This is a genomic window from Planotetraspora sp. A-T 1434, from assembly GCF_025420585.1.
Taxonomy (GTDB): Bacteria; Actinomycetota; Actinomycetes; order Streptosporangiales; family Streptosporangiaceae; genus JAOEGB01.
In genome coordinates this window covers 1-56,570 of the sequence record NZ_JAOEGB010000038.1, presented here as the reverse complement: position 1 = coordinate 56,570, position 56,570 = coordinate 1, and the positions used below count along the sequence as shown (strand labels likewise).

The following is a 56,570-nucleotide window of genomic DNA, read 5'->3' as shown; positions in this document are numbered from 1 at the left end:
GTTTCGTAGCGATATGATCAGCCAAGCATGTGCGCTGTCGATACAACAACTCTACGGGAATTCTAATGAATCCACTCATCAAGGGCCTGTTCAAGAAGTTTCGGGAAACTGAAGAGCTCTCGGCACTGGAGGACGCGGATGCCTTTGAGTTGTTTAGCGCTACTTTGATTCTCCCTGATGAGCTGATGTCACAGTCGGAGAAGACGGATTTCTTGCTAGACGCAGGCAGTATAGGAATCGATATTATAGCGCTAGAAATTAATGGCCAGCTAGCCCGTGATATTGATGATGTCAGAGAGATATGTGGCCAGGCCTCACAGATTGACGTTTCCCTGTATTTAATTCAAGCGAAGCAGTCGGCTTCTATATCGAGCGTCGACATTCTCGGTTTTGGTGATACAGCAAAGAAGTTCCTCTGTAATGAGGGCGGGTTCTCTAATTACCCTCGCCTCGAAGAGCTTGCAAGCGCCTTTGCGCTTGTGTTCGAGGACTTCGCCACAAGCCTCCGGCATCCTCCGACGGTCTATCTATCGTTCGTTACAACTGCGTCAAAGGGCTCTGTAGAGGATCCCGTGGTGCGGGATCGGGCTGCCTCGGTTGAAGGGCAGATAGCAAATCTTGGATTTATTGGACGAGTTTCTGTTAACGTTTACGGGGCAGATGAGCTCCATGAGGCGTGGTCCAAGAAGAATCACGCGAACGAGGTAGAGATCCAGCTCGAGAAGCAAGTTAATCTCCCCAAGATGCCGGGCGTGGATCAAGCTATATTGGGAGTTGTCTCGGTAGCCGAACTCCTAAAGCTGGTGCAGGGTACGGATGGAGCTCTGGATGAGCGTGTTTTCTACGACAACGTTCGAGGCTTCAAGGGTGAGGACAACCCGGTCAATCGACAGATTCTCAGTACCCTTTCCACCCATGAACGTGACCTGCTGCCGGTATTGAATAACGGTGTTACGGTCGTCGCGTCCTCTTATTCGCCGAAGCCTGGCGATGCGGTGGCAATATCTGGATTCCAGATAGTGAACGGGTGTCAGACTAGTCACTGTTTGTACTTGTCTCGAAATATGTTGGGCGACCAAATTGTATCGGTATATGTTCCGATCCGCCTGGTCATCACGGGGGATGAAGATGTCGCCACGCGCATTATTAGGGCAACCAACTCCCAGACGGAAGTCCATGAAAACGACTTAGTTGCACTGACTAAGTTCCAAAAGAAACTGGAAGATTTCTACACGCTGGATACTTCAGAAGTGAATCTGACTTATGAGCGTCGCAGCGGGCAGTTCTATAGTGCGGCGGTGACAAAGAGGCGGGTAGTCACGATTAGTGATCAGATGCGGGCAATCTCGGCCGTGTTCCTCGATAGCCCGCATGCAGCTGCTCGCTACCCTGCTCGCTTGTATGCCGAGGTAGGGAAATCCATCTTCCAAGAAGAGCATAAGCTCCTCCCGTACGTTGCAAGCGCCTACGCTGCGTACCGTATAGAGAACGCTTTTAGGGCGGGACTGGATCCTGTCTATAAGCCCGCTCGCTATCACATTCTCATGGCCTATAAGTATCAGGTGCTCAATGGACCATCGGCTGCCCTGAACGCGCGGAAATGTGAGACTCAAAGCGAAACGCTCATTAGCGCTTTGAAGCAACCCGATCAAGTCGACTTGTTCCGTAGCGCTGCGGAAAGCGTCATGGCTGTTGCGGATGGTAGATTTCCGACTCGGGACCGACTTAAGCGAGAGCGGTTCACCCAGGAATTGATTGCATATCTCATGCAGGGGATTGAAAACTCCTGAGGTATGTGCCCTTGGGTCACTGTTTCGCAATTGTCGCGGGCTCTCGTCTGCTGGCAGCCGCCAGAAGCATGGGCATGTCGTCGAACGAGACCGGACGGGCGTACCGGGTCATTCTGAGGCGAGTTGTTACCTCATGGATACCGCCGAGGGTTCCTTGCTCAGGAGTCGGCGCACGGACATACGACCTCATGACGCGAGACTCCTAGATTTGCCCCGAGGTCCTTCCTCTGTAGAGGCCAAGCGCTGCGGCGTGACTCTCTCCGAGGGCGGATGAGCGGTCGGTGACAGCCACACCGCCGACATAGCCAGCGGACGCGCCGCCGGTCTCCGTACGATCTGGATCGACCAGGGCCCTGACCCCGAGCTCGAGTACAACACCGATCACATGGTCGGCAACGTACCACGGCGATGCTTTACGAGCACGGGTAGCGGGGCGCGACACATACGCGAAATGATCAAGGAGAAATCGACAGCCCTCGACGGCATACCCCGAGGTGGAGGGCATCGACACCCTGAGGTGACAACCGCTCTCCTAGAGCGGGTGCTTACAGGCCCTCTGCTAGTCACCGTTTACGTCCGATCTTCCTCGCTACCCAGGTTGTGCCGGGTAGCCTTCCGTGATGCGGAAATTGCGGAAAGTGATAGTGGACGAATGCGACGAATGGTGTTAGCTAATGACCTTGCGGCCTCGGTTGACTCTGCTAGACGCCATCCCGCGCTAGAGAAGCCGCTGCTCAATTGGTGCGAGGGCGATGCGATCGTGCAACTGCTGCAGATGCTTGCGGAACTCCTTCCTGATGAGCCGCTGGCTGAACTGTCTGCAGAACTGGCAGGAAAGCTGTGCGCTCGGCTTGGCTTGCCGCCTGGATACGACGTCAACGCTGCGCTTGGGGCCATCGCCGACGACATGCGACGCCATGGCCCGGCTACTGTCCCTTAAGGGCTACTCCGTGGGCCTGATCTGGGGACACGTCTATATGCAAGGGAGCCGAGTCAGGAGAGCAGGTGCTATCAGATCATTTCCTGGGACTCTTCAAGAGTTCGCAGAGCAGGGGCGAGGGGACGCGCGTCACGCTCGCCGTACCTCGGGGGCTCGCGGCCCCCGAACCCCCGCGGGTCGGAGCGCCCGGCCCCGCACCTTTCTCTGCGCTCGTCCTCGCCGTCTGCGGGGGCCGGGCACTCTGGAAGGCCGTGTCGCTGCATGCCGTGGTGGCGCGTTTCTTGCCCTTTCGCCGAACGATCCGGCGGTAGCGCTCGCCGAGGAAGGTGTCGGTGCGTCCGACCACGACCGCAGCTTCGCCCAGGGTACGGGCCAGATAGCGGTTGCCGTGTCCGGTGGCATTCTTCCCCTTGCGTTTGCCGGCCGACTCCTTAACTCCCGGTGCGAACCGTGCCCAGGAGGTCAGGTGCGCGGCGGTGGGAAAGCGGCTCATGTCCAGGCCGATCTCGGCGAGGATCGCGTGCGCAGCGGTCAGGCCGATCCCGGGGACCTCATCCAACTTCTCGACGGTGGCGGCGAACGGTGCGACCTGCCCGGTGATCTTCTGGTCGAGGGCAGCGATGTCGGCGTTGATCGCATCGACGCGAGCGAGCATGGTGGCCAGCAGGAACGCGTGGTGATCGGAGAAGCGGCTGGTGAACGCCTCCTCCAGGGCGGGGATCTTTGCGCGCAGGCTGGAGCGGGCAAGTTGTGCCAGCGTCTTTGGGCTGCGCTCTCCGCGGATGAGGGCGGCCATCATGGCCCGGCCGGAAACGCCGAAGATGTCGGAGGCCACCACGCTCAGCTTGATCTGCGCGTCCTCCAGCAGCTTTTCCACCCGCTGCTTCTCAGCGGTGCGGGCCTCCACCAGGTCCACCCGGTACCGGGTCAGGTCGCGCAGCAGCCGGATCTGCGGCGGCGGCACGAAGCTGGGCCGCAGCATCTGGCGTTCGGCGACCTTCGCCAGCCAGACCGCGTCCAACTTGTCCGTCTTCGGGCGGCCGGGCAGGTGCTTGACGTCGCGGGCGTTGACCAGCCACACCTCGAACCCTTGCGCCTCGAGCAGGTAGAACACGGGCTTCCAGTCGGGTAGCGGCGGCGCATTACTGCGCCGCCGCCCCCTAAGAACCCGGCGTGCGCCCTTTCGACGCACCGGGCTCAAGCAAACCCTGAAGGCGTCCAGGTCAGGGCTGCGGAAGTGCTGGTCCACCGCTGGTGCCGTCTGGGAGACGGCGTCGGCAGTGGGTGTGGATGAGACGGAAGACTGCGGGTCCGCTGTTGGTCCCGGGTTCCGCATCGAGGACGATCGCCTGGTGGTGGGTCGCCGCGCGGATGGCCGTGATCCACTGTTCCCATTCATCGGGGTGTCGTGGCTCCTGATCAGCGTGGAGCAGCAGTTCGCCGCAGAGCGGACAGCGTCCGCGCTGTTTCTGGAGTAGCCGCAGCCTGGGCGGGTCGAGCGGGGGTTTCCCGCGTCGTCGCCGGGCCGCCCAGTAGCTGGACATGGCGGGATCGTCGGGTGAGGCCCAACCCTTGACCAGCGTGTGCCGGGTGATCTTCGTCCAGGCGAGCTTGAGCAGGTAGGCGCCGCTGTCACGGTCGCCGAACACCCACCTGTCTCGCCTGGTGGAGTTGAACGCGCCGAAATATCGCGAGACAATCCAGCGCTTCCCTTTGTGCGGGTGTGTCCACTTGGCCCACTTGTAGGTGAGCTTCCACATGTGGTTGTCCACCTGGTTGAACACCCGGGCGGATACGCAGTGCCGGTAGTACGCCGACCACCCCCGGATGATCGGGTTGAGCCGGATGAGAACCATCTGAGCGTTGTGCCCGCGCAGGGCCCTCATCTCGGCGGTCAACCGCTCCCGGATCCGTTTCACGGCCGCCTTGCTCGGCTTGATCAGCAGCTTGCCGCGATAACGGCGGACGTTGAACCCCAGGAAGTCCACCCCGTTGTCGAGGTGCACGATACGGGTCTTGTCCTCGTTGAAGACCAGACCCCGGGGTGCCAGCCACACGGCCAGCCGCGTCTTGTCCTGCTCGGCCTGCTCACGCGAGTGACACAGGGCGAGCACATCGTCGGCATACCTGATCACGACAGGTGAGCCCGGCCTCGCCGTCCCGGCGTTGCTGCCGGTGGTGATGTACCGGACTCCGGCGGCCTCCTCCATTCCGTGCAGGGCCTCGTTCATAAGCACGGGACTGATCACCCCGCCTTGCGGGGAGCCCCGCTCGGTCGGAGCGAACCGACCTTGATCGATCACGCCTGCCTTCAGCCACGCCGCGATCACCCCCCGGGCGGGGAATGATCCGAGCTGGCCGAGGAGATGGGAATGATCAATCTGGTCGAACGCGGCGGCCAGGTCCGCGTCCAGCGTCCATTGCCGCTTGCAGGTCTTTCCCCGTGCGGTCACGAAGATGGCCTGCATTGCGTCCTGGCAGCTACGGCCCGGCCGAAACCCATACGATCGGGACTCGAACCGGGCCTCCCACTCGGGTTCCAGCGCGCTGACCGTCAGGGCCTGAAGCGCCCTGTCGGCGATCACGGGAATGCCGAGTCCGCGCCGTTTTCCGTGCGCCTTCGGGATGAACACCCGCTTGACGGGCCTGGGCCTCCACGCGGCCGTGTCCTGCTGGAGCCAGATGGCCATCTCGGCCTTCTCCCAGCCCCCGAGCACGACCCGCCCGTCGACCCCGGCCGTCTTGCGGCCAGCATTGACCTCCGTCACCCGACGCACGCTCAGCAGAGCGTTGGAGCGGGAGCGGAGCATCAGCTTCTGCAGATTGCGGACCTTCTTCAGGTCCCCTGCCTGACTCGCCGTGAAGATTCGTTGCCGTAGCCGCCGTACGTTGTCCTCGACCGCACGCCAGTCCACAGCGTGCCAATCCAAGGCGTCGTCCTCGGGTCCGTTCACCACGACGGTGTCCAACTTGCCCCTCGGTTCCGGTGTCTGCGTTCACCTGCTCTCCACAGGCTCACCTGACCCACGTCGGCTCCCTTTCGGGCCGGGCACCAGCCCGTATCCGACCAGTTATCCGAGAACCATCCGGCGGAGGGCGCCGGTCATACGGCCCTCAGTTTCCTGCTGCCGTTTCGGCTGTCGGCATTCGCTTCTTGGGTCATCCTGCGCCCGCTGGGGAATTGCGCCTTCCTCACGGTCGGCCTACCGGCGCTCCATATGCCGGACCCCAACGGGGTTGTCGTGTTGCACATGAGCAAGCTGCGACCGGGCAGGACGCCCCCTTTACCCCGGGGACGGTGGTGCGCTCCCGGCCGGCGATTATCCTCCGACCGGCACCCGCCGCTCTTCGGCGGCCAGTCCCTACGGCCCCGCTCCAACATCCCATCGGCGGGGGTCACCTTCACGAGGCGTCATCAGGGGTTCACTCACGTTCGCCCATCACTCCGGGACGGCCGGATGCCGCCCAGAAGCCGGGAAGCCCTGAGACCTCCCGCCGGTCTTCTCCTCGCCCGCGGCCCCCGGATGGAACACGAGCCGCTTCGGCTTTGACCCCGGGCTTCGCACCCCGCGGTTACCCGCGACGCACGCCGAGGCGGAGACAGGCCATCACGCACTGGCCCGGGTACTACACCTTCGACATCAGCCGAACCTCCATGGTGTCTCCCACTTGAACTCAAGCACCCTCACGTCGCACGTAGCCCGAGGTGGCCTCCATCACCACGCGGGTAACTCCCAAGCAGCGCAACCGATCGCTCATCGACAGCAGCGACCGCGTCATCGTGGTGTAGGTCTGCACCTCTTGCAGTCGCCTGCCCGCTTTCTTGTCGCTGGGGACGCGGACGCAGCACACCACCATGGCCTTGCCGACGTCCAGGGCGGCGACCCTTCAATGATGTCTTTGTCTTCGGTGTCGTGGGTCTGGGCGAGCATCGGACTCCTTACCACCAGGGGGCTGGGGTGGTTGCCCGCAGGAGCCGCAGGGGACGGTAGCGAATCTGATCCGCGTGCTCGAAGCAACAGTGAAAGGCCCACAGGCGCGGCCCCCAGCGTCCGACTAAAGCACGGCCTGAACGACCAAGGAGATACGACGTCGGCGAGCAACCACTCCGATTTTCAGGCCCGAACGGCCTCCTCCGCCAGGGGAGATTGGATACTAAAGCGGATGCTTTCACGCTGCAGGGCGGCTTCTGGTCCTCGGGCCTGGATAGAAGTTCTCGATCGTTGGCGGAGGCCGTAACGAGGATCTCTAGGTCGCCGCCTTCTGGCTGGGCTGACCTTGCAGAGGGGCAGGCCGGGACTCCTTGAAGTCACAAGAGCAACAACCGTCAACCCCGCGCCGAGCAGCGGCGTCCCCTTAGCGTCACATCCCCCAACTGAGGAGAGCACGTGCTCCGACGCCTGCTCGTTTCCGGCGCGCTCGTCGTGTCCGCCCTTGTCGCCCCGGTCGCCGTCACGGCGCTGCCAGCGCACGCTGCCACCCACTCCGCAGCGGCGAGCTGCTACCGGCAGGTCGGGGAACCACTGGCAGTGCATCACCCCGGGCGCCTACTGCCCGGCCGCCGCGCATGGGAAGTACGGGTACGCCAAGGTCACCAAGAGGCGCTACAAGTGCTCGTACTACTCCAGTGACGGGCGCTGGCACTGGAAGCGCGCCTACTGAGCCCGAAGACGACGAAGAACGCCACTCACCCAGACGGGCGCGTGGCGTTCTCGTTTGTCACGGCTTCTGCGGCGAGTGACAGACCGGCGGTGGTCCTGGCGTCCCAGGCCTCGATTACCTCGTATCGGGGTGCGCCAGCCGGCCCGCGAATCCGGACTGTTCAGGGTTCAGCGGCGCGCTGGATACTGATCACCTCGTCGAGTCGACCCCGAGGTGATCTGGTGACCCTGGACGAACTGCTGGCGATCGACAACGACCTGGAGCGCCTGGAAACTTTCGCACGGCTGCCTGAGGCTGAGCGCCTCGCACTGGTCGCCGAGATGGCGGAGCGCCAGGCAGCCTTCGCACGCTCGTGGAACGGCCCGGTCTACGACTACTGGCCGTCCGTGGAAGAGGGCCGCTGCATGGACTCCGACGAAGACGAATGGGGACGCCCAGAGGTCAAGGTGGATCGCGATGGACTCGACCAGCCCCAAATGCGCTACCGCAACGAGGACGGCCTCTTGATCGCGGACCCGATCGACGCTGCCAGCATGACGCCGCAGGAGCGCCAACGGTTCGACACCGGACCCACTGTGAAACGGCTGAACGTGATCGACGTCGCAGACGGCGAGATCCTCAGCACCATCAACCTGCTCCCTGACGGCAGTCTCTCCTACAGCGACGAACTGGACCGCGGCATCGTCGAAGCGATGGCCCGTTCTAACGGTTGGACCACAGACACCGAGACCTTCGCCCGCATCACCGGCTGGACCAACGGCTACATGCTCTTGCACCCTGACGACGCGCCGCTCCCCTGGGAGAACCAACCTGGGAGCTGAACACACACCGGGAACCCCAGCCCGCCTGGCCCGTCAACCCCGCCAGCGGGCAAACCGTCCTCTCCTCTGTCCCCGTACACCCCGAGCCGAGGAGCCCGCCTTGCGCGCCCGCCCTCTCATCCCGGCCGCCATCGCGGCCGTCGCCCCGCTCATCGCCCCCATCCCCGCGTCTCCCGCGAGCGCTGCCCCGGCATCCTCGGCCAGCTGCTACAAACAGATCGCCGGCCACTGGGAATGCATCACCCCCGGCGCGTTCTGCCCCGCAGTCGCACACGGCAACTACGGCTACGCCCAGGTCACACACAAAAAGTGGCTCTGTCCCGTAATCGGTGGTGGCGTTGAGTAATCTTCATTGCAGCAGGATGCGGTGGCGCAGGAGGTCGAACCCAGCCCGGCCGTGCATCTGCCGCATGATTCTCTTCGTTCGTGTGTTGACGCCTCGGTCGGGACTGTAGAACTTTCGGTTCTGGCACAAAAGCGGTGGTCACGTTCGGTTGCCTACGAGAGCAGGATTCGCTGCCGTAGCAAAGCGAAGCCGGCTCGGCCGTACATCTGCCGCTTGATGAGTTTGACCTTGGTGTTGGTGCCCTCCATCGGGCCGTTGCTGTAAGGGAGGGTCAGCCCGGCGACGACGGCAGGTAGGTCCTTGCGGAGGCCGTGGACGAATGAGTGCAGGGCGGGTAGGTCATCGGCCTGGACCGCGGTGATCCATGCGTCGAGGTCCTTGCCGCGGCGTTGGGTGAGGATGGCGGCGAACTCCCGCACCCGGGTGGTCAGGGCGGTCATCTGCGCGCAGCTCGCGGTCAGGTCGTCGAGGTGCCGGCGTTGGTGGCCGGCGAGGTCTTCGGGGCGGCGCGTGATCCAGGAGACCAGCCTGCGGGGTGAGGGCACGGTGCGCTCGGGGTCGGCGCGGCCCTGGTTCAGATAACGCACCAGCAGGGTAGCGCTGCCGGGATAGCCCAGCTCGCGGATCTCGGCCAGCAGATGAGTCACCGGCACGTCGCCTTGCTCGGACAGGCGGCGGCGCAGGTGATCACGGTAGGGGTCGACCAAAGTGCTCCGGTATTGCGGTGGACGCTGAAGGTCCTCAGCCGTCGCGGCGCGTGCGTAACGTTTGACCGTGTTCAGTCCCCAGCCGAGGCGGCGGGCGCACTCAAGCAGTCCTACGCCCTGGTTGAGGAGGGTGTGAACGGCTGCGTGCCGCTGGCGGGTGCGTTCCTCGCGTGCACCGGTCTGGCGGGGCGGGCCGGTGTGCCAGCACCGGCTGTGTGCGGTCACGGTCTTCTCCACCGCCGCGGCCAGGCCCCGCCACAGGTGCCAGCGATCGCTTACCTGGACCGCGCCGGGAGCGCCCTGACGGATGCCCTCGGCGTAGGCGGCCGATCCGTCGCGGCACACGATCTGCACGCCAGGGTGTTCGCGCAGCCACGCGGCCACGGTGGCGGCCTTGCGGTCGGGCAGCACGTCGATGCGGCGATGGGTGACCGCGTCGATCAGCAAGGTCGCGTAGCGGTGCCCGCGCCGCAGGGCGAAGTCGTCAACGCTCAACACCTCCGGGACCGGTTGGGCGGCGATCGGCCGGGCCATCAGCAGACGCAGGACCGTCATGCGCGAGACGGTCACCGCCAGCCGGGACAGCGCCGCCTGCCCGGCGCGGCCCGCCAGCATCACGCCGAAGTCCCCGATCATCGCGGCCAGGCCTGGAGTACGCCGGGCGTAGCGCTCGGCTACCGAATGGACCTGCTCGCGGAAGGTCTGGCGCGGGCACCCGCGCGTCGGGCATACCAGCCGCCGCACCCGCAGATCGATGACCACCTGCCGGTCGCCGACCGGGACATCGGCCAGGCGCCGCAGATGGTAGCCGTGCACCCGCTGTGCCGGCTCCCCGCAATCTGGGCACGCCACCGCTGCTGTCCGCGTCCGGGCTCGGACCCGCACGACCTGCCCCTCAGCCACGACGCGCTCGACCACTACATGACCCAACTGCGGGAACAGTGTCTTCACAAGATCAGAGTCACACCGCCGTCATCCTGGCTCAGATGACTGACCGTCACCACCGCTTTTGTGCCAGAACCGAGAAGTTGACACTCCCGCTTTTTCGGACGTAGACGGGAAGGGGACCCTGAGACGACGGCGCAGGGGAGTCGGGTTGCGACGACGTTCCCGGCTGCCGGTCAAGGTCTTCATGGTGGGTGTGTAACGCTGCCCTGTAGGCCCGAGATCACGATGTGTGGCAGTCGATCTGATTAAGGCGATCGCGGAACTGTTGGGAGCGATCGCCTGGCCCATCACCGTCGTAGTTGTATCTCTAGTTGTGCTGGGGAGGCACCGTGAGGCCTTGAACCGACTCATAGACCGCATTCGGTCCGTTGCCGCCCTGGGAGGCCAGGTGGACTTAGACGCCCTGCAAGACCGGCAGGAGCAGGAGTTGGAAAGCAAGATTGACCACATGGCCGACGTGAAGGACGACCGAGAAGCGCTGCGGGCTGCTGCTGAAGAAGTAGCCGAGGCAGCCAGGCTTCTAGGTCAGCTTGAGGCGCTACGTCTCCGCAAGGATCTCTACAAGAACTCGGACGATGATCCTCGTGGGCCTTGGCTTAAAAGCGACCTTTTCAGCCTCGTGGAACGGCCAGAGCTTCGCTATGAGGTGACCTCACCTTCGGGCAAGATGTTCATACCGCCAGAGGGAAGAAGCTGGAGAATTCGTGAGGAACGCTTCAGGGAACTCGATGAAGATGGCCGAATCTACTGGGGACGCAATGGTGATAGTCGGCCAACCCTGAAGCGCTTCGCTCCTACATCGTAGGAACTGTTTTCGAGACTCAGCTATCGATGTTGCCGGTTGAGCTAGGCGGACTCATGTCGATTATTGGGTGTCTTGGACGACTTGGGCGAAGATGTCGGCGGCGGCTGTCTCCGCAGAGCGGATCACGTGGGCGTACACGCGGAGCGTGATCGCAGGGTCGGCATGGCCGAGTCGGGCGGCGACGATGTGGACCGGGACGCCGGTCAGGAGCAGCGTGGTCGCGTGGACATGGCGAAGGTCGTGCAGGCGGGCGTACGGCAGGGGTTCGGCCGGAGCCTGCGCCTCGTTCTCGGGTTCGTTGTACGCCTTCATGAGCTTGGCCGGCAGCGCGGTCACCGTGGTCGGGTAGATGGGGCCGCCCCACGCGGTCGTGAAGACATGGCCGTTGTCTTCGCCCTTCCAGGCGTCACCCACGCGGGCTTTCTCGGCTTCCTGAGCCTCTTTGTGCTCCCGGAGGACGTTCACCGTTCCCTCGTCAATCGTGACCACGCGCGTCCGGCCGCTCTTCGTGCTCCCCTCGATGTGCTTGCCGTCGACGACGCCTGTTGAGCCCTTGATGGTGATCTGCTTGTTCTCCAGGTCGACGTCAGGCCATCGAAGGTTGAGGAGTTCACCGCGCCGCGCTTCCGTGTAGGCGGCCAGATGAAAGAAGGCGTGGAGCCGATGTGATCGTGCGAGGGACAGGAACGTCCGGAGCTGAACGAGCGTCCAGATCATTCCAGGCTCGCGCAGGTCGCTACGAGGCCGCTTGGCCTTCTCGACGGGCGAGTTGCTCAGGTACTCGTGGACCAGCACGGCGTCACGGAAGGCGCGGCGGAGGATCGCGTGCGTGTGGACGACGCTCGACACCGCCAGCGGCTTGCCGTCCCGCCCACCGCGAGCGAGGAGATCCCGGTAGAGTTCGTGACCGTGGAGGGTCGGACCGCCTGAAGCCGCATCTTGCCGATGTGCGGCTTGATGTAGAGGCGAATGCTGATCCGGTAGTCCTCCAGCGTCCCCGGCTTGATCTCCATCGCGTGGTCCTCAATCCACATCCTCGTCCACGAGATGACCCAGTACCTCGAACGCAACCACGGCGAACGCTTCGCCTAATGGATAGCTTCATGCCAAACTGGCGGGTTCATCGGGACCAGCTCAACGAGGCCCCTCTAGCCGACGAAGCCTGGTCGTAACGCGATCACACGGGGACCACCTCAGACGCCACTTCGCTGTACGTGAGGTTGACGTGCGTCTGCTACGACCTCCAAGTAGTCCTCAGTTAGTTAGACGCAGTGCGTCTTTGATCCTTTCGTTGCTCAGCGGCACATACTCGCCATCAACGACTCGACCACCCGCAAAGATCTTCATAAGTTCGGCCGAAGTCTCTTCGTTGAGGAGCGAAGCATTCGTCGCAAGTATCAGGTTGATGCCGTCGGTCACTTGCTGAGTCATGAGCTTGCCCATCGCGCCCTTCAACACGAGAACGTCGTCGTCCTTTACTTCGATGCGAGCGTTGGATAGCGCTCTCATCTGCTCTGCGATGAATGCGGCGGCTACAAGAATCGAAAGAGGGCGCGCCTGCGCTTCTGCGCTACTCATACTGGTTGTGAAGTCTTCGAGCACAGCATCCACTTCTTTGGAGAAATCTGTGGGTGCAAGACCACTCAGAGTGGCCGTCTCGGCAGAAGTCGTTTGACTGTCAGCCTCACTGGACTCGGCGATTCCGTTCCACTTCGACCGTATGGCCGGAAGCGCGGTATCGTTCCACCATCTCTTGATCCTTGGCGCATTCTTAACGACAACGATGGTTCCAAGGACGCCTGCCGCGAAGCCCAGGCCCACCAGGATCACCCCTGCGAGTTGATCCCGCGCGCCCTCATCGCCTTCTTCGTCCTCGTCCCGCTCGTATATCACGACTTGCGTTACGAGGTCTCCAGCCGCATAGGCGAGCGGGCTCCTACCGCCATCAGCCTTTCTTGATCGCCCCAGATCCGTCCCGTCTGGGTATTCAATATCGACTGTTTCTCTAACCATTTGTCGCCTCCGGCTTGCGGGCAGTCACGACAGACAGACGACTCGAGCGGGCTTGACCCTCTGCCGCGTCCAGGGCATGCACACGCTGCCGCGTCGGCGAGCGCTGGCAGCCCGTCGGGTTCCATGGTCACTGTACTCGCGGCCACCGACGTTCTGCGGGGACGGCGTGGTATTTCTCCCGTAATCGATCGACGGGGACCAATCTTGCGAGGAGTGTCATGCGTTCTACGGGAGTTGGATTACGGTCCGCGATGTGATCGACCGGCTCGCTAACATTGAGGGTGCCGTCCACAGCGGTAAGGCAAAGGATGAGCGGCAGAGAGCGCTCCAGGCGGCAGCGAAGGTCTATGACCGCGCAGGCCTGCCGGGAGCGTTGAGCCTGTTCAGATTGATCGGGCGGATCACCCTGGACGGATTGAGTCCGCTTCGCGACGCTGTCATCGCTGCTGGTGGTGCCACCTGGGCTTCCGTTAGCTCGGACGGCTCGGTCGAGCTACGAGAGAACGGTTAGCGCTCTGACCGGGGCCGGTGGACAAGCGTGCGGCGGGCGCGCAGAGCGGTGGACATATAAGCGCACGGAGAGCGGACCTCTGCGCCAGAGGCGATGGGGCCACGAGGCAGTGCGCGCCGGGCTGCCGGCAGAAGGGCTCTTGGGGGTTCCCATAATTCAGGGGAGCCGCGACGGCGACTGGTGGGAGAATCAGCCGGGGATATCGCTACGGAAGGGCCGGTCGTGAACGTTTGCGCTTCGATGCTGAGGTCGGGGATTTCACTCTCGGCGTCCAGGAGGAGAGTGTCCAGCTTCTCAGGGGCATGGGCACGATCTGCCTTCAGATGAGGTTGGAGGTCAAGGCCCCGCCCGCCAGGGAGATCGGCAGATTTCTCGCGCTGCAAGCTGACCTTTACGGCATCCACGGGTCGTACCAGCGAACGCTCGTCGGCCGCGTCACGGAGATGCTGCCGTTCACGCCCGAGATCGGTATCGAGCGCCCTGTCCTGAAGTTCTTGATCACCGCCGCCCAGCTCCACGCGATCAACGAGGCGCGCGACGGAGATCTACGCATGGAGCTGGAGGTGTCGGGGACGCTGCCCCAGGCAACTGGCTACCCCGGCAGCACGACCGAGGTACTGCACTTCAGCGTTGCCAAGAGCCGCTGGATCGATCAGATCAACGCTCTCGGGCCCTCGGTCGCCTTCGAGATGCAGGTGCCCTTTCCATTGGAGGACGATCCAAGGACCGAAGCAACCCAGCACCTGCGCTCCGCGCAGCGTCGACTTCTTGACGACGACATCGACGGAGCGATCCTGGAGGCTCGCCGCACCCTGGAATGGATCCGGATTCACAGCGGCTGGAGTTGGCCGGGTAACAAGGACAGGCATTTACGCTCGCAGGATGAACGCTGGGCTTGGATCCGGTCTGCTGTGGAAGACCAGACGAGCGCCTCGGTCCACAAGGACGCTGTCACCTCAGCATTCAAGTACAGTTCGGATGAGGCGAAGGCACTGATCAGCATCGCCGCCGCGCTGCTGACGGTGGTCGACAAGCCCCTCTAGGGGCGAAGTGGTCCAAGGACAGTTGGGTCGCGCGTCTCGGCACCGTGGCACACATCGGTGCAGGCGCGGGGACCGTAGCGCTCTTGAAAACGCTAGGTCGCCAACAGCAAGGACCTGGTGCTGCTCGTAGGATGCGCCGCGTGCAACGGCTTGCGCTCTTCGACCTGGACCACACCCTCGTGAATCTGGACGAAGCCTTTCAGCTGTGGGCCGAGGAGTTCGTCGATGAGCATGGTCTGGACCGGTGAGGTGAGGGGGTCTGTCCAGTCTTCCGGTGTAACTGATTTTTGTGGGTCCTACTTCCGCGCGGCGGACAGGCGGCCCTCGAAGGCGATCTCGAAGGCGTTCAGGGCGGGCTTCCAGCGGGTGATCCAGCGTTTCTGGCCGTTGCCGGTGGGATCGAGGCTCATGACCGCCAGATAGATGCACTTCAGTGCGGCCTGCTCGTTGGGGAAGTGGCCGCGGGCGCGGACCGCCTTGCGGATGCGGGCGTTGACGCTCTCGATCGCGTTAGTGGAGCAGACCACGCGTCTGATCTCCGGGTCGAACTGCAAGAACGGCACGAACTCCGCCCAGCTGTTCTCCCACAACCTAACGATCGCCGGGTAGCGCTCACCCCAGGCCTCGCAGAACTCCAGGAACCGGTCCTCGGCCGCCTGCTGGGTCAGACCGGCTTGAGCGCCCGGGCGATGGCCTCCCAGTGCTGGCGGGCAGCGTAGCGGAAGCTGCCACGCAGCAGATGGATCACGCACGTCTGGGTCAAGGCCGCAGACCAGACCGTCTCGATCGCCTCCGGCAGGCCTTTGAGCCCGTCACAGACGACCATGCACACATCGGCCACGCCGCGATTGCGGATCTCGGTGAGGACCTGCAGCCAGTACTTGGCCCCTTCCCCGCCGTCACGGGCCCACAGCCCCAGGATGTCGCGCGTGCCCTCCACCGTGACGGCCAGGGCGACGTAGACGGGCCGGTTGGCGACGCGCCCATCGCGGATCTTGGCTCTGTCGCAGATTGCGTGATCTAGGGCGCGTATCGAGTCGTGATCAATCTGCGGGATACGCCCTCGCGGTGGAGGCTGATCCGGTAGATCGTTTTGCGTGACGCGAGTGCAACTGACAGATGAAGAGTGGGAGTTCATCGGGCCGTACCTGCCGATCGGCGAGTACGGCCCTTACCCGGAGCGACTTCGGCAGCAGTTCGAGGGCGTGATCTGGCGGTTCAAGACCGGCGGGCAGTGGCGGGAGATGCCGCAGGAGTTCGGCGCCTGGTCGACCGTCTCCAACCGCTTCCGGCAGTGGCGTGACGCCGGCGTGTTCCAGGACCTGCTGGAGGGCATGATCGCGGAAGCCGCGAAGCGCGGCCGGGTGGACCTGTCCCTGGTCAGCATCGACTCCACCACCGCACGCGCCCACCACGACGCCGCCGGGATGCACCTTGGCGACGACGTGCTCACCGTCCTGGAGAAGGCCGCCGCCGAGGAGGAGAAAGCCAGGTCAAAGGGGGCGGCTCCGAAGAACAAAACGGGCAGTACGCCGAAGCGGATCCCGAACGCGAGGAGCGACGACGCGACCGGCGCCGCCGAAAGCTCCGGCTGAAGGCCGCCCTCCTGGGACGCTCACGAGGCGGGCAGACCAGCAAAGTCCACCTCGCCGCCGACCGCAAGTGCCGCCCGCTGGCGTTCGTCCTGACTGCCGGACAGGCGGCCGACAGCCCGCAGTTCATCCCCGTACTGCGGAAAATCCGGGTCCCAGGTCCCGTCGGCCGCCCCCGCACCCGGCCCGACGCCGTCGCCGGGGACAAGGCCTACTCGTCCCGCGGCAACCGCGCCCACCTGCGCAGACGCGGCATCAAGGCCGTCATACCGGAGAAGCGGGACCAGGCCGCCAATCGGAAGAAGAGGGGCCCCAGGGGTGGCCGGCCCGTCGGCCACGACGCGGACCTTTACAAGGAGCGGAACACCGTCGAGCGACTGATCAACAAGCTGAAGGCCTGGCGAGGCATCGCGACCCGGTACGACAAGACTCCGGAGAGCTACCTCGCCGGCCTCCACCTGCGCGCCTCGATGATCTGGATCAAAGACCTCGCTCAGGCCGTCACTTGATCACAGCTCGGTCGGAGCCTAGGGGCGGGCGTAGGGCCGAGTCATGATCTCCATGTTGTGGCGGTCCGGGTCGTCGAAGTAGGCGCCGCGGCCACCGAATAGGCCATTGATCTTGCCGGGGTCGGTGTGGCCGGGGTCGGCGTAGTAGGTGACCCCGACCGCCTCCAGACGGGCGATCGCGGCGTCGAACTGCTCGTCAGGCACGAGGAAGGCGTAGTGCTGTGACTGGATCGGCTCGTCTCTCTTCTCGTAGTAGTCGAGCGTCACGCCGTTGCCGAGGTCAATGGGCAGGAACGGCCCGAACGGGGCGCCGACCTTCAGGCCCAGGACCGCGGCGAGGAACTCCGCGGATAGGTGCCGGTCGCTTGCGTAGACGGCAGTGTGGTTCAGCTGCACGCCGGCCGTCGGCAGCTCGAATTCATGCGGGTACTGCTGGTCATAGGGCATCAGTGGTGTGTCTCCGGTCTTGGGATCCGTTGGAACGGGGCGCCGCATGTGGGCGCCGGGAGCAAAGACGCGGAGAAGGGGCGGGCCTCTTGCCCGCTTCGTGCTCACGCCGAGGCCGGGAAACCCACTCGTGCATGGCCCAAGGCCGACCCGGCAGTCACCCGACCGACCTTAGTGATCACCGCAGGGGAGGGCAACACCGTTCCTCAGTCGTGCTCCGACCGCAGATCGAGCCGTTGTTGGAATCCGCTGGTTCGGTCACGGGCGGAGCCAGATGACGAAGGTAGTGGCGGTGACGGTGCCGAGGTGGACGTATCCGCGCTGTCAGAGCGGGTTGTCACGGCTCTGGTCAACCCCTTTACCCCTTGCGGTCTCTCAACAGCACCGATGCCCCGGGCATGATCACGCGGATCGTTCGTCAGACTGTTGGCGGCTTACAAGCACGCCCGTGCTGCCGGACCCGGGTTTCAACGTAGGCGGTGCTGACCGTGTCGCTCCATTTCCATTTCGCTCCCGCGGCGTTGAGTTTGCCGGTTAGCTTGCCGATCAGCTGATCTTCCTCGCTCGCACTGAGTCGCCCACCTGCGATGAGCTGGGTGTACCGTACGGTGTCGACGATGGCTGACTTCACTCGCTCGTGCGTTAGATAGATGTCGAGATCCCGTTCCCAGCCCTGGGTATACCGGGCCGGCATGTTCTTCACCCAGCCGTCGAGCACTGCCTGGCGCTCGTCGTTGTAGTAGCTCATCTTGTGGAAGTGGACGGCGAGCTCGTAGACGGGGTCGCCCTGCAGGGCGAGTTCCCAGTCGAGGAACACGACGTGGCCGTCACGGAAGATCATGTTCTTGCGGTGGACGTCTGCGTGGACGAGGGTGAACGGTCGTGGCGTCAGTTCGGGCCACCCTGCGAGCACCGGCGCCAGTGGGTCTTCAGGGATGCCGAGCGCGGTGAACAGCGAGTGATAGGGCTTGCGGAACGAGTCGTAGACCTGTTCGGTCACGTCGGACAGTTGCCTGGCGAAGGCGGTCGTATCGGCGTCGGCGGGCCATGACGGCGGCAACTCCGGCAGTCGATCCAGTGGAACCGTGGTGAGCTGGGCGAACAGGTCGACCACATCCTCCAGTACGGCAGGTGGTACGCGGGTCCCTCGCGGGGCGATGTGGTCGAGGACATCTCCGGCGATGAACTCGTGAACCTGGAAAGGGGGTTCTGGCGACGCGTACAGCAGCCTCGGGACATGGCTGACATGGGGAGCCAGGGCGGCGAGGACGTCCTGCTCGGGCCAGATCCGAAGATCCATGGTGTCGGCCCCGGTGATCGGGATACGGACGATGACTGGTCCGCTCGGGGTGTCGACTCTGATGTTGTCGTTGTAGAAGCCGCTGGCGCCGTTTCTGGCCTGCACAGCCGTGTTATAAAGGTCGATCATCACGTGAGCAGTCCCTGCAGGTGTTCGTTCATCCGTGCCTCCAACGCTTCCAGTGAGTCCAATGGCTCGATGTCGTTCCGGGCCTGCTGGGCAGCCGCGCTGATCGTGTCGTCGGTGCGCTGGAGTATTCCGAGCAGGTTTTCGGCCACTATGAGCAGCGTCGGATAGACCTCGACGGCCACCAGCTCGTCCACCGCCCACCGGAGCGAAGCCATGGCCTGGTCGGCCTGTCCGAGGCGAATGTGGAGGCTGGCTCGGACGAGTTCCGCCCTGGCGCGACCGGACCGATAGCCGGCCTTTTCCAGTGCACGGCAAGCGTGATCCAGAGATGTGCGGGTGTCGTCGAAGTGCCCGATGGCCAGTTGGGCCTGGCCGAGGGCGGTGAACGCCTTGCCGGCCTCGTGCAGAGCGCCCAGGTCGTTGTTGGCCTCGACCGCTTCGCGCGCGACCGCGACGGCGGAGACCGGGTCCGTCCAAGCCAGCAGTTCGGCGAGGTTGGTCTTGATCAGCGCTTCCCCGATGACCGTTCCCGCTTGGCGGTAGCGCGTCTGCGCATCGCGGAGATGCTGCTCGGCCTTTTCGAAGTCGTAGCTGAAGCGGGACGCCAGGTGCAGCAGCCGGGCCAGGTCGCCTCGGAGGGCCTGGGCGTCTGCTGGGCTGTCCGCGGTGACTTCACTGGCGAGGTGGAACGCTTTGCGGAATCTGCCCTGGGCCATGTGGAGATCTGCGCTCCATAGGCCTGCGGGGTGGCGCTCTGGGCCCTCGCGACCCTCCCAGACGCTCGCGTAGATGTTCAACGCTTCGGCTGTCTGCCCGCCGATGCGCCGGCCGTGCCCTGCGGCGACGGCGAGACGCGCGCCCGCCCGGCTCGTCAGGGACCACGATCGTTCCGGTGTCAACTTGTTGATCTTCTCGGCGTCCCCTAGCAGGACTGCGGCTTCGGCGGCCAGGCACCGCGCTGTCTGGTCCAGAGCCTCGTCGGGTTCGCCCTGCTCGAGGAAATCCCTCAGATCGGCAACCAGGCCGGATACCCCTTGCGATCCGCCCAGGGCGGCGATCCGGTCGGCGTAGTCCAGCAGCCGATCGCTGGACAGGACCCCGGCGCCGAGGCCGTGGTAGGCCGCTTCCCGGAGCGCCGTGGGAGCGTCGGTGCCGTGAGCGCGTTTGTTCCACAGGTCGTGCAGCACCCTGTGGGCCTCCTGGTTGACCGCAGTCGACAGCCGCGTCCGTAGGACATTGGTCATGAGCTGATGCAGCTGGAATCGCGATTCCGACGCGGGATATACGAAGGAGTACGACGTCAGCCTCTCCCAGGCGATGCGGCCGGCCGGAAGATGGAAGGCCTGGGCCAGCCGGTTGAACAGCTCGAAGTCGAAGGTGCGCGTGACGCTCAGCAATTCCAGGTAACGGCGCTCGTCCGGATCGACATGCTGGAGGAAGCGCTGCATGATCTCATCCTGGGAGACCACCTGCCGTCTGTTTTCGCTGTCCGTTGCGAGATGTAGGTAGAACGGCACGCCGACACTCGCCTGAGCGATCACCTCTCGCAAGTGGGGGTCGGTGACACCGCCGTCGGTCAGCAGCTCCATCCGCGCCTCCATCGAGAGCCCTTCCAAGGGAAGTGTGCGGATGATTGGCGCCCAGTCGGGGTCGTACTGCCGCCATGGCAGCGGTTCCCTGCTTGCGATGACGACGAGGCCCTGGTCGAGCTGGGCCACCAGGTCTCGCAGCCACACATCGGAGGCCGCTTGGCCGAGCGCGTCGTAGGCGTCGATGACGACGAGGTACGGCCTGCTCTTGCGGCTGAGGCGCAAATCCTCAGCGAACAGGTAGGTGACCGCGTCGACCAGATCTGCCCCAGGAAGCTGGTCGAGCTGGCCGAGCGTCTCGTCGGTTCGCAGGTGACGCCGTCGCTTACGGGCGTCGGCCCCCCGGTCGAGCAGCTTGATCAGCCCTACCGCGGTCGCGAACACCGGGACGCCGGCGGCGGTGTCCAGCACCTCCGTGAGGACCTCGCTGGACTCGACGAAGGGCAGTTCCCGGCGGGTCAGCCCGAGATGCGGATGCAGCCGCTGCCACAGCACCGCGTATGCGATGTCGTACCGATCGAACCGCACGCCCTGGCGGCCGAACTGCATGCGAAGCACGGCTAGGGCGTCCTCTTGCTGCCGATGCGCCGGAACCTGGAGATCCAGCGTTGCCACCATGCAACTGCTCTGGGCCCGCTGCTCGAACTCCCGGAGCAGTCGTGACTTTCCGATTCCACCGACGCCGGTGACGTTCAGGACGCGCGGGCCGTCGCCAACCTTCCCAAGCTCTTCATCGAAGATCGCTCGTTGGTCTTCGCGGTTGACGAAACGGCGATGCAGGGCCGCGACGCGATGGAATCGAGGCTCGAGGGCCATCCGACCTCTTCCTGTGAGCAGTGACCAGCTTGCGGCACACTCCCGACCCCGCTGCCGAGAATGTGGTGGCATATACAGCTCTACCGCTCCATTCGGGGCGGCCGCCAGAAGACGCAGATGACCATCAAAGATGGTGGCATCAACTCAGGTCAACATCGTATGAATGAGATCCTGGATTTGGACGTCCGAATTTCCTCAACATGGATTCGCTTGCGAATTACTTCTGGCCCGGTACGCGGCCTCATCGGGCGGGGTGGGCGAGGATCTTGCGGAGAATGGTCATGTTGTAGGCGCGTAGGGCCTGTTCGGGCGCCTTGGGCGTGTAGTTGGTGTAGTCGAGGGCGAGGACGACGGGTCCGCGTTGCAGGAGGAGCACTGTGCTGACGGAGGCGCGTTTGCCGTTGACGCTCATTGCCTGCTCGATGCGGTGGCCGTGCCAGCCGAAGTCGTCGCGGGCGTATTTCTCCGGAGCAGAGGTCCCGCTGATGCGGGTTCCTGGATCCATCGGGTCGTTTGAGGCCCCGGAATACCGGCACTGAGGAACCTTCCTGCCGACTTTCCTCATGAGGGTGGAGGCGTGTGCTTCGGTCGGGAGGACCCAGCCTTGCTGGGTGAGGTGACCCTTGTAGGGAAGTCCGATCTCCTGCTTGGCCGTGGCGTAGCGCTTGTCTTCGGGCACGGTGGGGGTGTTCAGCGGGTTGAGCGGCACGCACACGCTGATACGCGATGTGGTGCCCGGGGGCACGCTCCTGGTCTCCCCGCCAACGAGGCCTGCATCGGCCGGGGTGAGAAACAGCGTGGCGACGTCCTCTTTGGTCCACTCCTTGGCTGCAAGGCTCGCCTCGTTGGCGACAAGCGAGGAGGTCGTTGTGGCCACCTGTACCCGGTTGGCGGGGTTAAGGGGCGCGCCGCACGCGGTAAGGGCCATGCCGGACAGCCCAACGATGAAAGGCATCCACCTGCGCACTTCAGCTCCCGAAGTCGATCGACAACGCCCGACAGATTCTGGAGCAGGGAAGTCGGGCTCGTGGCGGTGCAGCTCCTCAATATGGGCTTCTCAAGGACATCTCTTTGACCGTTGCTAATCATTTCTCGGTTTTCCGGTTGTTTCAGGGCGCGAGAGGTGTCCAGTTTTGTGGAGGGTAGACCTTCGGGATTGGCAGGCTCGCTTATCGAGGTGTCGCGTGTTCGCTGCCTTGGTGAAGGGCCGGCCAGGCGAGCTCCGGGAACTCGCTTTCGGATCGGTTGTAGTAGCGGGCGATCGAGGCACGGTGGGGCAGGGTGTCGCGCTGAAGGTGGCGGGGCTCCAGGCGGACGCCGGTGCACCGTTCGGTGAGCGCCAGCGCGCCCTCAATGTGGTAAGGGAAGAAGCCGTCGTCATCATCGGGATCTATCTCTGGGATCATGCCAAGCTCTTCGAGGTCTTGCCGTAGCCGTTCCGGCTCGGCGCTGCCGGCCCAGTGAGGGAACATCGGGTCCAGGTGCGTGACGGTTCGGCCATCGATCGCGTGGATGAAGTGGGAGCGGTGGTTGACGTCGCGTGTGAGGCTGGCTATTGATGTGCCGGGCGACAGGTCGCGCACCACATCGCGCAAGATCCCGGCAATGCCGCCCCACTCCACCATGATCGAGCCGCCGTCCGCGCGGCCGACTTCGATGGTGAAAGGCCCTTCCTGCTCGCGGTTCTCGCTCAAATGCAGCCGATGGAGCACGTCGTCAGGGGCGAGCCCAGCTGCGAAGGTGAAGCAGAACTCTGGCCCGCGGATTCGGCTCCACCACGCGTAATCGCTCGTGGTGGCCTCGCCCTTGCCGACAGCGCTCAATGTGCTCGTCTCCTCAGGATGGCGGAAGTCCCGATCATCTTGGCAAGGGCCACCGACGTTCTGGATGGGCCTGCGTGTTCGGCTGAGCGTTTCTGGAAGCCCCGGCAGGGAGTTCTGGGAGCCCCGGCAGGGAGCAAGGGCCACCGACGTTCTGGATGGGCCTGCGTGTTCGGCTGAGCGTTTCTGGAAGCCCCGGCAGGGAGTTCTGGGAGCCCCGGCAGGGAGCAAGATATTCGTAATGTCCCATTACCTCTGCATCCGGCGGGTTGCAGATGGGGACATTTGTGATCAGAGCCGCCCACTTCCGCAGGTGCTGCGGGAGTGGGCTTCTGATCAACAGAGACCGGGCGCGGTCGTCGGGGGAGCGGTCACGAGCATGTCCGATGGGGGAGAAGAAGCAGGGGCGAAGACGGTCCGTCAGCGGCGACGGGAGCGGCAGGCCGTACCGAGGCCGTACGTGGTGAAGTTCGTGCTCACCGCCGAGGAGTACGCCGACTTCCGCAGGGCCGCACAGCGACTTGGGCTGGCGCATGGGGCCTACGCGGCCGAGGCCGCGTTGGCGGCGGCGCGGATGGTGAACCCGCCGACGCCTGACCCGCTGCGGGAGGCGCTGATCGAGCTCATGCACGCGTCCGGCCAGGTGCGCCGCATCGGGGTCAATCTCAACCAGGCGGTCGCCGTGCTGAACGCGACCGGCGCCGATCCCGGCAACCTTCTTCCGTACGCCGCCGCGTGCCTGCGGGCCGTGCAGAGGCTGGACGGAATCGCGGAAGCCGTCCGGAAGGCGATCCGATGATCGGAAAGGTCATGCGCGGGCGGCGCGTCGCGGGCTTGCTGTACTACCTGTACGGCCCGGGCCGGGCCAACGAGCACGTCAACCCGCACATCGTCGCGGGGTGGCGCCATCCGGCCGAGCTCGAGCCGGCGCTCCGCCCGGATGGCGGGCGGGATTTCCGGAATCTGACCGGATTGCTGAACCAGCCGCTCGCCGCGCTGGGACACCACGGATATGCCGAGCCGGTGTGGCACTGCGTCGCCCGGGCCGCTCGTGAGGACCGGATCCTCAGCGACGACGAATGGGCCAACGTCGCGCAGGAGATCATGAACCGGACCGGCCTGGGCCCGGCCGACGATGACGACGGAGTGCGCTGGGTGGCGGTACGGCATGCCGACGACCACATCCACATCGTCGCCACGCTCGCCCGCCAGGACGGGACCAAGCCGAAGACCTGGAACGACTTTTATCGGGTGCGGGAGGCCTGCCAGGCCATCGAGCGCCGGTACGGCCTGCGGGTAACGGCGCCTGGGGACCGGACGGCAGCGCGTCGGCCAACCCGCAGCGAGACCGAGCAGGCCCGGCGGCGAGGCTGGAAAGAGGTGCCGCGGGTGGCGCTTCGGCGGCAGGTCATCACGGCGGCGGCTGGAGCGGCGTCGGAAGATGAATTCTTCCGGCGGTTGGAAGCCGCCGGAGTACTGGTGCGCCAGCGGATGAGCCAGCGCAACCCTGGCGAGGTGACCGGGTATGCGGTGGCGCTGCCAACCAGCCGAAACGTCACCGGCGAGCCGGTCTGGTTCGGCGGCGGCAAGCTCGCCGCGGACCTTACTCTTCCGAAACTCCGCGCGCGGTGGAGCGGCGGAAGCGACAGCCGTCCCGGCGGAGTCAGCGCGAACGAACGCCGAGAGTTGTGGGAGCAGGTGTCGATGGCTGCCCGGCAGGCGGCCGCGCATATCCGTGAGGCCGCAGCTGACGATCCGCACGCTGTGGCGGACCTGCCGGGGGCGACCTCGGATCTGCTGCATATAGCGGCGCGACTGCTGAAGGACCGGCGGCTCAGGGACGCGGCGGAGGCGTTCGATCGGGCGGCGCGAGAGCCGTACGCTCGGATTCCGCGTTTCACGCGAGTGGGTCTGCACTTGCGGAGAACGGTGCGGATGCTGGCCAACGCGGGGTCGGTGCCGTCGGGTGGATCGCTTGTTGCTGATTGCGCCGGCTTGGTCAGTGCGGTGGCTGACCTGCGGGCTGCCCAGAAGCGGATGGCTCAGGCGGTGGCGGCGCGCGCGGCGGCCCAGTATCTGAACGGGCCGCTGATTACGCCGGTACACGGCAGCCCGGTGCGGCTGGCCGTGTCCGACTTTCCGGAACCGATCAGGCCACATTCCGGAGCGCATCCGCGTTCTTCCGCTCGTTCCGCCGGCCCTCCGAGTCCGCCCGTGTCGCGACGTCCCCACCGGTAGCGGAAGATCATTATTTGACCTGCGCGACTCGCGTTGATCGCTATCGGGCTCAGACGAGACCGTTGCGTAATGTGGTTGATCATGTTCGCTTCGCGATCGACCTGGGGGTGCCGTCGTGACAGCCGCAAATCTTCTCCCATTCCGTCTTGGCTGTTCGGTACGCCGTTGGGCCGCCGGTGCGTTGCTCGCTGTCGCCATCACGGCCGGTATGGGAGCCTCACCGGCGCAGGCTGAGCCGGGGTGCCCGCACCTGGGCGAGACGGCCGGCCGGTACATCGACGAGGCCAAACTCTGCGCGAACATGCAGCAGGAGATGCAGAATTGGCTCCTCACGGGTAGCCAGCCGGATTTCGGTCGAGCGGTGAGGGGCTCGGTGAAGGGCGGAGCCGCTGAGGTGGCCCCAGAGCAGAAGCCCGGGATCACTCGACTTCCGGAAACCGTGAAGCCACCCGAGACCGAGGCGAGGAAGCGCCCCAAGGGGGCGAACACCTCTGAGGCCAGAAGGCGACCAGTGGGCGGCCGCGATCACAAGGTCAAGGTCAATCGCGTCTACAGGCACGATCGCGAGGCGACAGCGCACGACGTCAACGCGGTCGCAGTAGTGAGCGAGCGGCAGAAGGATCAAGGGCCAGCACCGATACGAGAGGTGGCCATCAGACGTACTCGCGACGCTGAGCGACCCGCAGCTGTTGCTGAACGGACGCCGCCGGCACGCGGTAAGCGAGGGATCGAGGCGCAAGCGACCGCGGCAGCCGTACCGGAGCGGCCAGTGGTCCAGCCTCTCGCTCGTACTTCGGAACGGTCGGCGTCCTCACCGCTGTCGCCTCTGACCATTCCGGCCGGTCTTGGCGTCGTCCTCATGCTCGCTGTCACCTATCGCTGGAGACGTCGGCTGGTGGCCGATGCGACGGTGTGGTGGCGCCGGACCCGCCTGACCCGGGAAGGCGATCGGCTGATCCGCATGAGCATGGCGACGGACACCCTGCCGCTCACCCGGCAAAGTGAGAACTGCGTGCCGGAGCAGCAGGCTGTCGCCCAGGTGCCGGAGGCCGCGCTCAAGCACGACCTGGAGCAGGGGTCGTCGAACCTTAGCTACGTGTTCGCGCTGTCGGCGTTGCATGGGATGGGGCTGACGGGTCCCGGCGCCGATGATGTGGCTCGTGCCGTGGTCGTGGAGTTGCTGACCGCGCAGGGCATCGCGTCCCGCGTGCTGATGCCGCACGAGGACATGGTCCGCCTGTTCGGGGAGGAGGCGACGGGTGTTGAGATCCCTGGGCTCGTGGTGCTCGGTTCGCTGCGCGATGTGGTGACCGAGCTGGAGGTGGAGATTATCCGGCGGACGGGGCAGCGGACCGATTCGGGAGTTCCCGAGGGGCTTCCGTGGCTTTTCGTCGTCGCCTCGGTGGGCGCGGCAGCGGAGCGGCTGTACCGGATCGTGGAGGGCGGCGCGGAGGACCTCATCCTGGGGGCGTTTCTCGATGCGTGGCCGTACGGCATCACCTGCATGGTCGACGACAGCGGCGTGATCAGCAGCTTGGAAGGGTGCTCGGCGCCGGCGTGGACCGGGAGGCGGCTTTCGGCATGGAGCAAGTCGGAAGCAGCCGAGCGGCTGGCAGCCCTCGCCGAGACAGCCTGATGCAGACGCGGCAGACGGCGGCCTGGGTATGCGGGTCTCGGGGCGGCGGTCTGATGGGCTGGAGCGCGGCCGCCATGGCCCTACGCCGCGACGTTGGAACCGAATGTCGCCGCCCCGGAAATGAGTTGGCGGGCGGCCGGTGAAGGATGACACTTTGCTGCGTGGGCGCGATGGAGCAGCTGGCGAGGCGGGTCTATGTGGCCGCGCGGGCAGGCCATCTGGACATTGGCCCGATCATGGAGCTGGCTTTCGCGGTTTATGAGTCGTACTGGAACAGCCCTTCCGCGCGGGAGTTGCTGGAGCGCCCCACGGCGGAGCTGGGCGACGCCGCTCTGACCCGGCTGACCTGGCAGCTGCTGGATGAGGCCGCGTTCGAGCCGGGATTCGATCTCGAGCCCGGCTGGTGGCGGACGCTGGAGGCGGCGCTGGCCGTCGTGGAGCGTGACGTGCGGGTCGGTGGGATTCGGCAGAGCCTGCGGTTGGTGATTCCGGACTGGGACCGCGAGTCCGGTCAGGCGCGGGTGGAGTTCGGCGGGGGAGCTGGCGGCCCCGGGATCTGGCCGATCAGCGGGCAGGACCTACAGGGCGCGCTGGAGGTCATCGCTGACGCCGTCCAGGATGTCGTCATGGAGGCCAAGTGGGCGGTATGGCCCACCTGCCCTGGGCACAACCTTGGCCTCCGAAGCGGTTGCGTGGACGGCCGGGCCGTGTGGACGTGCGCAGGCTCGGGCGGCCACGCGGTCGCACCGATCGGCCAGCTAACCGGTTGAGACACTGGTTGGGAGATCCTTAGTCTCTGATTGGCGGGTGTTCCGGGATGGTTGGGGGGCGGCTGTGGCGGTGAGGATCGTGTACGAGACGCACTCCACCACGACCGACAACGAGGCGGGTATTGCGACCGGCTGGCTTGCGGGTGAGCTGTCGCCACGTGGCCGCGAAGAGGCCGGCGAACTTGGTGCACGCCGGCGGGACGATGGCCTTGCCGCGGTGTTCACCTCGGATCTGCAGCGGTCTGTGCAGACTGCGGAGATCGCTTTCGCTGGCAGCGGGCTCTATCAGGACGTGCGGTTGCGCGAGTGTGACTACGGACAGTGGAACGGCATGCCCGTGGCGATGTTCGATGGTGAGCGGAGCAGGCGGATCGAGGTGCCCTGGCCGGGTGGGCAGAGCTATCGGCAGGTTGTCGACCAGACCCGGGACTTCCTTCGGGACCTTTCGGAGGCGTGGGACGGGGACCGGGTGCTGGTGATCGCGCACTCGGCCAACCGGTGGGCGCTGGACCACCTGTTGAACGGGGCGGCCTTGGAGCAACTGGTTGACGCACCGTTCGTCTGGCAGGAGGGCTGGACCTACGTGCTGCCATCCGGATGGACGGGCTGAGCGAAATGTCGCAGGCGGCTGGCATAGTCCACGGCCATGGAGATCAACGAATTCTGGGATCTGATCGAACAGTCGCGAGCGGCCACGAAGGATTCAGAGGATCGGGCGAGCTGGCTGGCTGCTCGGCTTGTCGAGGGGCCGGTCGCCGACGTGGTGGACTTCGACGTCCACCGTCAGCGGCTGAGCAATCGCGCTTTCCGCTGGCCGTTGTGGGGTGCGGCCTATCTCATCGGCGGCGGCTGTTCCGATGACGGGTTCGACTACTTCCGCGCGTGGGTGATCGGGCTCGGTCCCGACGTCTTCGAGCGGGTGATCGCCGATCCCGACAGCCTCGCCGACCTTGTGGAGGTGCGGGAACTGGCCGCGGAGTCTGCAGACGACTACCCGGAGTGGGAAGACCTGCTCAACGTCCCGCATCGTGCTTATGAGCTGCTCACGGGGCAGGTCGACGGGCTGTGGGACGCGGTAGAGGCCCGCCAGGACCTGGATGACGCTGACTTCTCCCCTAATCCCGTCGGTGACGAATGGGATTTCGACGACGCGGAGGAGACGGCGCGGCGGCTTCCCCGGCTCAGCTGGCTCTTCCGTGGTTGACATGCCCGTACGGCATGCGATCATGCTGGGATGACGAGCAGAAAGGGCCATGCCGCGTAGGCGCCCGTCTCAGGTTCCCGCCCGGGAGTTCCGATGCCGGACGCACCGGCCGTCCGTCCACCACGTGCCTGGGCTCAGCCGCCGGGCCATGACGGCGATCATCGAGTTGGAACACTCGCGGATGCGGCCCGGTCAGGTCGCCGAGGCGCTGCACGCCTGGATGGCTGCGGCCGTGCCGGGCAGCGCCCACCGGATCGCCGCCAATGTCTGCATGTGTCCTGAATGCTGTGGGGACGGGCCGCGGGGACGACTGGAGGACGCGATGCGCGCCCTTCCGGCCTGGGCCAAGCCGTACCTGTATGGCCTGGTCCTCCCGATCGACCGGCGGTTCGTGTTCAGGACATTCCCGGATCCGTTGGTCTCGCAGGATATCCCCTGGTGGCAGCGGCGGCGACGCAGAGTCGTTTCCCACTCTGTCATTGAGGTGGGTTCTCCCGGCGCCTTGGTTGTACGGCTGCGCGCGATTGAGGATGCGGCATCAGGCGAGTAGCACGATTGATGTCGCCGCGCTCCGACCGACCACGGCGTGCCCGACATGCCGCTGCCCGTGCCGTCCGGGTGTGCAGGCGACGTCGTGGTACGGCGTCGCGCGTGCGAGTGCCTGACGACGGCCTTCGGGTTCTGCCCGTCTGCCGACCTGCTGTTCGGACATCTGGGGCGGTGTCGGTGAATAACATCGATTGGCTGTACGCCGACCTGACCGGAAAGCTTTGGAAGCGGATCCCGCCAGGTAGAAGCGCGACGTTCACCAACGATCTCGGCGCGTGGGGAGCACGAAGGCCAAGAAGAGCGCTGCCGGCCAGCCGATGCAGGTGAGGCCGCCAAGGAAGTTGAAGGCGATGAGCAGGGCGAAGTTCTCGACGCCGCGCAAGAGCCCGATCAGTGTGGGCAGGAGGTATAGCACCACAAGCAGCAGAATCAGGCCGATCCAGAACAGATAGCTGTGCGCGAGACCCTCCACTCTCACATCCTTGCGTAGTCCTGTGATTACAGAAGGCAATTGCGTGCAGGTGTCTGCGCGGGCCGCGCTGTAGTTGCGGCTGCTGCCGTGGTGTTGCCGCGTGCTCCGACGACCGTGTCGACGGTGTGGGGGAAGTCCTCCTGGGCGAGCTTCACGGCCTGTGGGAGTTGGCGGCGCGCAGGCGCGGGATATCCGGTGCGGGGGCGTGGCTCTCGTGCGAACAGTGGCGCGGCTTCTTGCATGGCCGCCGCGGGAGTGTGACCTTCGGCGAGGAGTCGGTCGTAGCGGTTCATGGCGTACGGGTGGAGTTCCCGGAGTCGTTCCTCGCACTTCAGGCGTGCACGTTCCGCCGTCGAGTCGCTCGCCGCGTACGGCATGGCGGCACCCCAAGCGCGGCACACCTGGACGAGGTCAGCGTTCCGCAGCCATGCCGGATCGTTGGCGGGCAGCCATTGCAGTCGTGCCACGTGGTGCGCGGCCTGTTGCCTGGAGCGGAGTGCCTCCGTAGCCTGGCGCTCCATCTCGGCCTGTTCGCGTGCGCGTTGGGCCTTGATGTGGAGCCAGATTTGAGCCGCCGCCGCCACAGTGGGGGTGAGCTGCACCGCCTTCTGCATTCCGTGGGCGACTGCCTCACGGAGTGGGTCCGCGTAGTGGTCGTTCACTGGGCCCCCTTCCCCTGGTCGACGGTGTGGCGCTCCCGGTCGTGGGCGGCGCGGGGAAGTCGCCAACTGCAAGCCTGGTCGTCACGGAATCGGCGGCGGTCTCGGTAACCATCGCGTGGTCGAAGTTGAGCCGGGCGGCCACGCGGGTCACCTGGCGGGCGACGTCGTGAGGTGCGAGCGTGGCAATCGCCCTACCGGCTGAGCGGAGGGCGTTAAGGCGTCCTTCGGCGTCCTGGATGGATCGTTGCCAGGGCTCGATGGCGGCGTCGACCACGAGATCGGCCAATGGACGCGCTTGCTTGTGCAGAAGTGTTGCCAGAGCCTCGCGTCCGCCATGCCGGAGAACATCCGCCGGATCACGGCCGTCGGGAAGCATCACTGCCTCTGCTGTACAGCCATGTCTGAACAGCGCGTAGGACCGGACAGCGGCCTCCCGGCCGGCGCGGTCGCTGTCGAAGGCGAGAAGGACGCCGTTCCCGCTGAGATCTTTCGCTGCCCTTAGTGTTTTGACCTGGTCTGATGTCAGTGCGGTGCCGCAGAGGGCGAGCCCTGCCAAGTACCCCCGGCCAGTCAGGGTGACCGCGATGGCGTCGAGGGGTCCTTCGGTGATGACCGGCTTTGCGTCCGGGGTGATCGCGTGCAGGCCGAATAGCGTCTGGCTCTTGGCGTAGATGGGTGTGCGCGGGCTGTTCAGGTACTTGGGGTCGCCGTCGCGGCTGCGGCCGATGAACGCCACCGTGGTGCCGTCGTGCTCCTTGATGGGGAACATCGCCCGATCGCGGAAGTGGTCGACGAGGGTGCCTCGGGTGGTCCTGCGGGCAAGTCCGGAGGCTTCGATCGCGGTGTCGCCGTAGCCGAGGTCGCGAAGATGGTTGGTGAGGGCTCGCCAGTCGTTGGGTGCGTAGCCGGTGCGCCAGTGGTGTTGGGTGAATCTGTCGAACCCTCGTTGTTCCAGGTAGGTCGGCACCCAGCTGCCGTCGTAGTGGGCACGGAAGAAGCGTTCGGCCTGTTGGTGGATCGCGATCAGCATGGGTGTCTTCTCCTACACCGGCTCGCGGCGGAGCCCGATGGTGGTGGCGAGCCAGCGCAGGCGTTCGTTGGCGATGCGGTGGCCTTCGGCTCGGAGTTGGGCGGCCAGGTCCATCTGGCTCAGCCGTACACCGCGTTGCTCAGCCTTGGAGACGATGGCCTGTGCGGCCTGGATGAGCTGGTCATCGGTGTCCTGCTGGGGGATCTGGGGAGTGGGGAAGGCTGCGCCAGCGAGTTGGAGCCGTACGGCGGTCCGCTCGGACAACGGCGCTCTCCACCGCCACAGCCACCTGCCGTGCGCCTGGTGGAGCGCGGCGATGGCTTCCAGGTGGAGGTATTCGAGTTGGAGACCGCGGGGGTAGCTGGTGACGTTCCACAACACCATGCGCCGCCACAGCATGAAGCTGGAGATCGGGGCGAGGATCCAGCGTGACAGGGGGACGCGTTCGCGGCGGGAGTCGGTGGTCAGGCCGACCCAGCGGCGGATGAGATGGCGGATCCCCTCGACGACCGTTATGAACAAGACGGGCATGGCCGCGTGCATGAGGCCAGCGATGGGGTCGCCGTGCGCGGCGGCGATGTTGAGGACGACGGTGGCCGTGATGAACGCCCAGGCGATCCAACGCAGGACCGGCCAGGGCAGGTCGGCGAACTCCATGAGAAGGTCCCAGGCCAGCAGGGCGAGGATGCCGAGGTCGATGCCGAGGGGGACGATCCAGGCGTGCGGGCCGAACCAGGGTCGCGCCAGGGCGCGCAGGGTGGCGAAGGAGCCGATCCCTCCGAGTACGGCCAGGGCGGCTACGAGTGGAGCGACGATGCAGGTCGCCAAGGTGATGGCGAGGGTGAGGTTGCGTGTCACCGGGCGGCACCTCCGGCGAGGTGGGTGGCCGCTTGGGTGATGCCCTCGTCGTTGGCGGGGGAGAGGATCAGGCCGTGGTGGGTGACGTAGGCGTAGACGCCTTCGGCGCCCGCGCAGTACACGGTTTCGCGGCCGACGGTCAGGGCCCACTGGCCGTTGTGACGGCGGATCAGCCGGGCCGGGCAGTGTCGGCTGACCTCCAGGCCGAGCTGGACGAGTCGCCGGTGACGCGCTTGGCTCTCGTCGGGTGCTCGCATCGGGGCTGCTGGCATCGGTAACCTTCGGGCATGGAGAGGCGGTTTCCATCAACTAAAGTTGATGACGAGAGCAGGATAGGCACGCTCCGTCACAGCCTGTCAACTGAAAGTGATGAGTCGAGGCTTTTGTTGCTCAAAGTTGATGTGACGGGCAGTGGCTGAAGATCCGGGCACGGCGAACGCTGCGGGGTCGCTTGCCTACAAGATCGAGTGGCTGATCCAGAACCGCTGGCCTACGGGCAGCCGACCGCCGAAGAACAATCTCGAGGCTGCGGCGGCGATCTCGGAGGCGACGGGTGAGGAGTTGTCGTCGACGACGATCTGGAAGCTTCGGACGGGGAGATCGGACAACCCACAGCTCAAGACGCTGAAGGCGCTGGCGACGTTTTTCGGCGTGCCGATCGGCTACTTCGGTGACGACGATGAGGGGGAGGCGACCGCCGATCAGATAGCGGCTTCATCCTTAGTCGGCGAGTCCGGCCTCAACCGCGAGGCCCTTCGCGCTCTTGTCGAGATGTCCGATGGCGGCCGTCAGCTCGTGGCCGACTTCATCATCAGCGCCGCCCGCCTCGAACGTGGCCAGGACGGTGGTGGCCGGGGAACCTGACCTGGGCCGGGCCGTGGTGCGTCACCGATTGCTCGGGCAGGGAGGAGCCGGCCTGAAAAATTGCGTTGTGGGCGGCAACAGTGATCTCTAGCCTGTCGGAATGCCGGTGATGGAAATGCCGGGGTCGCTGCGGCCCGAGTTGTCGGCATTGTGGCAGGAGCGGTGGCCACTCAGCCCGCCGCTGGCCCACGAGCTGAAGAACCTCTACCCGGATCGGTGGGTCCGGTTTCACAGCCTGCCTGGATCGAAGCGGTATGCCGAGGACGAGGCGGAGTACGAGATCCTGCTGCACCGGCACAACACCGTCCTGAACGAGCTGTTCGCCGAGAGGCGCGTCTATGTCGTCAGCGCGTCCTACGGCACCGCCGAAGCGGTAGGAGGGGCTGGAGAGTCCGCAGCCGGTCACGATGAGGAGCGCGCCCAGCCACGGGAGGGACATCGGGAGGGACGTCGCCTTCCTCGGACGCGGTCGCCGGGCCGCTGATGCTCGGCTTCGCGGCCCTGGGGTCCACCGCTGTTGCTCGCGTCGTTTTCCTGGGAGGTGCCGCAACTGGGGTCCCTTCGGTTAGGCGGCCGGTGGCGACATTGGAGCAGGAGGAGCGGCGACCCATTGTGTCAGCGGTCCGACTCGGCGGTACCTCCCTTCGACAAGCCGGGCACGGCGAGGCGTCGCCATGATCCGGACGTGCCTGGTCGGCACGGCTGCGCCGGCGGCGCGGCCACCGGCAGGTATGCACATTCACCACGACGGCGACCATCATGGGGCGAGACCGGATGAAACCTGACCAAAGCCGTCATGTCCTGATCGGGTTTCAGTAGCATCGGCCCGTTCAGACGCGGCGTTGCCCTGGTCACTTCACTGGTCTCGCTCATTCCCGCGTACGGACTGTCCGGCCCGGAAGCGGCCGCCGCGTCGCGGACCGGCTCGCCAGGCTCGCTGTATGTGGCGCAGGCTGTGACGGCGGGGACGGACTTCGGCAACCCGAGCGGCCATGCTGTCGTACCGGTGGAGGCGCGGGCGGTCGACACGTCGCATCCGACGGGGGTCATCGGGAACGGGACACCGGCCAGTTTCTGCGGCAGGTCCGGTTCGGTTGCGACGGGTCGGAGCTGCCGGATCCGGTCACGGGCGTGCCGCATGGCCCGGTCGGCGGGCCAGCGCGCGAGTGAGACGACGGGCCGTGTCCCGTTGCTAGTGGGGGACACAACAGCCGCCATTCAACGCGTGGGGGCGGAATCGACCGATTCCGCCCCCACGGCACACGCGGGCCCGCCGCTGACCGTTCGCATGGTTCAGGCCCACAACGCGCCAATGGGGAGGGCGCTGTGGGCCTGTCCACTGTGCCGCCGCACTCAAAGAGCGTGAGCCGAATGGGTTACTCGGCGGCCTGGGTTGATTCCGTGACCGCGGTCCGTCACGCCGGTTCGACGGGTAGCCACAGCTCGCATGTCGCGGTGCTGAAATCGTCCGCGCGCTCGAGGACCGCGACGACCGAGGGACCTGGCCGCAGACGCCACGGGTTGGAGGGGAACCATTCGGTCGCGGTCGCGGCCCAGGTCGTCTGGAGGGCCTGCGGATGCGGTCCGGTAATGCGGAAGACCGCCCACATGCCGGCCGGTACCTCGATGGCGTCGAGGTCGTCGGGGGCGGGCGCGTCTCGGGAGACAGCGACCCCGTGCAGGTAGGTCAGTTCGCTGCCCTCGGTGCCGTCGGGGTCGAAGTCGTCGGAGACTTGCAGCAGGCCCCCCGGTTCGGTGTCGCCGAGGGCCTTCAGCCGGAGATGCTCGTCCTGCGGCAGTGCGGTGATGTGCTGTTGGATGTGCGGGTTGATGCCCCGGTGGATGAGCGGAACCCGGGCTGCGTGTCCGACGAGCCGGAACGCGGGGCGGTCGACGATGCGGGTATCCATGGGGATGCTCCCTTCGACGGTCAGGCGGAACCTGAGCTGCGGTTGTGTGCGCAGGGGGCCTCCGTCGCGGCGAACGTCACCGGGGCCGGCGCCGTGGACCGCCCGGAACGCACGTCCGAACGCCTCGGTTGAGCCGTATCCGTGCCGGACGGCGATGCTCAGCAGATCGTCCTTGCCTCGGACGACGTCGGCGGCGGCGATGGTCATGCGGCGGCGGCGGACATACTCCGACAGCGGCATGCCGGCCAACGACGAGAACATCCGGCGCAGGTGGTACTCGGTCGTGCCGAGATCCTTGGCCAGCCCGTGGACGTCGAACTCCTCGGTGAGGTGCTCCTCGACGAGGTCGACAAGCTGGTTGAGCGCTGAGATCACGAGGCCTCCTTTCGATGTCAACCCTGCCGGAAGAATCCCGGCCGTACCCGACCGCTGCGATCCGATCCGATCAGGCGGCGACGCCGCCGACGCCTTCGAACTCGCCGAACTCCTGCAGTTCATCGCCAACTGGCTCGCCCAAGACCCCGCCCGGCTGTCGCCATCGCTGCTGGCCTACGTCGGCCACCCCCCTACAGCGCGAACGCTCAGTGCTGCTGCGCAAGGCGGCCGCGCTGGGCTGACTTCTCCAGCTCGGCCAGCCGGGACTCAAGCGCGGCCCGGATGCCGTCGATCGCGTGGGCCACGTCGGCTGAATCCCTGAACGCGGACGGCGGGAGCGCGGCGAACCCGGGGAGAAACTCGCCCACGGTCGGCGCGTAGACCTCGTCCGGGACCGGCCGTGGCCCAGGTGCTTTGTCAGGCGGGGTGGCAGCAACGGTTCGATCCGATCCCATAGGTCGTCGAGGACCCGCGCCTCACTCGTGCTCCACTGGGTGGTGGGCTTTCGAGGGATCCTCGGTGCCTACACGTCGCCGTCGGTGCAATGAGGGTGTCCGCCCCAACGGGCCGCCCACTCGTCTTGGGTGAGTTTCAGGGGCTCGTCTTCGTCGGACGGAAGCACCTGAAGGATTTGGCCGGAAGACGTCAGGAGGTAGCGGATCTCGGTATCCCCATCCACTCTTGGCGGGGAGACCTGGGCGCGGAGCTGCTCTTGTCGGTCCGCCACCGACTTGTCGGAGTCGTACCAACGGCCCTTGAGCTCGACTCGAGTGAGGCGCTCGGTCAGTTCAGCCGAGATTGCGTCAGCTTCGTCCAACTGATGTACCTGCGACTCCAAGAACTTCCGCAGTGCAGCGTAAGGGTTGTTGGGATCGGCGAGGGCGACCGCTGCAGCGTCGGCGACCATCGCCTTGCGTCGTATCGCAATGGCTGCTCGTGCCAAGTGAAGCTCCCGGATGAAGTGGTCCACTTCCTTCGCCTTGCCGCCGAGTGCCTCCTCCAGCCGTCGATAGTCGACCTTGCCGTCGTCGTCCGCGAGTTCGTCGATGACACCGCGGAACTTCTCCAAGAACTGCTGAGAGCGGTGGAACTCGTCGTACGCGCTCTTCAATGCAAGTTCGAGATTCGGATTGTGGCCGTCAAGCATCAGGCTGATCGCGCGGGACAACAGAGCGTCTGCGGATCGTTGATCCTTGATCCGTTCGATGTAGTGGCGCTCCTCTTGCCGGCCCAGGATGGCCTCGACTCGGCGCTGGTGCGCCCGCTGTTCACGTTGAGCCACCATGTCTACTGCCATGACGGTTCCGGCGACGGCCAGGACAGGCCAACCGGCTGCGACTGCTCCGCCAGCTGCGACAGGCTTCAGCACGGCTTGTGCCGTGATCCCGTTGCCGCTGCGGGCATACCCTCTGAACCCGGAGGTTCCGGCGGCTTTGACGAGCTCTAAACCCTTTGGCAGCACTGCGCGGAACAGCGTCGGGTTCTTCGGGTTGAGGGCGTTCACTATCCCGACCATCGCCTGCTGAGCCGCGGCGTTCACGGGCACAGTACGGAACTTCGCGATGTCCGACTCGCTCACCGGGTAGTACTCAACGGCGACTGGCGCTGCTGCGGCTTCGAGTGCATCCCAGATCGCAGTCGGCTTCGAGCCGGCGGATCGGAGAACTTCCTCGGGGACCAGAAGCCCTGCTCGAGGAAACTCGGGCTGAAGATCGCTCACTGCGACGGGGCTTGACGCCACCTCTGTTCGCGGGACGCGGGCCCGTCTCGAGAATCGCCAGATCAGCCCCGCGGTGACCATCACTGCGATGGCGACGACGGCGATCAACGTAGGAAGCATGGCCTCAAGGCTAGTTATCCGACAGATAGCGGTGTGGCAGAGGCACCGAACGCCGTATCCGGTATCGGCATGAGAGTTCGACTCCAGCCCCTGCGACGGAGCGCTGGGCAGTGCGCACGGGCCGCTGACATAGACACGCGGAGAGGTGGCACGGTGGTCGACGCGTCAAGCGAGCGATCGGCTCCGACGACCTGGGGACCGATCGCTGGCGGCCGGAGCCGTCACGATGTACAGCACCACGTCATCGCGATCGGATTTCGGTCCGGTCATATCCGATGTCCCAGGTCCATAGAGAGTGGCGTCCCGTGTTCATCGGGAGTGACGCCCAAGCGAAGACGCAGGGGAAGTCCCGTCCGTGTTCGGACTGTTTGTAGATAGTGAGGTACGCGACGTTGTCGGTGACGATGACGCGGTGCAGGTTGGGCAGGTCATAGAACCCGCAGCGAGTCGGCAGAGGTGCCGGCGGTCACGAAGCTGAGCCGTTCTGCTGAACGTTCGCCAGATCGTGATGACGTTCTCGCCGGAGGCGGCTACTCGGACGAGGTCTCCGTGGGCTTGCAGGATGGGGAGGGTGCGTTGGTGGTCGAGGCGGGGGTGCAGGTCGGCTGGCCGAAGCGGTGGCGGGAGTCGTGGGGGAGCAGATTGACGGCCACATGGTCAGCCGAGCCGAAGAGCAGCGCCGCAAGGGCGTCGGGGTTGCCGGCATGGCCGAGGACGTCAACCGCGTAGACGAGCTGATAGTGGTGAGTGTTCAGCTCGCTCAGAAAGCGCACCCGACCGCTCTCCCCGAGGTCGTGGCCGAGCCTCCATCGGGCATAGGCCAGGCAAGGATTGTCCAGATCGTAGGCGTGGACGTCGTATCCGGCCTGCAGCAGCGCCTGAGCGTCGAGAGCGACGCCACAGCCGAGGTCGGCGATGCGGCTGAGTCCGTGCTCGTCGGCGAAATCGAGCAGGGTGCGGAAGAAGCCGTCTTTGGCGTCCATGTAGTGGAACCAGGTCAGGTCGTACAGGTAACCGATGCTGCGCTCGTAGAAGTGCGGGTGTAGATGTGCCCACTCCTGGTCGAGAAACCGGCGCAGGCGCTCGAAGTCGGTGAGCGTGGGATCGAAGTTTTCGCCGAGATGGGCCGCCAGGCGTCGCCATGCCGTCTGAATGTCGGGATACGCCCTGACCCACGCTCTGCCGGTCATCGGGCAGGTCCCTTCGCCCGCGCTGCGGTCACGGCGGCGTTCGGTACGGCCTGGCAGGTGCCGGTGGCAGCGGCCCACCCGATGGCCTCGATGACCTGGAGGACGTGCAGGGCGAGATCGCCCGTCGCCTGGCCTCGACCGCCGCCGCACAGGGTGCCGGCGAGGTCGAGGACGCCCATGCCACGGCCGATTACATCGAAGCGGGACAGGGCCGGGGCGAGAAAATCCCAGGTGACCTCGCCGCGGCGGCGGAGCCGTACGACTCCGTGATGGAAGTTCGGGTCGGGCAGGACGAGGGTGCCTTCGGTCCCATAGACCTCCAGGTGAGGGCGGGTCGTTCCTTGCACGTCGAAGCTCGTGGTCACCGTGACTGAGACTCCATCGGCGGTCTGCAGTAGGGCGTCAACGTGGGTGGGAGCGGTCGCGGTGAACGTGTCTCCGGAGGCTTTGGTCCGAAGCGGGCGTATCGCCGTGGTGGCTCCGCGTACCGAGGTGATGGGGTTGAGCAGGTGGATCAGGGCGGTTAGGTAGTACGGCCCCATGTCCAGCAACGGGCCGAGGTCGTAGATCGGCTCCGGGTGGGGATGCCAGCGTTCCGGCCCGGGGGACAGCAGGGCCGCTGTGGCGGCGACCGGTTCGCCGATCAGCCCGGTCGCGAGCGCCTGGGCGGCGGACTGGACGGGCGGGGCGAGGAAGGTGTCTGGGGCAGCTCCAACCAACACCCCGTGATCTGCAGCCAAGGCCAGCAACGACGCGGCGTCGCTCGACGACAGAGCGAGGGGTTTCTCGATGTAGACCGACATCCCTGCCCGTATGGCGGCCGAGGCGACCTCGACGTGCAGCGCCGGTGGAGTCAGCACGACGACCAGCTCGGTGTCCAGCTCATCAACCGACGCGACCTCGCCGATTGCGTGGCGTGCAGCGAAGGCCTGGGCTCGCTCGGCCTCGATGTCGGAGCAGGACACAAGGTCGACGAGGCTGCTCGCTTTGAGCGTGCGGGCGTATTCCTCAGCCACGAGGCCGCAGCCGACGATGGCGCAACGGATGCTCATGCCGGACTCTCCGCAAACGTGATCGCCTGTTGGAGCAGGTCGAGGAACGCCTGACGTGCGTCGCCTTTTAGGTAGGGAATCTGAATGTCGAGGTACCGCCCCCAGTCTGGCGAGGAGGTCTGGACGGGCCAGGCGTCGCAGATATGGAGGTCACCTACGGTGGGGTGCCAGTTGCGGAGGCCGAGGGCGTTGAGCCGGGCGGACAACGTGGCGGCGGACTGGGGGGTGTCGCACCACACCCCGACATGGCATCCGTTGCCGCCTTCGATCGGAAGGACCGCTCCCATTTTGCCGAGCAGTTCAGCGGCAGGGCGTTGCAACGCGCGTAGTCCTTCCAACAACGCGTCCAAACGTTCCAGCTGCGGGATCGCCAGTGCGGCGATGATCTCCGGCATTCGGGTGTTGCCTCGCCAGACGGGCTCCGGCGTCCGTACCCGGGTGTCTCCGGACAGAGCGCGGATGCCCGCCATGAGGATGAGATCGTCGCAGACCACGATCCCGCCCTCGCCCGTGGCAATGAGCTTGTAGGCCTGGGTGGAGAAGAACGCGGCCGTGCCGTGGGACCCAGCCGCCGGCACGCCCCACGCCTGCGCGCAGTCCTCTATGAGGGGAACGCCGCGCTCACGTAGCTCGGCGGTGATCCGGGCGATGTGGGCTGCGGGCGTGCCGCGCAGGTGGGCGATGACGACGGCTGCCGTGGCGGGTGACAGCGCGTCTGCGACCTGCTCCCAGGATGGGGTCAGACTCTGACCCACCGCGGCGACGTGTACGGCGGCGCCGGTGGCGGTGACCGCCGCGCCGACCGAGACCCAGCCGAAGGCGGGAACGACGACCTCGCTGCCCGCCCCGACGCCAAGGGCACGCAGCGTCACTTCCAACGCCGCCGTCGCACTGGCCATCGCGACCGCGTGCGCGCGTCCGGTACGCATGGCCACGGCGGTCTCGAGCAGGGGCACATAGAACCCGCCGATGGAACCGAGCCGACCGGAGGCGATCACCTCTTCCGCGAGACGAGCCTGGGCCTCGGCGGTGAGCCGACTGTATTGGTAGAAATCGAGCGCCATCATGGCCCTCCGGGGAGGTCACAGGAAATGGGCTGCGGGGACCCGTCCGAGCACGGGGACGGGGGTGAACGCCTCGCCGTACGCAGCACTGATCCGCGCGCCGTGCAGGCGGGCGAGAGTCTCGGCCATGGGCCCGAAGTGCTCGGTGATGGGCTGGGATCGATGGACGGTGAGGGCGCGCATCTTCCGGGTGAAGGTCGCGCTGATGTCGACGATCGTGTGCGGTGCCGTCGGTCCGTCGAGGGTGAGCCCGTTGTAGGACTCGCACGCGTACAACCGCTGCGGGTGGCCGGTCGCGATCACCACGTGCGGCAGGGCGTCGAGAACGGCCAGGCCTGCCTGCCGGTGGTCGGGATGGACATCCCTGGACGCATGAGTGATCACAACTTCGGGGCGTAGATCGGTGAGCAGCGTCGCGACCGCGTCCGGACTCATCTCGGGAAGCAGGCGAAGCTCCACACCCAGCACGGATGCCCCGGCGGCGGCCTCCGCGTCCCGGACCTGATCGTGGGCTCGTACGGCGACGGTGACCTTCGCACCGGCGGCCGCGTGCAGCGCGAGCGTGCCGCCGGCCCACAGTTCGGCGTCGTCCGGGTGGGCCATGACGGCGAGCACCGATCCCGGGCTCACCACAGCCCCAGCTTCTCGACGACCTCCGCCGGCTTGGGCAGCTGCGGGCCCGGCGTCCCGCTCGGCCGGTACGGCAGGGTGAGGTCGGTCCGGGTGCGGATCAGTGCCCGCCACGCCAGGACCTGGTCGTACGCGTCCTGGATCCGCCGGCCTTTGGCGCCGTTCAGCCGTCCGGAGGACGGCAGGTCCTCCAGAGTGAGGCCGTCGGCCAGGAGCCGGGCGGCGGTCGTCGGGCCAATCCCGTGTACGCCGGGGATGTTGTCGGACGGGTCGCCGCACAGCGCCCGAAAGCACGGCCATTGTGCTGGCGTCACGCCGTATCGCTCGATGACGTGGGCGGGGCCGACGTGACGTTTGCCCGGGTGCATGGCGGTGTTGAGGACGTGCACATCGTCGGTGAGCAGTTGGTAGAAGTCTCGGTCGCCGGACATGATCAGCCGCGGCCTGCCCGGGTTGCGGTGGACGACGGTGGCGATGACGTCGTCGGCCTCGGCGTCGTCGATCTCCAGCCAGCCGATGCCGTACGCGTCGAGGCCGCGTTTGACGTCGGGCAGGGCGAGGATCGGCTTGAGCATGGCCTCGTCGGCGGGGCGGTTGGCCTTGTACGCCGAGTCGGCGTCCTTGCGGGCCGCCGAGCCGTACTGGCCGTCGAAGACGACGGCGACCTCCGGTGGCTGGGTCAGCTCGTCGCGGATGGCCACGCGAAGCAGAGCGAAGAACCCGAAGACGCCAGTGAGCTCGCGCGTCTTGTCACGGGAGTGGATTGGAGCCGGGAAGCCAAAGGTCGCCCGCCAGACCAGGTTGTGGCCGTCGACCAGCAGCAGAGGAACTTCCATCACCGGACCGCCTTCAAAAATGTGTCAGCGACAGTGGTGGGCCGGAAGTCCCGCGATTGGTAGTACGCAGCCCGTGACGTGCGCAGGTAGGTTATCGGATCTTGAGTGATCGCCATGGCGGCTTGCCACAGTCCGTAGGGACCCTCGTCCCGCTTGACGATGACGCCGCCGGCGCCGATGAGTTCGGGCAGGTTGCCGACGTCGTAGGCGACCACCGGGGTGCCGACGTTCATCGCCTCCAGTGCGACCAGGCCGAAGGTCTCGGCGAGCGACGGCACGATGACCACCGCGGCCCCGGCCAGCCAGGTCGGCACGTGCCGCCACGCCAGTCCGCCCTCCCGCACCGTTAGGCACGGGGCTTCGATGCTGAGACAGTGGCGGAGCACCTCATCGTTCCGGCCGTTCGGCTGCTCGAACGGGGCGCCGGCCAGCATCACCTCCACGCGCCGGTCCAGTTGCGGGAGGTGGTCGAGGAGTTCGGCGACGCCCTTCTCCGGGGCCGAGCGGGCCAGGACGCGGATCGGGCCGTGTGCCCGGACCCGTTCGCGCCAACGCTGATCGAGCCACGCGGCCTCGTCGTACAGCAGGCAGTTCGGTACGACCTGCCACCCACAGGTTTTGTAGCCGAGTTGGGCGGCCTCGCGGAGCACGATGGCCGAGGGAGCGATGACGGTGTCCGCGGTCGCCAGCGCCGGACGGAGATCCTCGTCGTGTCCCATGACGTGTACGGCCAGCACCTTGCGAGCCGGATGATCGGCCATGGCCCGTCCGAGTCCCCACAGCGCGTCGGTATAGACGACGACGTCAGCGCGATGCCGGTTGAGGATCTCGGCGATCTCGTCGGAGACGGAGGACGCCTCGATGGCAAGGCGCAGCGCTGGGTCCTCCATGGGGAAGGTCACCCGCAGGGATTCCAGCCGCACGATGTCCGCGGCTTCCGCGGCTGCCGAGATGATGAGCGTGTCGTGGCCACGCATCCGGAGGCCGGCGGCCAAGGCGGCGGTGGCCCGTTCGATCCCGGCCGGGGTGTCGGGGGCGTACGAAGCCAGCACGAATGCGATCATGCTCCCCGCACCTCCTGCGGCGGGGGCAACGGGGTGAAGGCGCGTCCGTGGGGGAGCCGTTCCCAGGGGAACACGACCCAGTCGGCTACGTCCCAGACGTACAGGTCGGGCAGCCCTTCTGGTGCCCCGGTGTTACGGCACAACGTGGCTGTGCAGATCACGTTTTCCGGCACCTGCAGGGCCGCGATGACCGCTTTCAACGTACCGCCGCTGCCGCAGATGTCGTCCACGAGCAGGATCGACCCCCGTAGCGGCATCCGAGAGGAGAGCGTGCCGAGATCGCAGGTGATTTCCCCGGTGGCGGGCAGGCCAACCGAGTCGTCGGGGTTGTGCCTGGCCGTGATCATCTCGGTCGAAGCTCCCAGCTCCATAGCGATCGTGAGCGCGGGAGCCCGCCCGCCGTTGGCGATCCCGATGACCAGGGGAACGCAGCCGAGGCGTTCCAGCGCGGCCTCGGCCAGCAGGCGTGTGGCGGCGCGGTAGCCGCCTGGCGCCATCCGCCACAGGCGCCTCTGCTCGAAGACGCGTTGCTCGGTGCCGGTCCTCGCGGGGCTCATGCGGAGCCGTCCGGGCCGGTCAAGGCGAGGTCGGCCGAGGTACGGAGAGCACGCAGCGTCTCGATGCGCTCCGCAGGCCGGTTGTTGCGCCACACCTGTCCGTCGGCCCGGATGACGGTGAACCCGCCCGCGCCGTCCCGGGTGCGCAGCCGGACCGACAAATCGCCGGGCACCTCAAGACCGTCGACGATTGCGCGTGCCTCGCTGTCGCTCAGCATCTCCTCTCCACCGAGCCGTACGGCCTCGCCGATCGGCAGCATCTGGAGGAAAGTGACGCCGTTCGCGCCAAGGCGCTGCGCGAGCCGTACCAGGTCCTGGGCGAGGGTGCGGTTGGACGCCATGAGCACGGAATGGATTTGCACCGTCAGGCCTACGGTGACGGCCTCCTTGATGCCATCGATTGCGCGGTTGAAGGAACCCTTTCCGCGCCAGGCGTCGTGGATGAGCGCGGTGGGGCCGTCCAGGCTGACCTTCAGGGCGTCGACGTGGTCCGCGAGTTCGGCGGCGCGCCGCCGGAGATGCCAGCCGTTGGTGGTAACGCTGACGACGCAGCCTGCCGAAGTCAGCTCGTCCGCCAGGCCGACGAGGTCGGCCAGCAGGAGCGGCTCGCCACCCGAGATGTCCACGCCGAGAATGTCCGTCTCGCCGACGAGGCGGGCGATCCTGTGGCGGTCGGCGCTACCGAGCTCTGCGATGTTCTTATCGTCCAGGCAGTGCGGGCAGTGCAGGTTGCAGCGGACGACGGGTGACCAGCAGACGCTGACAGGGGTTGACCCGTCACAGGCGGAGGGATGGACGACCGGCCAATGGCCGATCTCGCGGGCGTCCAATGCCAGACGTCCGGTCGGCAGGCCGCGGCTGGGCCGGTGGGTGAGGCCGGTGGCCGGGTCGTGGACCAGCGTCGTTCCTTCCCGTTCGGCAACGCGGAAGGTTCGCATCATCGATATACCTCGCATCGGGAGAGCAGGCGGTGTGCGGTGGCGGCGAAGGAAGCGGCCGGGTCGCGTGGCATCGGTGCTTCCAGCAGGCGGCGATAGTGGCGCAGCGTCGAGGGCCAGGTGGCGAGCTTGGCCTGCCAGACGGCGGCAGCGTCCGGGGGGTCGAGGTGGAAACCGACGGCCTGCCGCAGCGGGACGATGAGCAGCCCGGCGGCGATGAGTTTCGCGCCGAGATGGGTGTCCTCCATGCCCCAGCCGAGCCGGCCGAACTCCGGGTCGAACCCGCCGACGTCGAAAAGCGCTGGCCGGGGTACGGCAAGCAGGGCCGTGACGACCATCCTGGGCAGGTCCCAGTCGTAATACGTCCGCCCATAACCGAGGTCGACCAGATCACGCGTATCGGCCAGCGGCCGGCCGTCGAGGGGGTGATCGAGGACGATCCCCGAGTACATCAGCGGCCTGCCCGCGGGCGGTCGCCAGGTGACGCGGTGGTCGGCACGGATATCGGGCGCCAGGGGCAACTCGACGCCGTGCGCGATGTTGTGCCGGAAGCCGACGAGCACCGCGTCGCTGGTGGCCCTGGCAGCGATGTCCGCGACCACGTGGGCTGGGATGATCACGTCGGCGTCGAGGAAGACGATCGTGCTTCCGGTGGCGGCGGCCGTACCGACGTTGCGTGCCGTTGCGGCGCCCCCGCGGGCAGGAAGCCGGATGAGCCGGTCGACGACTGGGTGGGATCGGGCGATGTCGGTGGTGCCGTCGGTGCTGGCATCGTCGACCACGACGACCTCGGATGCGAGCGTCTGCGCGGCCAGGGCGTCGAGGACGGGGCGGAGGCAGTGTCCGACGTTGAACGCCGGAATCACCACCGACACGTCCGAGTTCGCCGAGACGGCTCCGGGCTCGTGCCACCCGTGCCCGTTCTCGGCCTCGAAACGACGGGTCAGCCTGCGGTGGTCGTTGCCCCGGCATTTCAACAGAGCGCGGAGTGACTCGGTCACGGCCACCCCCAGGAGTCGAGAACGGCCGAGACAGACGCCCAGTCGCGCGGGTCGTCGAGGACGTGGAGCGGGATGCCGAGCAGGTGGTCGCGTACGACGCTCTGGTAGAGCGGCTCGGCGATCACCAGGGCCTTGGCGGGCGTTCCGGACAGCTCGAACTCCCTGGCGAGCACGGCGGCGGTGAGGGAGCGCAACTCGACCGCGCGAACGTGGGTCAGCACCCGGTCGTAGGGCAGTAGCGGCCGGTCCGGGTCGACGAGGCCGTGTTCCGCGGACAGGATGCGGACCTGGCGGCGCAGCCCCGGGAGCTGCCCGACGCGTCGGCGCAGCGAGGGGACGCAACCGCCCTCGTAGAGGTCGAGCGCGGGCACCGGAACGGCGGTGTCCCTCTTGCGGCGGGAGCATCCCACGATGACGAGGTTCACGCTTCACGCACCACCCGGAAGCTGATTCCCCGCGAGCGCAGCTCGACCGGGGCGGCGTTGAGAAAGGTGCACTGGGCGTAGAGGGGCGGCGAGGCGAAGGACCCTCCGCGGATGAGAGCCCCGCCTCCCATGATGGTCGTGCCTGTCCACTCCCACACTTGCCCGCCACGTCCAGCAGGCCAAGCGGGGTGGCGCCCGCAGGGTGAGCGCCGACGGGACCGGGCTGCCCGAGCATCGATTCCCGCAGGTTGGCCAGCTCAGGCCGCCATGGCTGGTCGCCCCAGGGGTACAGCCGCCGCTCCGGCCCGGCCGCCATCCACTCCCACTCCGCCGACTTCGGCAGGCGTCCGCCCAGAGTGCGCGCCGTGGCGGCGGCCTCCTCGTGGTTCAGCCCCGTCAGCGGATGGCCGCTGTCGTCGGCGACAGGGGTGGCGCTCCAGTACAAGGGCGGGATCTCGACGGGGCGGCCTTCGTCCCCGTACCGGCAGATTCCGCTGGGGACGATTGTCCAGGTGACTTCCATGGTTCTGCCTCCCTTCGTGGTCATCCAGCGATCAGGAAAAGGTCCTCCGCACATGCGTTCTCCCGGACGCGGCTCTTCGCCGGGTTCGCGGTCATCCCGATCGCCTCCAGGGCGTCCAGGACGCGTTCCATCGCTCTTTCGGCCTCCGTACGGCTCGCCGCGAAAGCGCAGTAGTTGTCGGCGAACCGGACAAGGCGCAGGTCCGGGAGCAGCCGGTCGGCGCGGGACAGCCGCAGGTTGATCAGCAAGGGGGACACGCCCGTGCCGGGCGCCAGCGGGGAGGAAGCAGGCCCGCGAGGGCGGTCCGGAACCGGTCCAGGAACGTGCCGTCGTGGACATGCACGGCTAGCCAGCTCGTGACCTGCTCGGGGTCGGACCCGTGTGAGACGTGCGCGACGTCGACGTCCGCGACCCAGGTGAAGCCCTGGTCGGCCAAGGCCATCGCCTGACGGAGCGCGGTGATGCGGTTGCGGCCCGGGCGATAGCCGGACACCCAGTCGGCGAAGACTCCCGCCTCCAGGACCGGCTCCACGGCGTTGCGCATCGCGCGATGCACCAACCGGTCCTCCACAGTGGGAATCACGCAGGGAAGCTCCTTACCGGAGTAGGTGGGGAGCGGGTTGATGCGCAGCGGTCCCGGTCGCCACGTTCCCTCCCGTAGTGCCCGAGCCAGGCGGGGGATCCGGACGGCGGCGGCCCGCCGATAGTCCGCCCAGGTGATGCCGTCGGCACCGGGGCAGGAGCGGCGCCGCCCGCACTGCCGCAGGGCGGCGGCCATGTGCCGCTCTCCCATAAACGGCATCAGTGAGTGGCTCTGCGGGAGTACGCTGGTGCCTACCTGGGCGGCAGGAACGATCCCCGCTTCTCCGTCAGCCAAGGGCCTGCACTCCAGCACACGCGGCCCGAGAAGCTCAGAACGACGGCCCCGCTCAGGCCCACTGTTAGCGGACATCGGTGTCCTCCAGCAGGATGTGCAGCCGGGTGCTCAGGTTCCAGCCCCGCGTCAGCGTCTCGTTTGCGATCTCCCTCATGACCGCCGTCACCGCGGTCGGCGTCGTCGCCTGAGGCATCACCCAAATCGGCGCGAGGCCGTACTCGGCCTCCAGCTCGGCGACGTCCTCCAGGTCCGTGGGGCCCTCGACGACGAACTTGAAGACCGCACGGTGCGAGCTGTTGAGCGCCCGAAGAGCCTCCGGATTGATCCGCTTGCCGTACGGCACGCCCGAGGAGGCCAGCTTGGGTGAGACGTTCCAGTGCTTGACCGCCGCGAGGAGCCCGGACACGGGCACGATGGTGCCGTTCGTCTCGATCTCGACCCGCCGCTCATTGGCGCGAAGCATGTCGGCGAGCCAGACGAGCCGGTCCTGCTGCAGCAACGGCTCGCCGCCGGTGACGACAACCAGCGGCGCGGGAACGGCCAGCAGTTCGTGCAGCACTTCCGACTCGGTCATGCGACGCGTCATGCTGGCGAGATCGAACCGGCTGGTGTCCCACGTCTCCGGGGTGTCACACCACGTGCAGGTCAGATTGCACCTGCTCAGGCGCAGGAACGCGGCCTGCTGGCCGGTCGACGGCCCCTCGCCCTGGAAGGTGGGTCCGAAGATCTCGGTGACGAGAAGGTTCACGCCGAGCCTCCGCGGTACTCCGCCCAGGTTGAGTCGGTCTCAGCGACTCTGACCGCGTACAGGAGAGGCGCGACGCGCAGGTTGGCGACGCACCACGCGTGGATCACCTGGGCGAGCCGCTCGGAGGTCGGCGGCCCGTCGAGTACGTCGTTGAGATGCCGATGGTCGTAGGAGTCCCGCAGGAATTCCCGTACGACATCGAGTTCGCCGAAGTCCGCGACGAAGCCGACGTCGTCGAGCTCGTCGGCGGCGAGCTGGATCTCCACCGTGTAGTTGTGGCCGTGCAATCGCCGGCACGGGTGACCCTCTGGCAGTAGCTCCAGCCGATGGCTAGCGCTGAAGTGAAACCTCTTCGCGATCACATGCATGACGCCACCGGCGAGGGATCGTCGTAGTCGGTCGGGTCGGCCACGCCGGCCAGGCAGAAGGCTTCCTTGCGCTCGACACAGGTGCCGCAGCGCCCGCAATGCCGCCGCCCGCCCAGGTAGCAGGACCAGGTGTGCGCGAAGGGCACCCGAAGGTCCGCGCCGAGCCTTACGATCTCCGCCTTTGTCATCGCGATGAACGGCGCCATGACCTGGAAGCCGTCCGCCACGAAGCCCTCGGTGGCCTTCGCCGACATCCGCCGATAGGCCCGGACGAAGCCGGGACGGCAGTCGGGATAGATCGGATGGTCGCCCGCGTGCGCACCGAACGCCACCGCATCGGCCTTCGCGGTCGCGGCGAGCGCGACAGCGAGGTCCAAGAACAGTGCGTTGCGGTTCGGCACGACCGTGGCCCGCATGGAGAGATCCGTGTAGTGGCCTTGCGGCACTGGGACGCGCGCGTCGGTAAGCGCGGACCCCGCCATCAAGGTGGCCAGGCCGGGCAGGTCGAGCAGGACGTAGGCGGCGCCAAGCGCCTTGGCCGTGCCGATCAGGTAAGACAGCTCGACGCGATGGCGCTGTCCATAGTCGACGCCGAGGAGGGTGAGCTGAGCCGTGCCTTTCGCCGTGAGCCAGTAGGCCAGCGTGGTGGAGTCCAGCCCGCCGGAGGCCACGACCACGGCGTGGCTGATCGGGCGTTCGTCTGTGCTCATAAAGGTCCTCTGAGAGACGGGTTAGACGGAGGCGGGCACCGGCACGAGAGCACTGGTGACGGTGCCCGCCTCCGGGGGGAGTCCGCCTTCCGGCACGGGGGAACCAGAAGGTGGACTGGTCTTCGTGGGCAGGGCGAAGGCGACCGCCTTGCCCGGGACGCCGGTGGCGTACGTCCTTGTGAGGTAGGCGCTGCACCGCCCGGCCGAGAGCCGGTGGACCATGAGGAGGCCTCGGCCGCTCTCCCTCAGCCAGAGGGTGAACGGGTCTGAGGTGCGCAACTCGCGCAGGATCCTCGGGATGTCGGCCAGGTTCTCGTCACCGTCGACGACCTCACACCAGGCCGGGAAACCGTCCACGGTGACGATCCGCAGCTCGTACGGCCGGCGCGCGTGGGTCTCGGCGTTGGCCGCCAGCTCCGCCACCGCGCTTTCGGCGTCGCTCACGCCCTCGTCGTCGACACCCGCCGCCTTGAGGACATGGCGGACGACGGTCCGAGCCCGATGAGCGGCGGACCCGGGCCGCAGGACCTTCACGAGCACGCGGTAGTCGTGGAGCCTGACTGGGGGTGCCAAGCCGTACCTCCGGGGGTCTGTTCGGCGGGCCGATGCTCACCGGCTGCGTTTCGTCACTCAGTGGACCAGGGCCGAAGCGAAGAGTGAACGGTTGTGGGTGGTGAAGGTCGTGAAGCTCCCGATCACGCCGTGAAGGTCGTGAAGGTGAGCGCTCCGGGCTGCTGAGGCGTTCACAAGAGGTGACCATGGGGTTACCGTCGCTTCGGAACGGGAGGTGCGGATGGGACGAGAACCGGGGACGGCGCTGGCAGAGGTTCTGCGGCGCGCCGGTATGAACCCGCGCCAGCTTGCGGCCGCCGTCAACGCGTGGCTGCAAGAGCGTGGTCTCGGCTCACGGCGCATCGACCCCACCGCGCCGTACGCGTGGGTACGGCACGGTTACAAGCCGTACGATCCGATTCCGTCAGTAGTGGCCGCCGTGCTCTCCGAGCACTTCGGCTATGCGGTGCGGGTGGATCAGCTCTGGCCCAGCCGACGGCGCGGGACGGTGCCCGCAGCTTCCGGCCTGGTCCACGACGGGAGCGTCGAGGACATGCTGCAATCGCTCAGCGAGCTGACGACGCTGAGCGCCGGGAAACACGCCGACGTTTCCGCAGCGTCCGGCCCCGATCTGGCGGCAGCCGTACTCGACGGGCTTCGGACGAGCGTGTCCTCACCGGCGCGCTGGCCGCGAGCGAGTCCTGCCGATGCAGGTACGCCTGATCGGCGCGCATGTCGAGGCCCTGCGCAAGCTCGACGATCGGCACGGCGGCGGCGCGCTCAGCCTTCGGTACGTCACCAGCGAACTGCGTAACGTCCTCGACCTGGTGCAGTTCGCCGACTACGAGCCCGCCGTCGGGCGTGAGCTGATGACCATCGTCGCCGATCTCGCCCAACTCGTCGGATGGGTGCACTTCGACGCGCACCGGTACGGTGGGGCCGAGCGATATCTGCTTCTCAGCGAGCGGGTCGCCCGAGGGCTTGGCGAGCATGGCCGGGCGGCCAACGCCATCGGCATGCTCGCCTACATCTCGGCCTTCGCGGGGCACGGCCAGGAGGCGGTTCACATCGCTTCGGCGGCAGAGCAGTGCTCACCCTGCGATCCGATCCTTCAGGCGAGAATCACCGGCCGCGTCGCCACTGCGGCAGCGGCAGCCGGCGACCTATCCGGCTTTCGTCGCGCGTCGGAGAAAGCGAGGGAGCTGCTGGCCTGCGCAGACGGCGCTCCGACGTACCTGTACTACCTGGAGCCCGAGCAGCTCATCGCGGAGGCCGGCCAAGCGCTCGTCGTACTGGGTGAGCACATGACCGTGTATCGCAACCGCTTGCTCGGCGAGGCGATCGACTTGCTCGTCCCTATCTCGAAGGTCGGCGCCCGGCCCGACTACCCCAGATCGGCACTGCTGCACGGCGCATTCCTGACGAAGGCGCACCTGCTGAGCGGCGAGCTGGAGCCGGCTGTCGCAGCGGCACGAGCCACGCTCACCCGGCTGAGCGAGGTCCAGTCGATCCGGGGAATCACCTACCTGCGGCGGCTGCGTCCGGACTTCGCCCGGCGAAGCCGTTCCCCGGTAGTCTCGGAATTCCTTCCCGAGTTCGATAAGGCACTCGCGCACGTATGACGACACGCACCACCAACTCGCTCGACCCGGACCGCTTCGTCGTGTCCCCGCGCCCCTACGACCACCCGGACTCGCGTCGGCTGGTCCGCGCGCTGTTCGACGACCAGACGGAGCGGTACGGCTACGCCGACCCCTCCGAAGCCGACCCCGCGTATTACCTTCCGCCCCGTGGCCTGTTCCTCGTCGGCTACCTGGACGGTCTCGCGGTTGCCTGTGGTGGCTACCGCACCTTCGACGAGCAGACGCGGACGGTCGAGGTGAAGAAGATGTACACGGTTCCCCACCTTCGTGGCCTTGGGTTGGGGGAGCGGATCCTGACCGAGCTGGAACGCGATGCCGCGCGGAACGGGGCGCAGCGCGCCATCCTGGAGACCGGCATGCGCAACACCGCGGCGCTCGCCCTGTATACCGGGATCGGCTACCAGCCGACCGAGCGTTATGTCGATGGTCGTGACCCGGCCATCAACAGGGCATTCGTCAAGGAGCTCAGCCGGATGTTTACCGAGGAGCTGGCCGGCTGACCGCCCATTCCTTCAGCAGCTCGGCCTCCCGCTCGGGGCTCAGCCCGTGTTCGGCGAACCGCTCGTGATCGACCGGAGCTCCGCCTGCCTGCAGCCACTCCCAGGTGTCCGTGACGGTTTCATGCAGGGGGCGGCAGACGAGCCCGGCCGCCCTGGCCTTTTCCGCGTTCATGGCCCATGCGGTGGGCCAGGTCCGCCAAAGGGGGATCTCGGTCCACTCCAGCACGCCGCGCTCGGCCAGCCAGGACTCCTCCACCCACACGAACTCAGCGGTTGACGTCGTGGCCTGCCTGCACGCCTGGAGCATGCCGCCGTAGGTCTCCCGGCCGATCGGTGCGGCGATGTTGTAGACCCCCGTGGCTTGCCGCTTGATCAGGTCGAGGGTGAAGCGGGCGACGTCGCGGACATCGACCGGCTGGATGGTCCGGTCGGGTGGGGCGGGGGCGAGCACTTGGCCGCCGCGGCTTATCCGATGTAACCACCATGGCAGCCGGCCCACGTACTCACCCGGGCCGAGGATGACATGCGGCCGGATGAAGAGTGTGCTGTCGGCGAACTCTCGCCGGATCGCCAGCTCACAGCCCACCTTGAGCGGGCCGTACGCGTCCGGATCCCATCGCCGGGTGCCGGGGTCGAGATCGGGGTCGCCGTCCCACAGCGGGGAGGACTCGTCCACGGGCCTGTACGGCCAGTCGTGGTACGCCGAGATCGTGGACATGAACACATAGCGGTCGACGCTGTCGGCCAGCGCCCGTGCCGCGTTGCGCACCAGGGCGGGTACGGCGCCCGCCACATCGAGGACGACGTCCCACGGCCCATGCGCGGGGAGTTCTGCCAGATCCTCGGGGCATTCCCAGTCACCGCGGATGTGGTGCACTCCTTGGGGTGGGGTGCCGCTGCGTCCGCGATTGAACAGGGTAACCTCCCAGTCACGCCGTACGGCGTCGGTCACCATGACGCGGCCGACGAACCACGAGCCTCCCAGGATCAGTATCCGCACGGCTCCATTCTCGTCCGCACCCTCGGAGACGACACGCACGTGGCCGTGCACTGTCGGCGACACGTGAAAACTGGATCTGGCCCACATCTCGTGATCGTTACGACCCCTTGTGAGCCTCACGTGGTGAGAAGCACGCGTTTGCGCCACCGCATCCTGCTCCAATGACGATCACTCAACGCCACCACCGATTACGGGATAGAGCCGAAATTTCTACAGTCCCCGGGTGGGGAGGGGCGTAGGGAATCGTGGGGAGTAGGTAGGGAGGTTCGCCCGATGTGGCGGGAGTGGGGTCGATTCGAGACTTCTCGGCAGGAGGCGCGGTAGGCGCCGGGAAAGAGAAGAGGGATCGGGATGCGGAAGTTCATCGGGTCGGTGCTCATGGCGGTGCTGGCGGCCGGGGTGGGAGCCGGGGTGGGGGCCTCGCCCGCGCTGGCTGCCAACCATGTGCTGCCCGCGCCGGGCGTCTTCTACGAGGTGTATCCGCCGTACATCAGCCCGACGTCGCCGAAGTGCGTGGACGTGATCAACGCGTCGAAGTTAAACGGGGCGGCTCTCCAGATCAACCACTGCAACAGCAACCCGGCGCAGCTGTTCCAGTTCATCGCGCTGGGCGACGACACCTACCTCGTGCAGAACCGGAACAGCGGCAAATGCTGGTACCTCCCCGGCGACGACGGCTCGGCCATCAGGCAGAAGACCTGCGATTCCGGCGAGGCCACCCAGGTCTGGCGGATCAACAGCCTGCTCGAGAACGGCGACTTCTACCTGAGCAACAAGGCGTCCACCGGCATGTGCCTCGGCGCGGCCGACCTCTCCGGGCAGGACCACACCTTGGTCACCGTCCAATTCTGCGGCCCGGGGACGCCCGACTTCTTCAACCGGACCCAGACGCTGCGGCTGGGATAGACCCACGGGAGCACGGCCGGTCCTCTCCCACTGGGGAGTCGGGAGAGGACCGGCCGTCCCGTGTCAGGGGTCGCCGAGGCCGAGGCGGGCGGCCTCGGCGGCGGCGGCCTGGCGGCTGGGGACGCCCAGCTTGGTGAGGATGGCCGAGACGTGGTGGCCGGCCGTCTTCACGGAGATGAACAGCTGGGCGGCGATCTCGGCGTTGGTGCGGCGGGCGCGGAGCAGGGTGAGGACCTCGCGTTCGCGGAGGGTCAGGCCGGAGGGATGCTCGCGGGTGGCGGGACGCGGCCCGGCGGGCAGCGACCGGACGCCGCGTTCCCGCAGCTTCCGCCTGACGATGCGGGCGGCGGGGACGGCGCCGAGAGCGTTGAGGATCTTCAGCGCGTCACGTAGCTCGGTCTCGCCGGGGGCGCCGGAGAGGGCCAGCGCGGCGTCGTAGCGGCAGCCCAGCGCCTGCCAGGCGCGTGCGGCGCCGGTCAGGTCGCCGTCGAGTTCCCTGCCATACGGTTCGGCGATCCCCGCGCGTGGTCCGCGGCCTGACCCCGTCCGCCGCAGCCACAGAGCGGACGCGCCGCGCTCCCAGGGCCCGGACGACTCGACGGCCTTGTGGGCGAGCTCCGCCTCACGCCGCGCCTCCTCCACCCTGTTTTCCAGCCAGAAGGCTTCGGCGCGGGTGAGCCGCACCGAGACGATCTGCTGCGGCTCTCCGGCGCGTTCGGCCAGCTCCACAGCCTCGTCCAGGTGCCGCCAGACGTCCGGTTCGCCGCGTCGGGAGAGAACCGATCCGATCCGCCGCAAGGTACACAGACGGTTGGACGGCGACCGGTCGACGGTGGCGAGGATTCCGGCGCTGATCGTCAATGACTCCTCCCAGCGGCCGGTGCGTTCCAGGACGGTCGCCTGCTCGCCGCGCAGGCACGTCACGTAGGTGGTGATGTCGTGCTCGACGCAGTAGGCGAGCCCTTCCCTCACGTGGCGCTCGGCGTCGGCGAAACGGCGACGGCCGCTGAGGAGCGAGACCGTGTTGGTGAAGGCGCGTCCGGCCTGGTCGTGGTGGCCGCCGTCGACGGCGAGCCGCAGCGCCCGGCCCATTCCGGCCTCCCACTCCCGGTCCTGGGATTCGGCGCACACGGCCGCGGTGTTCAGAGCGCTGCTGAGGACGTCGGTGGCCCCGAGCGGCCCGGCGAGGTCCTCGGCCCGCCGTGCGAGGCCTTCGGCGGCCTCGAACTCGTACAGCAGCATCAACTGGTTGGCGAAGGTCGCGTAAGCCCAGGCCAGTTCGACGCCGGGGCCGAGCGGTTCGAGGATGGCGACGGCTGCCTCCAGCGTCGTCACCTCGCCGTGGCACATGTTCCACCGGATCCGCGACAGCCTGCGCAGGGCGTCGCCCTCCTTCCGGACGTCGCCGGCCGCACGCCAGTCGGCCAGGGCTCGTTCACTCTCCTCGGCGGCGTCCTGCCACTGATCGAGCAGCGCGAGTTCCTCGGCCAGGTCCTCGTGCAGCCCGGCCCGGGTGGCCGGGTCGGCGCTGTCCGCGTAGCGCAGGGCGCGGCGGAACTCCGTCGCCGCCTCCCGGTGGGCGGCCAGCCGTGCCGCCTGCCGAGCGGCTGCGGTCGCGTGCCGCAGGACGGCCTCGCGGTCCCCGGCCGCTTCGGCGTGGAAGGCCAACCGCGGGTCGTCGTCGCAGCCCAGGGAGGTCAGCGCCGTCAGAAGCCGGGCGTGGATCGTCCGTGCGTGATGGGGGGCTACGGCTCCCTGGACCGCCAGGCGGGCGATCTCATGCCGGAACCGCAGGCCCTCGCCGTCTCCGGAGAGCAGCCCCGACGCGACGGCCTCGTCCACCGCTGAGACCTTGGTGAGGCCCACCGCGTCCGCGACCGGATAATCGACGCGCACGCCGCCCAGCGCCACGACGTCGAGAACCTCACGGGCCGCGTCCCCCAGGCACGCCGCCCGGGCCAGGACGACGTCCCGCGCCGACCCCGGCACCTCCGACATGCCGGACCGCACGACCTCCGTCACATAGAACGGATTGCCGCCCGTCAGCCGGTGCAACGCCTCGGCCTTCGTGTCGCCGCATCCTGCCAGCAGGCGCACCCCGTCCGCCGACAGGGGCTGCACGCCGATCCGCCGGGTCGACCGCAGGGCCGCCAGTTCGCCCAACGCGATCCGGAAGTCGCCCTCCGTTCCCTCATCGCGGTAGGTCGCGATCACCAGCAGCGCCGCTCCCCTCAACCGCCGGCCGAGAAAGCCCAGCAGGTCGAGTGTCCCCTCATCCGCCCAATGCACGTCCTCCACGACGACGACGTCAAGGCGATCCCGTCCGCCCACCTCGCACAGCAGCCCCCGGAACAACTCCTCCCTGGACGCGCCGTCCCGGCACTCCTCAAGAAGCCGGCCACCCAGTTGAGCGGAGATGTCGAACAAGGGCCCCAGCGTCCTCCGCGCGAACACCCCGTCGCACATCCCCCACGACCACCGCGCGTCCCCTACCCGCTCCCGGAACCTCTCCACCAGCGCGGACTTCCCCACCCCCGCTTCTCCACCGACCAGGACCAACCGCCCCTCCCCCCGCCGGGCCTCCTCAGCGAACTCCTCCAGCGCCCCGAGCGCCGCTCCCCGCTCCACCAACCCCATCCCCGCAGTATCCCCAAACCCGCCACGAACCGCCCACCCGAGATAAGACGCCCACCTCAACGAAACCGAACGACCCCTCACCACCCAAGCCGGCAAGCACCCGACCAGCGGCATGAGAGTGAGTGCCGCGGAGTTCTACGGGCGGCTACCTAG

General features: G+C 66.7%; 57 protein-coding genes and 3 pseudogenes. 20 read left to right on the top strand and 40 right to left on the bottom strand.

Going from position 1 to position 56,570, the window contains the following annotated elements; genetic code table 11:
* Positions 1–65 precede the first annotated feature (65 nt).
* Together N5079_RS32690 and N5079_RS32685 are read left to right on the top strand one after the other, a co-directional pair.
* Complete coding sequence (locus N5079_RS32690; RefSeq protein WP_261588062.1) at positions 66–1,790, top strand: AIPR family protein; 1,725 nt, start codon at positions 66–68, stop codon at positions 1,788–1,790.
* A gap of 652 nt (positions 1,791–2,442) precedes the next feature.
* A complete protein-coding gene (locus N5079_RS32685) occupies positions 2,443–2,730 on the top strand; it encodes a hypothetical protein (RefSeq protein WP_261588061.1) in 288 nt (95 codons plus the stop codon).
* 76 nt (positions 2,731–2,806) lie between these two features.
* Here the strand turns inward: N5079_RS32685 and N5079_RS32680 are convergent, their stop codons facing one another.
* Both N5079_RS32680 and ltrA read right to left on the bottom strand, forming a co-directional pair.
* Positions 2,807–3,844, bottom strand: a complete 1,038-nt coding sequence (locus N5079_RS32680; RefSeq protein ID WP_261588060.1) for an IS110 family transposase — start codon at positions 3,842–3,844, stop codon at positions 2,807–2,809.
* Positions 3,845–3,953: 109 nt separating this feature from the next.
* Positions 3,954–5,699 (bottom strand): group II intron reverse transcriptase/maturase, encoded by a 1,746-nt coding sequence (gene ltrA, locus N5079_RS32675; RefSeq protein ID WP_261588059.1) that lies wholly within the window; start codon positions 5,697–5,699, stop codon positions 3,954–3,956.
* 1,465 nt (positions 5,700–7,164) lie between these two features.
* On the opposite strand from ltrA, the gene N5079_RS32670 reads away from it, so the two are divergent.
* Together N5079_RS32670 and N5079_RS32665 are read left to right on the top strand one after the other, a co-directional pair.
* Positions 7,165–7,392: a hypothetical protein gene (locus tag N5079_RS32670; RefSeq protein ID WP_261588057.1), complete on the top strand. Its 228-nt coding sequence runs from the start codon at positions 7,165–7,167 to the stop codon at positions 7,390–7,392.
* Positions 7,393–7,613: 221 nt separating this feature from the next.
* Positions 7,614–8,213, top strand: a complete 600-nt coding sequence (locus N5079_RS32665) for a hypothetical protein (RefSeq protein ID WP_261588056.1) — start codon at positions 7,614–7,616, stop codon at positions 8,211–8,213.
* Positions 8,214–8,711: 498 nt separating this feature from the next.
* Here N5079_RS32665 and N5079_RS32660 read toward each other — a convergent pair whose 3' ends face one another.
* Positions 8,712–10,208 (bottom strand): ISL3 family transposase, encoded by a 1,497-nt coding sequence (locus N5079_RS32660; RefSeq protein WP_410007854.1) that lies wholly within the window; start codon positions 10,206–10,208, stop codon positions 8,712–8,714.
* A gap of 235 nt (positions 10,209–10,443) precedes the next feature.
* Here N5079_RS32660 and N5079_RS32655 point away from each other — a divergent pair, with 235 nt between their 5' ends.
* A complete protein-coding gene (locus tag N5079_RS32655) occupies positions 10,444–11,019 on the top strand; it encodes a hypothetical protein (RefSeq protein WP_261588054.1) in 576 nt (191 codons plus the stop codon).
* A 60-nt stretch (positions 11,020–11,079) separates the two neighbouring features.
* On the opposite strand, the gene N5079_RS32650 is transcribed toward N5079_RS32655, so the two are convergent.
* The 3 genes from N5079_RS32650 to N5079_RS32645 form a co-directional block, all read right to left on the bottom strand.
* The gene (locus N5079_RS32650) at positions 11,080–11,868 is read right to left on the bottom strand and encodes a tyrosine-type recombinase/integrase (protein WP_261588053.1); all 789 of its coding nucleotides are present in this window, start codon (positions 11,866–11,868) and stop codon (positions 11,080–11,082) included.
* Positions 11,793–12,032, bottom strand: a complete 240-nt coding sequence (locus N5079_RS35700; protein ID WP_410007851.1) for a hypothetical protein — start codon at positions 12,030–12,032, stop codon at positions 11,793–11,795. Before N5079_RS35700 ends, N5079_RS32650 begins: the two co-directional genes overlap by 76 nt.
* Positions 12,033–12,273: 241 nt before the next feature.
* Positions 12,274–13,032: a hypothetical protein gene (locus N5079_RS32645; RefSeq protein ID WP_261588052.1), complete on the bottom strand. Its 759-nt coding sequence runs from the start codon at positions 13,030–13,032 to the stop codon at positions 12,274–12,276.
* A gap of 253 nt (positions 13,033–13,285) precedes the next feature.
* Between N5079_RS32645 and N5079_RS32640 the strand changes: the two genes are divergently transcribed.
* Together N5079_RS32640 and N5079_RS32635 are read left to right on the top strand one after the other, a co-directional pair.
* Positions 13,286–13,543, top strand: a complete 258-nt coding sequence (locus tag N5079_RS32640) for a hypothetical protein (protein WP_261588051.1) — start codon at positions 13,286–13,288, stop codon at positions 13,541–13,543.
* A 302-nt stretch (positions 13,544–13,845) separates the two neighbouring features.
* Positions 13,846–14,586 carry a hypothetical protein gene (locus N5079_RS32635; RefSeq protein ID WP_261588050.1) on the top strand — a complete coding sequence of 247 codons (741 nt, stop codon included), beginning with the start codon at positions 13,846–13,848 and terminating at the stop codon, positions 14,584–14,586.
* 296 nt (positions 14,587–14,882) lie between these two features.
* On the opposite strand, the pseudogene N5079_RS32630 reads toward N5079_RS32635, so the two are convergent.
* A pseudogene (locus tag N5079_RS32630) lies at positions 14,883–15,583 on the bottom strand (IS256 family transposase); the annotation flags it as partial.
* Between the two features lie 100 nt (positions 15,584–15,683).
* Between N5079_RS32630 and N5079_RS32625 the strand changes: the two are divergent.
* A pseudogene (locus N5079_RS32625) lies at positions 15,684–16,687 on the top strand (IS5 family transposase).
* A gap of 18 nt (positions 16,688–16,705) precedes the next feature.
* On the opposite strand, the gene N5079_RS32620 reads toward N5079_RS32625, so the two are convergent.
* The 5 genes from N5079_RS32620 to N5079_RS32600 all read right to left on the bottom strand — a co-directional run bounded on the left by N5079_RS32620 (position 16,706) and on the right by N5079_RS32600 (position 22,791).
* Positions 16,706–17,134 (bottom strand): VOC family protein, encoded by a 429-nt coding sequence (locus tag N5079_RS32620; RefSeq protein WP_261588049.1) that lies wholly within the window; start codon positions 17,132–17,134, stop codon positions 16,706–16,708.
* Between the two features lie 418 nt (positions 17,135–17,552).
* Positions 17,553–18,563 (bottom strand): phosphotransferase family protein, encoded by a 1,011-nt coding sequence (locus tag N5079_RS32615; protein ID WP_261588065.1) that lies wholly within the window; start codon positions 18,561–18,563, stop codon positions 17,553–17,555.
* Complete coding sequence (locus N5079_RS32610; protein WP_261588048.1) at positions 18,563–20,968, bottom strand: AAA family ATPase; 2,406 nt, start codon at positions 20,966–20,968, stop codon at positions 18,563–18,565. The genes N5079_RS32615 and N5079_RS32610 overlap by 1 nt, the downstream gene beginning before the upstream one ends.
* 241 nt (positions 20,969–21,209) lie before the next feature.
* On the bottom strand, positions 21,210–21,896 hold the full coding sequence (locus N5079_RS32605; RefSeq protein WP_261588047.1) for a hypothetical protein: 687 nt from the start codon (positions 21,894–21,896) through the stop codon (positions 21,210–21,212).
* Positions 21,897–22,137: 241 nt separating this feature from the next.
* A complete protein-coding gene (locus N5079_RS32600; RefSeq protein WP_261588046.1) occupies positions 22,138–22,791 on the bottom strand; it encodes a DUF6461 domain-containing protein in 654 nt (217 codons plus the stop codon).
* Between the two features lie 376 nt (positions 22,792–23,167).
* On the opposite strand from N5079_RS32600, the gene N5079_RS32595 reads away from it, so the two are divergent.
* The 7 genes from N5079_RS32595 (at position 23,168) to N5079_RS32565 (ending at position 29,186) form a co-directional block, all read left to right on the top strand.
* On the top strand, positions 23,168–23,587 hold the full coding sequence (locus tag N5079_RS32595; RefSeq protein WP_261588045.1) for a hypothetical protein: 420 nt from the start codon (positions 23,168–23,170) through the stop codon (positions 23,585–23,587).
* Complete coding sequence (locus N5079_RS32590; protein WP_261588043.1) at positions 23,584–25,026, top strand: relaxase/mobilization nuclease domain-containing protein; 1,443 nt, start codon at positions 23,584–23,586, stop codon at positions 25,024–25,026. The genes N5079_RS32595 and N5079_RS32590 overlap by 4 nt, the downstream gene beginning before the upstream one ends.
* Before the next feature lie 208 nt (positions 25,027–25,234).
* Entirely contained in the window at positions 25,235–26,662 is a 1,428-nt protein-coding gene (locus tag N5079_RS32585) for a hypothetical protein (protein ID WP_261588042.1), read from the top strand.
* Between the two features lie 161 nt (positions 26,663–26,823).
* Positions 26,824–27,432 (top strand): hypothetical protein, encoded by a 609-nt coding sequence (locus N5079_RS32580; protein WP_261588041.1) that lies wholly within the window; start codon positions 26,824–26,826, stop codon positions 27,430–27,432.
* Positions 27,433–27,511: 79 nt separating this feature from the next.
* Positions 27,512–28,042: a histidine phosphatase family protein gene (locus N5079_RS32575; RefSeq protein WP_261588040.1), complete on the top strand. Its 531-nt coding sequence runs from the start codon at positions 27,512–27,514 to the stop codon at positions 28,040–28,042.
* Between the two features lie 36 nt (positions 28,043–28,078).
* Positions 28,079–28,636, top strand: coding sequence for a DUF4240 domain-containing protein (locus tag N5079_RS32570; protein ID WP_261588039.1), 558 nt, complete (start codon positions 28,079–28,081; stop codon positions 28,634–28,636).
* Positions 28,637–28,784: 148 nt separating this feature from the next.
* The gene (locus N5079_RS32565) at positions 28,785–29,186 is read left to right on the top strand and encodes a hypothetical protein (protein WP_261588038.1); all 402 of its coding nucleotides are present in this window, start codon (positions 28,785–28,787) and stop codon (positions 29,184–29,186) included.
* A gap of 255 nt (positions 29,187–29,441) precedes the next feature.
* On the opposite strand, the gene N5079_RS32560 is transcribed toward N5079_RS32565, so the two are convergent.
* From N5079_RS32560 to N5079_RS32540, 5 genes are read right to left on the bottom strand one after another with little or no spacing between them, the layout of a single operon-like run.
* Positions 29,442–29,657 carry a superinfection immunity protein gene (locus N5079_RS32560; RefSeq protein ID WP_261588037.1) on the bottom strand — a complete coding sequence of 72 codons (216 nt, stop codon included), beginning with the start codon at positions 29,655–29,657 and terminating at the stop codon, positions 29,442–29,444.
* A 26-nt stretch (positions 29,658–29,683) separates the two neighbouring features.
* Positions 29,684–30,319 (bottom strand): hypothetical protein, encoded by a 636-nt coding sequence (locus N5079_RS32555; protein ID WP_261588036.1) that lies wholly within the window; start codon positions 30,317–30,319, stop codon positions 29,684–29,686.
* A complete protein-coding gene (locus N5079_RS32550) occupies positions 30,288–31,349 on the bottom strand; it encodes a toprim domain-containing protein (RefSeq protein ID WP_261588035.1) in 1,062 nt (353 codons plus the stop codon). Before N5079_RS32550 ends, N5079_RS32555 begins: the two co-directional genes overlap by 32 nt.
* Before the next feature lie 12 nt (positions 31,350–31,361).
* Positions 31,362–32,207 carry a DUF2637 domain-containing protein gene (locus tag N5079_RS32545; protein WP_261588034.1) on the bottom strand — a complete coding sequence of 282 codons (846 nt, stop codon included), beginning with the start codon at positions 32,205–32,207 and terminating at the stop codon, positions 31,362–31,364.
* Entirely contained in the window at positions 32,204–32,464 is a 261-nt protein-coding gene (locus N5079_RS32540) for a hypothetical protein (RefSeq protein WP_261588033.1), read from the bottom strand. The genes N5079_RS32545 and N5079_RS32540 overlap by 4 nt, the downstream gene beginning before the upstream one ends.
* A 154-nt stretch (positions 32,465–32,618) precedes the next feature.
* Here N5079_RS32540 and N5079_RS32535 point away from each other — a divergent pair, with 154 nt between their 5' ends.
* Together N5079_RS32535 and N5079_RS32530 are read left to right on the top strand one after the other, a co-directional pair.
* The gene (locus N5079_RS32535) at positions 32,619–33,071 is read left to right on the top strand and encodes an XRE family transcriptional regulator (RefSeq protein WP_261588032.1); all 453 of its coding nucleotides are present in this window, start codon (positions 32,619–32,621) and stop codon (positions 33,069–33,071) included.
* A gap of 100 nt (positions 33,072–33,171) precedes the next feature.
* The gene (locus N5079_RS32530) at positions 33,172–33,555 is read left to right on the top strand and encodes a hypothetical protein (protein WP_261588031.1); all 384 of its coding nucleotides are present in this window, start codon (positions 33,172–33,174) and stop codon (positions 33,553–33,555) included.
* Between the two features lie 931 nt (positions 33,556–34,486).
* Here N5079_RS32530 and N5079_RS32525 read toward each other — a convergent pair.
* The 21 genes and pseudogenes from N5079_RS32525 to N5079_RS32430 all read right to left on the bottom strand — a co-directional run bounded on the left by N5079_RS32525 (position 34,487) and on the right by N5079_RS32430 (position 49,752).
* On the bottom strand, positions 34,487–35,356 hold the full coding sequence (locus N5079_RS32525; protein WP_261588030.1) for an AraC family transcriptional regulator: 870 nt from the start codon (positions 35,354–35,356) through the stop codon (positions 34,487–34,489).
* A 206-nt stretch (positions 35,357–35,562) separates the two neighbouring features.
* The gene (locus tag N5079_RS32520) at positions 35,563–35,724 is read right to left on the bottom strand and encodes a hypothetical protein (RefSeq protein ID WP_261588029.1); all 162 of its coding nucleotides are present in this window, start codon (positions 35,722–35,724) and stop codon (positions 35,563–35,565) included.
* 155 nt (positions 35,725–35,879) lie between these two features.
* Positions 35,880–37,184, bottom strand: a complete 1,305-nt coding sequence (locus N5079_RS32515; protein WP_261588028.1) for a hypothetical protein — start codon at positions 37,182–37,184, stop codon at positions 35,880–35,882.
* A gap of 542 nt (positions 37,185–37,726) precedes the next feature.
* Positions 37,727–38,386, bottom strand: a complete 660-nt coding sequence (locus N5079_RS32510; RefSeq protein ID WP_261588027.1) for a class I SAM-dependent methyltransferase — start codon at positions 38,384–38,386, stop codon at positions 37,727–37,729.
* On the bottom strand, positions 38,383–39,438 hold the full coding sequence (locus tag N5079_RS32505; protein ID WP_261588026.1) for a Gfo/Idh/MocA family protein: 1,056 nt from the start codon (positions 39,436–39,438) through the stop codon (positions 38,383–38,385). The genes N5079_RS32510 and N5079_RS32505 overlap by 4 nt, the downstream gene beginning before the upstream one ends.
* Positions 39,435–40,502, bottom strand: a complete 1,068-nt coding sequence (locus tag N5079_RS32500; protein WP_261588025.1) for an aminotransferase class I/II-fold pyridoxal phosphate-dependent enzyme — start codon at positions 40,500–40,502, stop codon at positions 39,435–39,437. Before N5079_RS32500 ends, N5079_RS32505 begins: the two co-directional genes overlap by 4 nt.
* 18 nt (positions 40,503–40,520) lie before the next feature.
* Positions 40,521–41,132: a PIG-L deacetylase family protein gene (locus tag N5079_RS32495; protein ID WP_261588024.1), complete on the bottom strand. Its 612-nt coding sequence runs from the start codon at positions 41,130–41,132 to the stop codon at positions 40,521–40,523.
* On the bottom strand, positions 41,129–41,968 hold the full coding sequence (locus N5079_RS32490) for a 5'-3' exonuclease H3TH domain-containing protein (RefSeq protein WP_261588023.1): 840 nt from the start codon (positions 41,966–41,968) through the stop codon (positions 41,129–41,131). Before N5079_RS32490 ends, N5079_RS32495 begins: the two co-directional genes overlap by 4 nt.
* The gene (locus N5079_RS32485; RefSeq protein WP_261588022.1) at positions 41,968–43,032 is read right to left on the bottom strand and encodes a glycosyltransferase family 4 protein; all 1,065 of its coding nucleotides are present in this window, start codon (positions 43,030–43,032) and stop codon (positions 41,968–41,970) included. The genes N5079_RS32490 and N5079_RS32485 overlap by 1 nt, the downstream gene beginning before the upstream one ends.
* Positions 43,029–43,589: a phosphoribosyltransferase gene (locus N5079_RS32480; protein WP_261588021.1), complete on the bottom strand. Its 561-nt coding sequence runs from the start codon at positions 43,587–43,589 to the stop codon at positions 43,029–43,031. The genes N5079_RS32485 and N5079_RS32480 overlap by 4 nt, the downstream gene beginning before the upstream one ends.
* The gene (locus tag N5079_RS32475; RefSeq protein ID WP_261588020.1) at positions 43,586–44,530 is read right to left on the bottom strand and encodes a radical SAM protein; all 945 of its coding nucleotides are present in this window, start codon (positions 44,528–44,530) and stop codon (positions 43,586–43,588) included. The genes N5079_RS32480 and N5079_RS32475 overlap by 4 nt, the downstream gene beginning before the upstream one ends.
* On the bottom strand, positions 44,527–45,528 hold the full coding sequence (locus tag N5079_RS32470) for a glycosyltransferase (RefSeq protein ID WP_261588019.1): 1,002 nt from the start codon (positions 45,526–45,528) through the stop codon (positions 44,527–44,529). Before N5079_RS32470 ends, N5079_RS32475 begins: the two co-directional genes overlap by 4 nt.
* Positions 45,525–45,953 (bottom strand): DUF6884 domain-containing protein, encoded by a 429-nt coding sequence (locus N5079_RS32465; RefSeq protein ID WP_261588018.1) that lies wholly within the window; start codon positions 45,951–45,953, stop codon positions 45,525–45,527. Before N5079_RS32465 ends, N5079_RS32470 begins: the two co-directional genes overlap by 4 nt.
* Positions 45,950–46,111 (bottom strand): hypothetical protein, encoded by a 162-nt coding sequence (locus tag N5079_RS32460; protein WP_261588017.1) that lies wholly within the window; start codon positions 46,109–46,111, stop codon positions 45,950–45,952. The genes N5079_RS32465 and N5079_RS32460 overlap by 4 nt, the downstream gene beginning before the upstream one ends.
* A 62-nt stretch (positions 46,112–46,173) precedes the next feature.
* Positions 46,174–46,476 (bottom strand): annotated as a pseudogene (locus N5079_RS35695) (SUMF1/EgtB/PvdO family nonheme iron enzyme); the annotation flags it as partial.
* Positions 46,477–46,496: 20 nt separating this feature from the next.
* Positions 46,497–46,724, bottom strand: coding sequence for a hypothetical protein (locus tag N5079_RS32455; RefSeq protein WP_261588016.1), 228 nt, complete (start codon positions 46,722–46,724; stop codon positions 46,497–46,499).
* Positions 46,718–47,278 (bottom strand): hypothetical protein, encoded by a 561-nt coding sequence (locus N5079_RS32450; protein WP_261588015.1) that lies wholly within the window; start codon positions 47,276–47,278, stop codon positions 46,718–46,720. The genes N5079_RS32455 and N5079_RS32450 overlap by 7 nt, the downstream gene beginning before the upstream one ends.
* A 139-nt stretch (positions 47,279–47,417) precedes the next feature.
* A complete protein-coding gene (locus N5079_RS32445; protein WP_261588014.1) occupies positions 47,418–48,101 on the bottom strand; it encodes a 7-carboxy-7-deazaguanine synthase QueE in 684 nt (227 codons plus the stop codon).
* On the bottom strand, positions 48,098–48,469 hold the full coding sequence (locus N5079_RS32440) for a 6-pyruvoyl trahydropterin synthase family protein (protein WP_261588013.1): 372 nt from the start codon (positions 48,467–48,469) through the stop codon (positions 48,098–48,100). Before N5079_RS32440 ends, N5079_RS32445 begins: the two co-directional genes overlap by 4 nt.
* On the bottom strand, positions 48,460–49,179 hold the full coding sequence (queC, locus tag N5079_RS32435) for a 7-cyano-7-deazaguanine synthase QueC (protein WP_261588012.1): 720 nt from the start codon (positions 49,177–49,179) through the stop codon (positions 48,460–48,462). Before queC ends, N5079_RS32440 begins: the two co-directional genes overlap by 10 nt.
* 21 nt (positions 49,180–49,200) lie before the next feature.
* On the bottom strand, positions 49,201–49,752 hold the full coding sequence (locus tag N5079_RS32430) for an ATP-binding protein (RefSeq protein ID WP_261588011.1): 552 nt from the start codon (positions 49,750–49,752) through the stop codon (positions 49,201–49,203).
* 686 nt (positions 49,753–50,438) lie between these two features.
* Between N5079_RS32430 and N5079_RS32425 the strand changes: the two genes are divergently transcribed.
* Positions 50,439–51,353 carry a hypothetical protein gene (locus tag N5079_RS32425; RefSeq protein ID WP_261588010.1) on the top strand — a complete coding sequence of 305 codons (915 nt, stop codon included), beginning with the start codon at positions 50,439–50,441 and terminating at the stop codon, positions 51,351–51,353.
* Entirely contained in the window at positions 51,350–51,874 is a 525-nt protein-coding gene (locus N5079_RS32420) for a GNAT family N-acetyltransferase (RefSeq protein WP_261588009.1), read from the top strand. The genes N5079_RS32425 and N5079_RS32420 overlap by 4 nt, the downstream gene beginning before the upstream one ends.
* On the opposite strand, the gene N5079_RS32415 is transcribed toward N5079_RS32420, so the two are convergent.
* Complete coding sequence (locus tag N5079_RS32415) at positions 51,852–52,874, bottom strand: NAD-dependent epimerase (RefSeq protein WP_261588008.1); 1,023 nt, start codon at positions 52,872–52,874, stop codon at positions 51,852–51,854. The genes N5079_RS32420 and N5079_RS32415 overlap by 23 nt on opposite strands.
* Before the next feature lie 351 nt (positions 52,875–53,225).
* Between N5079_RS32415 and N5079_RS32410 the strand changes: the two genes are divergently transcribed.
* Positions 53,226–53,780 (top strand): RICIN domain-containing protein, encoded by a 555-nt coding sequence (locus tag N5079_RS32410; RefSeq protein ID WP_261588007.1) that lies wholly within the window; start codon positions 53,226–53,228, stop codon positions 53,778–53,780.
* A gap of 63 nt (positions 53,781–53,843) precedes the next feature.
* Here N5079_RS32410 and N5079_RS35415 read toward each other — a convergent pair whose 3' ends face one another.
* Entirely contained in the window at positions 53,844–56,417 is a 2,574-nt protein-coding gene (locus N5079_RS35415) for a helix-turn-helix transcriptional regulator (protein WP_315967903.1), read from the bottom strand.
* Positions 56,418–56,570 lie beyond the last annotated feature (153 nt).

Bases quoted from the DNA above. Each gene is read 5' to 3' on its own strand.
- N5079_RS32565 (WP_261588038.1), top strand. From the start codon at position 28,785: ATGACGGCGATCATCGAGTTGGAACACTCGCGGATGCGGCCCGGTCAG.
- N5079_RS32425 (WP_261588010.1), top strand. From the start codon at position 50,439: ATGCAGGTACGCCTGATCGGCGCGCATGTCGAGGCCCTGCGCAAGCTC.
- N5079_RS32510 (WP_261588027.1), bottom strand. From the start codon at position 38,386: ATGACCGGCAGAGCGTGGGTCAGGGCGTATCCCGACATTCAGACGGCA.
- N5079_RS32480 (WP_261588021.1), bottom strand. From the start codon at position 43,589: ATGAGCCCCGCGAGGACCGGCACCGAGCAACGCGTCTTCGAGCAGAGG.
- N5079_RS35415 (WP_315967903.1), bottom strand. From the start codon at position 56,417: ATGGGGTTGGTGGAGCGGGGAGCGGCGCTCGGGGCGCTGGAGGAGTTC.
- N5079_RS32530 (WP_261588031.1), top strand. From the start codon at position 33,172: ATGCCGGTGATGGAAATGCCGGGGTCGCTGCGGCCCGAGTTGTCGGCA.
- N5079_RS32540 (WP_261588033.1), bottom strand. From the start codon at position 32,464: ATGCGAGCACCCGACGAGAGCCAAGCGCGTCACCGGCGACTCGTCCAG.
- N5079_RS32595 (WP_261588045.1), top strand. From the start codon at position 23,168: ATGTCCGATGGGGGAGAAGAAGCAGGGGCGAAGACGGTCCGTCAGCGG.
- N5079_RS32645 (WP_261588052.1), bottom strand. From the start codon at position 13,032: ATGGTTAGAGAAACAGTCGATATTGAATACCCAGACGGGACGGATCTG.
- N5079_RS35700 (WP_410007851.1), bottom strand. From the start codon at position 12,032: ATGGAGATCAAGCCGGGGACGCTGGAGGACTACCGGATCAGCATTCGC.
- N5079_RS32610 (WP_261588048.1), bottom strand. From the start codon at position 20,968: ATGGCCCTCGAGCCTCGATTCCATCGCGTCGCGGCCCTGCATCGCCGT.
- N5079_RS32590 (WP_261588043.1), top strand. From the start codon at position 23,584: ATGATCGGAAAGGTCATGCGCGGGCGGCGCGTCGCGGGCTTGCTGTAC.
- N5079_RS32605 (WP_261588047.1), bottom strand. From the start codon at position 21,896: ATGGCCCTTACCGCGTGCGGCGCGCCCCTTAACCCCGCCAACCGGGTA.
- N5079_RS32585 (WP_261588042.1), top strand. From the start codon at position 25,235: ATGGGAGCCTCACCGGCGCAGGCTGAGCCGGGGTGCCCGCACCTGGGC.
- N5079_RS32620 (WP_261588049.1), bottom strand. From the start codon at position 17,134: ATGCCCTATGACCAGCAGTACCCGCATGAATTCGAGCTGCCGACGGCC.
- N5079_RS32450 (WP_261588015.1), bottom strand. From the start codon at position 47,278: ATGCCGTTTATGGGAGAGCGGCACATGGCCGCCGCCCTGCGGCAGTGC.
- N5079_RS32505 (WP_261588026.1), bottom strand. From the start codon at position 39,438: ATGAGCATCCGTTGCGCCATCGTCGGCTGCGGCCTCGTGGCTGAGGAA.
- N5079_RS32475 (WP_261588020.1), bottom strand. From the start codon at position 44,530: ATGATGCGAACCTTCCGCGTTGCCGAACGGGAAGGAACGACGCTGGTC.
- N5079_RS32440 (WP_261588013.1), bottom strand. From the start codon at position 48,469: ATGCATGTGATCGCGAAGAGGTTTCACTTCAGCGCTAGCCATCGGCTG.
- N5079_RS32420 (WP_261588009.1), top strand. From the start codon at position 51,350: ATGACGACACGCACCACCAACTCGCTCGACCCGGACCGCTTCGTCGTG.
- N5079_RS32490 (WP_261588023.1), bottom strand. From the start codon at position 41,968: ATGGAAGTTCCTCTGCTGCTGGTCGACGGCCACAACCTGGTCTGGCGG.
- N5079_RS32550 (WP_261588035.1), bottom strand. From the start codon at position 31,349: ATGCTGATCGCGATCCACCAACAGGCCGAACGCTTCTTCCGTGCCCAC.
- N5079_RS32685 (WP_261588061.1), top strand. From the start codon at position 2,443: ATGCGACGAATGGTGTTAGCTAATGACCTTGCGGCCTCGGTTGACTCT.
- N5079_RS32570 (WP_261588039.1), top strand. From the start codon at position 28,079: ATGGAGATCAACGAATTCTGGGATCTGATCGAACAGTCGCGAGCGGCC.
- N5079_RS32485 (WP_261588022.1), bottom strand. From the start codon at position 43,032: ATGATCGCATTCGTGCTGGCTTCGTACGCCCCCGACACCCCGGCCGGG.
- N5079_RS32500 (WP_261588025.1), bottom strand. From the start codon at position 40,502: ATGGCGCTCGATTTCTACCAATACAGTCGGCTCACCGCCGAGGCCCAG.
- N5079_RS32410 (WP_261588007.1), top strand. From the start codon at position 53,226: ATGCGGAAGTTCATCGGGTCGGTGCTCATGGCGGTGCTGGCGGCCGGG.
- N5079_RS32635 (WP_261588050.1), top strand. From the start codon at position 13,846: ATGGGCACGATCTGCCTTCAGATGAGGTTGGAGGTCAAGGCCCCGCCC.
- queC (WP_261588012.1), bottom strand. From the start codon at position 49,179: ATGAGCACAGACGAACGCCCGATCAGCCACGCCGTGGTCGTGGCCTCC.
- N5079_RS32690 (WP_261588062.1), top strand. From the start codon at position 66: ATGAATCCACTCATCAAGGGCCTGTTCAAGAAGTTTCGGGAAACTGAA.
- N5079_RS32615 (WP_261588065.1), bottom strand. From the start codon at position 18,563: ATGATCGACCTTTATAACACGGCTGTGCAGGCCAGAAACGGCGCCAGC.